General features: G+C 70.5%; 56 protein-coding genes (2 of these 56 cut by a window edge). 38 read left to right on the forward strand and 18 right to left on the reverse strand.

Annotated features, from left to right (window positions below):
* From sigE to AB0N03_RS23650, 5 genes are all read left to right on the forward strand, one after another.
* On the forward strand, positions 1–96 hold the end of the coding sequence (gene sigE / locus AB0N03_RS23630; protein ID WP_364375825.1) for an RNA polymerase sigma factor SigE. 504 nt of this gene lie to the left of the window's left edge; 96 of the gene's 600 nt are visible here — the last part of the coding sequence; its start codon lies off the left edge, out of view; it ends in the stop codon at positions 94–96.
* Positions 93–743 carry a hypothetical protein gene (locus AB0N03_RS23635; protein ID WP_364375505.1) on the forward strand — a complete coding sequence of 217 codons (651 nt, stop codon included), beginning with the start codon at positions 93–95 and terminating at the stop codon, positions 741–743. The genes sigE and AB0N03_RS23635 overlap by 4 nt, the downstream gene beginning before the upstream one ends.
* A gap of 571 nt (positions 744–1314) precedes the next feature.
* Positions 1315–2832, forward strand: coding sequence for a trypsin-like peptidase domain-containing protein (locus tag AB0N03_RS23640; RefSeq protein WP_364375507.1), 1518 nt, complete (start codon positions 1315–1317; stop codon positions 2830–2832).
* A 76-nt stretch (positions 2833–2908) separates the two neighbouring features.
* Positions 2909–3343: a Sec-independent protein translocase protein TatB gene (gene tatB / locus AB0N03_RS23645; RefSeq protein WP_364375510.1), complete on the forward strand. Its 435-nt coding sequence runs from the start codon at positions 2909–2911 to the stop codon at positions 3341–3343.
* Positions 3344–3741: 398 nt separating this feature from the next.
* Positions 3742–4806, forward strand: coding sequence for a hypothetical protein (locus tag AB0N03_RS23650; protein ID WP_364375513.1), 1065 nt, complete (start codon positions 3742–3744; stop codon positions 4804–4806).
* Positions 4807–4813: 7 nt separating this feature from the next.
* Here AB0N03_RS23650 and AB0N03_RS23655 read toward each other — a convergent pair whose 3' ends face one another.
* Genes AB0N03_RS23655 through AB0N03_RS23670 form a run of 4 tightly spaced genes read right to left on the reverse strand, consistent with a single transcriptional unit; the run spans position 4814 to position 8692 of the window.
* A complete protein-coding gene (locus AB0N03_RS23655; RefSeq protein ID WP_364375516.1) occupies positions 4814–5959 on the reverse strand; it encodes a P-loop NTPase in 1146 nt (381 codons plus the stop codon).
* A 10-nt stretch (positions 5960–5969) separates the two neighbouring features.
* A complete protein-coding gene (locus tag AB0N03_RS23660) occupies positions 5970–6479 on the reverse strand; it encodes a DUF1003 domain-containing protein (protein WP_364375519.1) in 510 nt (169 codons plus the stop codon).
* Entirely contained in the window at positions 6472–7770 is a 1299-nt protein-coding gene (locus AB0N03_RS23665; RefSeq protein WP_364375523.1) for a CBS domain-containing protein, read from the reverse strand. Before AB0N03_RS23665 ends, AB0N03_RS23660 begins: the two co-directional genes overlap by 8 nt.
* 10 nt (positions 7771–7780) lie before the next feature.
* Complete coding sequence (locus AB0N03_RS23670; protein WP_364375526.1) at positions 7781–8692, reverse strand: aminoglycoside phosphotransferase family protein; 912 nt, start codon at positions 8690–8692, stop codon at positions 7781–7783.
* Positions 8693–8784: 92 nt separating this feature from the next.
* Here AB0N03_RS23670 and AB0N03_RS23675 point away from each other — a divergent pair, with 92 nt between their 5' ends.
* Complete coding sequence (locus tag AB0N03_RS23675) at positions 8785–9681, forward strand: slipin family protein (protein ID WP_364375528.1); 897 nt, start codon at positions 8785–8787, stop codon at positions 9679–9681.
* Here the strand turns inward: AB0N03_RS23675 and AB0N03_RS23680 are convergent.
* Positions 9678–10319: a DUF4190 domain-containing protein gene (locus AB0N03_RS23680; RefSeq protein WP_364375531.1), complete on the reverse strand. Its 642-nt coding sequence runs from the start codon at positions 10317–10319 to the stop codon at positions 9678–9680. The two genes, AB0N03_RS23675 and AB0N03_RS23680, sit on opposite strands and share 4 nt — an antisense overlap.
* Positions 10320–10496: 177 nt before the next feature.
* On the opposite strand from AB0N03_RS23680, the gene AB0N03_RS23685 reads away from it, so the two are divergent.
* The 6 genes from AB0N03_RS23685 (at position 10497) to ugpC (ending at position 16895) form a co-directional block, all read left to right on the forward strand.
* Positions 10497–11693 (forward strand): acyl-CoA dehydrogenase family protein, encoded by a 1197-nt coding sequence (locus AB0N03_RS23685; protein ID WP_364375534.1) that lies wholly within the window; start codon positions 10497–10499, stop codon positions 11691–11693.
* A gap of 120 nt (positions 11694–11813) precedes the next feature.
* Positions 11814–12338, forward strand: a complete 525-nt coding sequence (locus AB0N03_RS23690) for a general stress protein (RefSeq protein ID WP_364375537.1) — start codon at positions 11814–11816, stop codon at positions 12336–12338.
* Positions 12339–12581: 243 nt separating this feature from the next.
* Entirely contained in the window at positions 12582–13904 is a 1323-nt protein-coding gene (locus AB0N03_RS23695; RefSeq protein ID WP_364375540.1) for an ABC transporter substrate-binding protein, read from the forward strand.
* Positions 13901–14872, forward strand: a complete 972-nt coding sequence (locus AB0N03_RS23700; RefSeq protein ID WP_364375543.1) for a sugar ABC transporter permease — start codon at positions 13901–13903, stop codon at positions 14870–14872. The genes AB0N03_RS23695 and AB0N03_RS23700 overlap by 4 nt, the downstream gene beginning before the upstream one ends.
* Positions 14872–15711: a carbohydrate ABC transporter permease gene (locus AB0N03_RS23705; RefSeq protein ID WP_364375546.1), complete on the forward strand. Its 840-nt coding sequence runs from the start codon at positions 14872–14874 to the stop codon at positions 15709–15711. The genes AB0N03_RS23700 and AB0N03_RS23705 overlap by 1 nt, the downstream gene beginning before the upstream one ends.
* Positions 15712–15713: 2 nt before the next feature.
* Positions 15714–16895: a sn-glycerol-3-phosphate ABC transporter ATP-binding protein UgpC gene (gene ugpC, locus AB0N03_RS23710; protein WP_364375549.1), complete on the forward strand. Its 1182-nt coding sequence runs from the start codon at positions 15714–15716 to the stop codon at positions 16893–16895.
* A gap of 208 nt (positions 16896–17103) precedes the next feature.
* Here ugpC and AB0N03_RS23715 read toward each other — a convergent pair whose 3' ends face one another.
* Together AB0N03_RS23715 and AB0N03_RS23720 are read right to left on the reverse strand one after the other, a co-directional pair.
* Positions 17104–17463 carry a YciI family protein gene (locus AB0N03_RS23715; RefSeq protein WP_364375552.1) on the reverse strand — a complete coding sequence of 120 codons (360 nt, stop codon included), beginning with the start codon at positions 17461–17463 and terminating at the stop codon, positions 17104–17106.
* A 125-nt stretch (positions 17464–17588) separates the two neighbouring features.
* The gene (locus tag AB0N03_RS23720; protein ID WP_364375555.1) at positions 17589–18491 is read right to left on the reverse strand and encodes a hypothetical protein; all 903 of its coding nucleotides are present in this window, start codon (positions 18489–18491) and stop codon (positions 17589–17591) included.
* A 259-nt stretch (positions 18492–18750) separates the two neighbouring features.
* Here AB0N03_RS23720 and AB0N03_RS23725 point away from each other — a divergent pair, with 259 nt between their 5' ends.
* On the forward strand, positions 18751–18948 hold the full coding sequence (locus AB0N03_RS23725) for a PspC domain-containing protein (protein WP_364375558.1): 198 nt from the start codon (positions 18751–18753) through the stop codon (positions 18946–18948).
* Positions 18949–19068: 120 nt separating this feature from the next.
* Here the strand turns inward: AB0N03_RS23725 and AB0N03_RS23730 are convergent, their stop codons facing one another.
* Positions 19069–19734, reverse strand: coding sequence for a TetR/AcrR family transcriptional regulator (locus tag AB0N03_RS23730; RefSeq protein WP_364375561.1), 666 nt, complete (start codon positions 19732–19734; stop codon positions 19069–19071).
* Positions 19735–19853: 119 nt separating this feature from the next.
* Between AB0N03_RS23730 and AB0N03_RS23735 the strand changes: the two genes are divergently transcribed.
* Positions 19854–21353: an MFS transporter gene (locus tag AB0N03_RS23735; RefSeq protein ID WP_364375564.1), complete on the forward strand. Its 1500-nt coding sequence runs from the start codon at positions 19854–19856 to the stop codon at positions 21351–21353.
* Between the two features lie 162 nt (positions 21354–21515).
* Here AB0N03_RS23735 and AB0N03_RS23740 read toward each other — a convergent pair whose 3' ends face one another.
* The 3 genes from AB0N03_RS23740 to corA form a co-directional block, all read right to left on the reverse strand.
* The gene (locus AB0N03_RS23740; RefSeq protein WP_364375567.1) at positions 21516–22355 is read right to left on the reverse strand and encodes a chromosome partitioning protein ParB; all 840 of its coding nucleotides are present in this window, start codon (positions 22353–22355) and stop codon (positions 21516–21518) included.
* Positions 22352–23002 (reverse strand): metallophosphoesterase, encoded by a 651-nt coding sequence (locus tag AB0N03_RS23745; RefSeq protein ID WP_364375570.1) that lies wholly within the window; start codon positions 23000–23002, stop codon positions 22352–22354. Before AB0N03_RS23745 ends, AB0N03_RS23740 begins: the two co-directional genes overlap by 4 nt.
* Before the next feature lie 180 nt (positions 23003–23182).
* Entirely contained in the window at positions 23183–24265 is a 1083-nt protein-coding gene (gene corA, locus AB0N03_RS23750; RefSeq protein ID WP_364375572.1) for a magnesium/cobalt transporter CorA, read from the reverse strand.
* A gap of 305 nt (positions 24266–24570) precedes the next feature.
* Here corA and AB0N03_RS23755 point away from each other — a divergent pair, with 305 nt between their 5' ends.
* Both AB0N03_RS23755 and AB0N03_RS23760 read left to right on the forward strand, forming a co-directional pair.
* Positions 24571–25074: a MaoC family dehydratase gene (locus AB0N03_RS23755; RefSeq protein ID WP_013223004.1), complete on the forward strand. Its 504-nt coding sequence runs from the start codon at positions 24571–24573 to the stop codon at positions 25072–25074.
* Positions 25075–25096: 22 nt separating this feature from the next.
* The gene (locus AB0N03_RS23760; protein WP_364375575.1) at positions 25097–26191 is read left to right on the forward strand and encodes a DUF2332 domain-containing protein; all 1095 of its coding nucleotides are present in this window, start codon (positions 25097–25099) and stop codon (positions 26189–26191) included.
* A gap of 61 nt (positions 26192–26252) precedes the next feature.
* Here the strand turns inward: AB0N03_RS23760 and AB0N03_RS23765 are convergent, their stop codons facing one another.
* Positions 26253–26666: an NUDIX domain-containing protein gene (locus tag AB0N03_RS23765; RefSeq protein WP_364375577.1), complete on the reverse strand. Its 414-nt coding sequence runs from the start codon at positions 26664–26666 to the stop codon at positions 26253–26255.
* A 195-nt stretch (positions 26667–26861) separates the two neighbouring features.
* Between AB0N03_RS23765 and AB0N03_RS23770 the strand changes: the two genes are divergently transcribed.
* The 7 genes from AB0N03_RS23770 to AB0N03_RS23800 all read left to right on the forward strand — a co-directional run bounded on the left by AB0N03_RS23770 (position 26862) and on the right by AB0N03_RS23800 (position 33293).
* Positions 26862–27026: a hypothetical protein gene (locus tag AB0N03_RS23770; protein WP_360687940.1), complete on the forward strand. Its 165-nt coding sequence runs from the start codon at positions 26862–26864 to the stop codon at positions 27024–27026.
* 21 nt (positions 27027–27047) lie between these two features.
* Positions 27048–27608, forward strand: coding sequence for a PH domain-containing protein (locus tag AB0N03_RS23775; protein ID WP_360687943.1), 561 nt, complete (start codon positions 27048–27050; stop codon positions 27606–27608).
* Between the two features lie 39 nt (positions 27609–27647).
* On the forward strand, positions 27648–28520 hold the full coding sequence (locus AB0N03_RS23780; RefSeq protein ID WP_364375580.1) for a PHP domain-containing protein: 873 nt from the start codon (positions 27648–27650) through the stop codon (positions 28518–28520).
* Between the two features lies 1 nt (position 28521).
* Entirely contained in the window at positions 28522–29151 is a 630-nt protein-coding gene (locus AB0N03_RS23785; protein WP_364375582.1) for a MarC family protein, read from the forward strand.
* Positions 29152–29286: 135 nt separating this feature from the next.
* Positions 29287–31764, forward strand: coding sequence for an alpha-L-rhamnosidase C-terminal domain-containing protein (locus tag AB0N03_RS23790; RefSeq protein ID WP_364375585.1), 2478 nt, complete (start codon positions 29287–29289; stop codon positions 31762–31764).
* 125 nt (positions 31765–31889) lie between these two features.
* Positions 31890–32741, forward strand: a complete 852-nt coding sequence (locus tag AB0N03_RS23795) for a PD-(D/E)XK nuclease family protein (RefSeq protein WP_364375828.1) — start codon at positions 31890–31892, stop codon at positions 32739–32741.
* Positions 32742–32753: 12 nt separating this feature from the next.
* Positions 32754–33293, forward strand: a complete 540-nt coding sequence (locus AB0N03_RS23800; RefSeq protein WP_364375588.1) for a hypothetical protein — start codon at positions 32754–32756, stop codon at positions 33291–33293.
* Between the two features lie 11 nt (positions 33294–33304).
* On the opposite strand, the gene AB0N03_RS23805 is transcribed toward AB0N03_RS23800, so the two are convergent.
* Together AB0N03_RS23805 and AB0N03_RS23810 are read right to left on the reverse strand one after the other, a co-directional pair.
* Positions 33305–34627, reverse strand: coding sequence for a hypothetical protein (locus tag AB0N03_RS23805; protein ID WP_364375590.1), 1323 nt, complete (start codon positions 34625–34627; stop codon positions 33305–33307).
* Between the two features lie 24 nt (positions 34628–34651).
* A complete protein-coding gene (locus tag AB0N03_RS23810) occupies positions 34652–36448 on the reverse strand; it encodes a DEAD/DEAH box helicase (RefSeq protein WP_364375592.1) in 1797 nt (598 codons plus the stop codon).
* Between the two features lie 230 nt (positions 36449–36678).
* Between AB0N03_RS23810 and AB0N03_RS23815 the strand changes: the two genes are divergently transcribed.
* The 3 genes from AB0N03_RS23815 to AB0N03_RS23825 all read left to right on the forward strand — a co-directional run bounded on the left by AB0N03_RS23815 (position 36679) and on the right by AB0N03_RS23825 (position 38323).
* Positions 36679–37332 carry a ferritin-like fold-containing protein gene (locus tag AB0N03_RS23815; RefSeq protein ID WP_364375593.1) on the forward strand — a complete coding sequence of 218 codons (654 nt, stop codon included), beginning with the start codon at positions 36679–36681 and terminating at the stop codon, positions 37330–37332.
* Positions 37333–37451: 119 nt separating this feature from the next.
* The gene (locus AB0N03_RS23820; protein ID WP_125307071.1) at positions 37452–37682 is read left to right on the forward strand and encodes a DUF3107 domain-containing protein; all 231 of its coding nucleotides are present in this window, start codon (positions 37452–37454) and stop codon (positions 37680–37682) included.
* Between the two features lie 185 nt (positions 37683–37867).
* Positions 37868–38323, forward strand: coding sequence for a pyridoxamine 5'-phosphate oxidase family protein (locus tag AB0N03_RS23825; protein WP_364375596.1), 456 nt, complete (start codon positions 37868–37870; stop codon positions 38321–38323).
* A gap of 103 nt (positions 38324–38426) precedes the next feature.
* Here the strand turns inward: AB0N03_RS23825 and AB0N03_RS23830 are convergent, their stop codons facing one another.
* Both AB0N03_RS23830 and AB0N03_RS23835 read right to left on the reverse strand, forming a co-directional pair.
* Positions 38427–38744 (reverse strand): DUF4873 domain-containing protein, encoded by a 318-nt coding sequence (locus AB0N03_RS23830; RefSeq protein ID WP_364375598.1) that lies wholly within the window; start codon positions 38742–38744, stop codon positions 38427–38429.
* Positions 38741–39517 carry a TetR/AcrR family transcriptional regulator gene (locus tag AB0N03_RS23835; protein ID WP_364375600.1) on the reverse strand — a complete coding sequence of 259 codons (777 nt, stop codon included), beginning with the start codon at positions 39515–39517 and terminating at the stop codon, positions 38741–38743. The genes AB0N03_RS23830 and AB0N03_RS23835 overlap by 4 nt, the downstream gene beginning before the upstream one ends.
* A 52-nt stretch (positions 39518–39569) precedes the next feature.
* On the opposite strand from AB0N03_RS23835, the gene AB0N03_RS23840 reads away from it, so the two are divergent.
* Together AB0N03_RS23840 and AB0N03_RS23845 are read left to right on the forward strand one after the other, a co-directional pair.
* A complete protein-coding gene (locus tag AB0N03_RS23840) occupies positions 39570–40478 on the forward strand; it encodes a diiron oxygenase (RefSeq protein ID WP_364375602.1) in 909 nt (302 codons plus the stop codon).
* The gene (locus tag AB0N03_RS23845) at positions 40475–41386 is read left to right on the forward strand and encodes an alpha/beta hydrolase (RefSeq protein ID WP_364375604.1); all 912 of its coding nucleotides are present in this window, start codon (positions 40475–40477) and stop codon (positions 41384–41386) included. The genes AB0N03_RS23840 and AB0N03_RS23845 overlap by 4 nt, the downstream gene beginning before the upstream one ends.
* Positions 41387–41461: 75 nt before the next feature.
* Here the strand turns inward: AB0N03_RS23845 and AB0N03_RS23850 are convergent, their stop codons facing one another.
* The gene (locus AB0N03_RS23850; RefSeq protein ID WP_364375606.1) at positions 41462–42088 is read right to left on the reverse strand and encodes a TetR/AcrR family transcriptional regulator; all 627 of its coding nucleotides are present in this window, start codon (positions 42086–42088) and stop codon (positions 41462–41464) included.
* A gap of 113 nt (positions 42089–42201) precedes the next feature.
* Here AB0N03_RS23850 and AB0N03_RS23855 point away from each other — a divergent pair, with 113 nt between their 5' ends.
* The 10 genes from AB0N03_RS23855 (at position 42202) to AB0N03_RS23900 (ending at position 55647) form a co-directional block, all read left to right on the forward strand.
* Entirely contained in the window at positions 42202–43239 is a 1038-nt protein-coding gene (locus tag AB0N03_RS23855; protein WP_364375608.1) for an alpha/beta fold hydrolase, read from the forward strand.
* Between the two features lie 80 nt (positions 43240–43319).
* Positions 43320–44486, forward strand: a complete 1167-nt coding sequence (locus AB0N03_RS23860) for a DUF3152 domain-containing protein (RefSeq protein ID WP_364375610.1) — start codon at positions 43320–43322, stop codon at positions 44484–44486.
* Positions 44487–44578: 92 nt separating this feature from the next.
* Positions 44579–45754, forward strand: coding sequence for an adenylyltransferase/sulfurtransferase MoeZ (gene moeZ, locus AB0N03_RS23865; RefSeq protein WP_364375612.1), 1176 nt, complete (start codon positions 44579–44581; stop codon positions 45752–45754).
* 154 nt (positions 45755–45908) lie between these two features.
* Positions 45909–46706 (forward strand): TIGR02569 family protein, encoded by a 798-nt coding sequence (locus tag AB0N03_RS23870; protein WP_364375615.1) that lies wholly within the window; start codon positions 45909–45911, stop codon positions 46704–46706.
* 133 nt (positions 46707–46839) lie between these two features.
* Positions 46840–48888: a molybdopterin-dependent oxidoreductase gene (locus tag AB0N03_RS23875; RefSeq protein ID WP_364375617.1), complete on the forward strand. Its 2049-nt coding sequence runs from the start codon at positions 46840–46842 to the stop codon at positions 48886–48888.
* Entirely contained in the window at positions 48885–50312 is a 1428-nt protein-coding gene (locus AB0N03_RS23880; protein WP_364375620.1) for an FAD-dependent oxidoreductase, read from the forward strand. Before AB0N03_RS23875 ends, AB0N03_RS23880 begins: the two co-directional genes overlap by 4 nt.
* Positions 50309–51700 carry a nitrate/nitrite transporter gene (locus tag AB0N03_RS23885; protein ID WP_364375623.1) on the forward strand — a complete coding sequence of 464 codons (1392 nt, stop codon included), beginning with the start codon at positions 50309–50311 and terminating at the stop codon, positions 51698–51700. Before AB0N03_RS23880 ends, AB0N03_RS23885 begins: the two co-directional genes overlap by 4 nt.
* 1 nt (position 51701) lies before the next feature.
* Positions 51702–54209 (forward strand): nitrite reductase large subunit NirB, encoded by a 2508-nt coding sequence (gene nirB, locus AB0N03_RS23890; RefSeq protein ID WP_364375625.1) that lies wholly within the window; start codon positions 51702–51704, stop codon positions 54207–54209.
* Complete coding sequence (gene nirD, locus AB0N03_RS23895) at positions 54206–54547, forward strand: nitrite reductase small subunit NirD (RefSeq protein ID WP_364375628.1); 342 nt, start codon at positions 54206–54208, stop codon at positions 54545–54547. Before nirB ends, nirD begins: the two co-directional genes overlap by 4 nt.
* Complete coding sequence (locus tag AB0N03_RS23900; RefSeq protein WP_364375631.1) at positions 54544–55647, forward strand: uroporphyrinogen-III synthase; 1104 nt, start codon at positions 54544–54546, stop codon at positions 55645–55647. The genes nirD and AB0N03_RS23900 overlap by 4 nt, the downstream gene beginning before the upstream one ends.
* Positions 55648–55675: 28 nt before the next feature.
* Here AB0N03_RS23900 and AB0N03_RS23905 read toward each other — a convergent pair whose 3' ends face one another.
* Positions 55676–56248, reverse strand: the 3' portion of a protein-coding gene (locus AB0N03_RS23905; RefSeq protein WP_364375633.1) for a crosslink repair DNA glycosylase YcaQ family protein. Its footprint extends 528 nt past the window's final position; 573 of the gene's 1101 nt are visible here — the last part of the coding sequence; its start codon lies beyond the right edge, outside the window — the gene reads right to left on this strand; its stop codon occupies positions 55676–55678.

The raw sequence follows: 56248 nt of genomic DNA on the forward strand, positions 1-56248 counted from the left end.
GTCCGCAGCCGGATCCACCGCGGGCGCCAGGCGCTGCGCGCGTCGCTCGAGCGCCGGCGCGCTCAGGCCCCGGAGTCTGCGAAGGTGTCGGTATGACCGCACCCCGAGGCTGGGGACTCCCCGAGTCGCACCTGCTGCCGGACGCCGTGGTGGCGTTCGTCGACGGGGAGCTCTCACACGGCGCCCGTGATCGCGCGGCGTCGCACATCACGCGCTGCGCGGCGTGCGCCGCCGAAGTGCGCGCCCAGCGCCAGACGGTGGACGCGATCCGCCGCGCGGGGGCGCCGTCGATGTCGGCGGGGTTCCTGGCGAGCCTGCAGTCGATCCCGGAGCACACGGACCTCCCGAGCGCGCCGGACAACCTGGCCATCACGGCCGACGGCCAGCTGGTCGCGGTCCAGCGCCCGGACCGGGTGGCGGGGCTGCGCGACACGGGGGTCCTGGGTGGTGTCGCGCCGTTGGGATCAACGGCGCCCCTGGGCCAGTCCCCGAACGTCCTGGGCGGCGGCCGGTTCAAGCGCCGCGCGGCGCAGGGGGCCGGCGTGGTGGTGTCCGGACTGGTGCTGAGCGCGCTGGCCCTGGTGGGGACGACCGCGGACAGCGGTGACGGCACCCCGGAGACGGGCGGCGGAGCGCCGCAGCCGGCGAACCTGCTGCCGGCCCAGATGGCGGTGCCGCAGCAGCTGGTCCCGACGTCGACGCCGGTGAGCTCCCCGGTGGCGGTGCCGGCGGGGATCCGCTGAGACTTGTTTCCCGCGAAGGCCGCCATGAGGGATTCCTCGTGGCGGCCTTCGCCATTTCGTGGTGCTTGGCCGGTTGTCCGGCTCGCGCTGTCGTCGGACGCTTGGGCTCCGGCAAAGTCACGTCCGCGCGCGGAGTCGGGTGTCGCGAATGAGTCATTGGGGGCGCCGGAGGTCCCGAATGACTCATTCGCGACGTTTGGCGGGGGGTTGGCGACGTCATGAACGACTCGTTCATGTCGTCAGACGAGGTGAACGAGTCGTTCATACACCTCGGCGGCCCGACCAGGCTCGCTCAAGAGACGCGCCGGTGCCCACGGTCGCCGCCGGTCCGGCTCGCAGGCCGGAAAGCAGGCAGCCCCCGCCCTTCCCTGGGGGGCGTGCCCACGTCCAGTCTATCGCGGCCCTCCGACGAAACTCGCTGATCAGCGCCTGGGGCGCCGGTTTGTCCACATTGCCCGCCCCCTGGGGACAACCCTCCCAAGCAACAGCCATTTCACTGACGTACCGGCAGACTCGGAGCACTGGGCTTGGGTATCGTCACGCCCAGCCACCTGATCTTCTGCACCGGGGAATGATGACCGAGCCGAACGAGAATCCCGAGCAGCCCGGCGCGCGCGATGCCGACCGGCTGGGTCCGCGGCCGCTCGCGCGGCCCGCCGTCGATCCGGCGCAGGCTGCCGTCTTCGGCCGGCCCAGTGGCGTCGACGGGGCGTTCGACCAGCTCTACTCCCCGCAGAAGTCCAACGGCGTCCGGCTCGCGCCGCCGGCTCCCGAGTCGCTCGCCGAGGCCTTCCGGCGGCCGCCCGGAGCCGAAGGCGTGCTGCTCGAACGGCCGCGGGAAGCCACCGGGGAGCCGAAGGAACAAGAGCCGCCCCTGTGGAACAGCACCAGCGACCCCTGGCGCGATCCCGGCGCCGGCGCTGTCCTCGCCGGCCCGGCGATGCCCGCCGAAGACGAGGAAAAGCCCGCCAAACGCCCACCTGGCGCCCTGCTCAGCTTGCCCGAGGTGCTCTTCGGGCGGCGTGTGAAGCCGAAGGCGCTCGCGCTGCTCGGGGTCGTCGCCCTGCTCGTCGGGGCCCTCGGGGGGCTCGTCGGCTGGTGGGTCGCCGACACCGGCGGCGAACTCACCGGCTCCGCCACCATCTCCGAAGCCGAGGCCGCCAAGGAACGCCCCGCCGGCTCGGTCGCCGAGATCGCCAAGCGCGTCGCGCCCGCCGTCGTCTCGCTCGAGGTCTTCAAGCCCGGCGCCGACTCCGGTGAGCAGGGCTCCGGCGTCATGATCGACCCGCAGGGCTACATCCTCACCAACGAGCACGTCATCTCCTCCGCGAGCGCCGACCCCGGCGTCAAGGTCACCGCCATCTTCATCGACGGCACCCGGACCGAGGCCAAGCTCGTCGGCTCCGATCAGAAGACCGACCTCGCCGTCGTCAAGGTCAACGTCACCAACCCGACCGTCCTGCAGATCGGCAGGTCTTCGGACCTGCAGGTCGGCGACACCGTGATGGCCATCGGCTCGCCGCTCGCGCTGCAGAACTCCGTGACCGCCGGCATCGTCAGCGCCCTCAACCGCCCGATCACCGCGGGCGGCGACAACGGTGCCCCGCCCGTCACCTACGAAGCCATCCAGACCGACGCCGCCATCAACCACGGCAACTCGGGCGGCGCGCTCGTCGACTCCACCGGCGCGCTCGTCGGGATCAACTCTTCGATCCGCTCCTCCGGCGCGGACGGCGGCAGCATCGGCATCGGCTTCGCCATCCCCAGCGACTACGCGATCAAGATTGCGAAGGCGCTGATCAAGGACGGCAAGGTCCAGCACGCCGACATCGGCATCAACGCCTCCTCGACCGTCGCCGGCTCGTCCACGATGGGCGCGCAGGTCAAGAACGTCGCGCCCGGCGGGCCGGCCGCGAACGCCGGCATCAAGGAGGGCGACGTCATCACGAAGATCGGCGGCCGGCTGGTGCGGGACTCGGCCGAGATGACGGTCGCGGTGCGCGCCAACGACGTCGGCCAGGTCGTCCCCGTGCAGCTGGTCCGCGACGGCGCGAGCTTCGTCGTCGACGTAACTCTGGCTTCCGACTGAGTTCCCGCGTTCGGCCTGCCGGAGCGCGGGCCGGGGCGGGTACCCTGAGCGGGTAGGTTCCGAGCGGAGGTAGACGGTGTTCGACAGTGTCGGATGGGGGGAAATCCTCGTCCTCATCATCGCCGGTCTCTTCATCCTCGGCCCGGAACGGCTTCCCGAAGCGGCGTCCTGGCTCGCGAAGAGCGTGAAGAAGGTCCGCGACTTCGCGACCGGTGCGCGGGAACAGCTCCGCGAGGAGATGGGCCCGGAGTTCGATCAGCTCCGCAAGCCGCTCGAAGACCTGCGCGGGCTGCGCAACTTCGACCCGAAGCGGGTGGTCACGCAGCACCTGTTCGACGGCGACGCGGACCCGCTCGGCCTGAAGGGCATCACGAACGGCAGCCCGAACCTGGGCGGCACCAACGGCTCCAACGGGACGAACGGCTCGAACGGGTACGCGGCCAGCCAGGCCAAGCAGCCGGAACCGCTCAAGCCGGGGGAGCGCCCGCCGATCGACCCGGACGCCACGTAGCGTCCAGTCCTGGCCGGCTCGTAGCCGAACCGGCTGTAGATCGGCGCCTCCCGAGGCGAGCAGGCTCGTCAGCACGGCACCGCGCGCGGTGTAGTCCTGCGCCGACGGATTCCCGCTCTGGGTGTCCTCAGTGCTGCTCGTCTCCCGCAACGACCTCTCCGCCGCCCGCGACCGGGGCCGCCTTGAACCTGCTGCCCTGGTCTCGCCCATTACGAACACCACGGACACGACGTAGCGTCGGCAGTTATCCCCAGCCCGGCCGCAATGTGGACAGTTGATCGTCCCCGGGCCATTTAGGGGTTCTCCGTCGGCCACCCCCGATAAAATGGGTGCGGGGCCGGACCCCCGGAGAGGGCGGGGGCTGCTTTCTGCCGCCCCGCCGACAACTGGGGAGAAAGATGAAACTCAGATCGCTGGGCTGCGCGCTGCTCGCAGCCGGCCTGCTGGGCTCGGGGCAGCCGGCGTCCGCCACGGAAGCCACGGAAGCCGCCACGGAAACCGCCGCCGCGTGCACCTGGAAGCCCACCGCTCTCGGCATCGGCACCTCCGTGAGCGCGAGCGTGACCGCCACCGACGACCACGGGAACTTCGCCGGCTGGGCCCTGCCGATCGACCCCGTCGGTACCACCGTCCGGGCCGCGGCCTGGACCGACGGGACCTTCACCGACCTCGGCACGGCCGGCACCACCAACGCGAGCGTGACCGCCGAGAACCGTTCGGGCGCCGTCGCCGGGACCGCGCGCACCTCGGTCTTCGGCTTCGTCGCCGAGCGGGCGTTCAAGAGCTCCAGCGGCACGCTGGTGCAGCTGCCCTTCCCGACGTCGAGCCAGTACACGCGCTCGGCCGCCGTCGGCATCACCGACTCCGGCGACGTCATCGGCGTCGTGCGCAAGCAGGACGGCTCGGGCCAGACCGCGGTCCGCTGGCCCGCCGCCCAGCCGGGCACCGTGACGCTGCTGACGGGCGCGCCGTCGTCGGGTGTCGGGCCGGTCGCGGTCGACACCGACGGCTCGATCGTGCTGAACAGCCTGGACATCTGGCGCGACGGGACGCTGACCCACCTGGGCACCGTGCCGGGCCTCCAGTTCGCCTCGCCCTTGGCCATCAAGAACGGCCGCGTCGTCGGCTACGGCACCTACAACGGCAAAAAGGTCGGCGTTTTCTGGGACCAGCAGCAGGCGGCCCACGTCCTGCCGAAGTCCAGTTACAACCTGTCCAACGGCAACCCGCAGTTCTCGATCAACGCGAGCGGCCTGATCACCGGCCGCATCGACGAGGCGAACGGCGGCAACGACCTGGCGGGCACCGGCTACGGCGTCTGGAACCAGGGCACCTTCGTCGCGAAGTTCGGCGACCTCAAGGCCGACCTGCCCGTCGTCATCGGCGACGACGGCACCGCGGGCGGCTACCGCTACGACTCCGCCACGCAGCACTCGGCTCCGTACGTCTGGCGCTGCTCCTAGAAAAGGCTCAGCGGCCGGCCGGGGTGACGTTCAGCATCATCCCGGCCAGGCCGCGGGCCCGGACCGTCAGCTTCTTCGCCACTTCCTTCAGCACCGCGGACGCCGGGGCGTCGGGCTCGGACAGCACCAGCGGCGTCCCCGAGTCACCCTGCTCGACCAGCCGCGGGTCCAACGGCACCTGGCCCAGCAGCGGCACCTCGGACCCGATCGACTTCGTCAGCGACTCGGCCACGGTCTGCCCGCCGCCCGAGCCGAAGATCTCCAAGCGGGAGCCGTCTTCCTGCTCCAGCCACGACATGTTCTCGATGACGCCCGCGACGCGCTGACGCGTCTGCAGCGCGATCGCGCCGGCCCGCTCGGCCACCTCGGCCGCGGCCTGCTGCGGCGTCGTGACCACCAGGATCTCCGCGTTCGGGATCAGCTGGGCCACCGAGATCGCGATGTCGCCGGTGCCCGGCGGCAGGTCCAGCAGCAGGATGTCGAGGTCGCCCCAGAAGACGTCCGCCAGGAACTGCTGCAGCGCGCGGTGCAGCATCGGCCCACGCCACACCACCGGGGTGTTGCCCGGGGTGAACATGCCGATCGAGATCACCTTCACGCCGTGCGCCTGCGGCGGCATGATCATCGTGTCGACCTTGGTCGGCTTCTCGCGCGTGCCCAGCATGCGGGGGATCGAGTGGCCGTAGATGTCCGCGTCCACGACGCCGACCGACAGTCCGCGTTGAGCCATCGCCGCGGCCAGGTTCACCGTGACCGACGACTTGCCGACGCCGCCCTTGCCGGACGCGACGCAGTACACCCGCGTCATCGAGCCCGGCTGGGCGAACGGGATGACCGGCTCTGCAGCGTCCCCGCGGAGCGATTTGCGCAGGTTGGTGCGTTGTTCGTCACTCATGACGTCGAGCTCCACGCGGACGTCCACCACGCCCGGGAGCTTCGACACCGCGTCGCGGGTGTCGTTGGTCAGCGTCGCCTTCAGCGGGCAGCCCGCCACCGTCAGGTAGATCCCGACCGTGACGACGCCGTCGTCGCCGACGACCACGTCCTTGACCATCCCCAGGTCCGTGATGGGTTTCCGGATCTCCGGGTCTTGCACGCTCTTCAGCGCGCTGCGGACGTCGTCGACGCTGGGGAGCTGCTGAGTACTGGTCACGCCGTCCATGTTACGAGCCGGTAGGAGTGCGGTTCGGTTTGGCCTTCCGGGGCTGGACGTCGAGGTCCTCCCGCAGCCGGTCCAGCTCGCCGCGCAGGTAGTCCCGGGTCGCCACCTCACCGACCGCCAGCCGCAGCGCCGCCAGCTCCCGGGCCAGGTACTCCGTGTCGGCCTTCGTCTGCAGAGCCCGGTTCCGGTCCTCCTCCAGGGAGACGCGGTCGCGGTCGTCCTGCCGGTTCTGCGCGAGCAGGATCAACGGCGCCGCGTACGCCGCCTGCGTCGAAAACGCCAGGTTGAGCAGGATGAACGGGTACGGGTCCCATTGCAGCGACACCGCGGCGAGGTTCATCGCGATCCAGACGATCACCAGCAGCGTCTGCCAGAACAGGTACTTCCCGGTGCCGAGGAACCGGGCGATCCGCTCGGTGAACCGGCCGAAGGTGTCCGGGTCGATGTTCAGCTTGAACCGGCTCTGGCTGCGCGGCTGGTCCAGCCGCCGTCGGGACGTCGGTTCAGGCACGGTCGGCCTCCAGGTGCTCGCCGGTCTCGCCGGTGGTGTCGTGCAGGCCGGTTTCGCGCCAGTCCTCGGGCAGCAGGTGGTCGAGCACGTCGTCCACGGTGACCGCGCCGAGCAGGTGGTCTTCGGTGTCGACGACCGGACCGCAGGTCAGGTTGTAGGCGGCGAAGTACCGCGTGACCTCGGCCAGCGTCGCGTTGGGCCGCAGCGCCGCCAGGCCGGTGTCGACGGCGCTCGCCACGAGCTCGGCCGGCGGCTCGCGCAGCAGCCGCTGGAAGTGCACGACGCCGACGAAGCGCCCGGTCGGCGTCGCGGTCGGCGGGCGGCAGACGAAGACCATGCTGGCCAGCGCGGGCGGCAGTTCGGCGTTGCGGATGTGGGCCAGCGCCTCGGCGATCGTCGTGTCGGGCGTGAGCACCACCGGCTCCGGGGTCATCAGGCCGCCGGCGGTGTCGGACGAGTAGGCCAGCAGCCGCTTGACCGGCGCGGACTCCTCCGGCTCCATCAGCTCCAGCAGCCGGCTCTGCTCCGCGGGGGCGAGCTCGGCGAGCAGGTCGGCGGCGTCGTCGGGGTTCATCGCTTCGAGGATGTCGGCCGCGCGCTCCTCGGCGAGGTAGGACAGCAGCTCCTTCTGGTCGTCGTCCGGGAGCTCCTCGAGGACGTCGGCGAGGCGCTCGTCGTCCATCGCGTCGGCGACCTCGTGCCGGCGCTTGAGCGGCAGGTCGCGGACGGTCGCGGCGACGTCGACCGAGCGCATGGTGTCGAACAGCATGAGCAGCTGGCCCGCGCCCTGCGGCTGCTTCGCCAGGTCGGCCAGCCCCAGACCGGCGACCTCCTCCCAGCGCAGCACCTGCATGGCCGCCCGGCGGCGCCCCAGCCCGACGCGCCGCTCACGGATGGCGACCTTCGCCAGCACCCAGTCACGCGTGCGCGTCGGCTCCATCCCGGCGTCGACGACGGTGATCCGCGTGTCCGACCCGGCCAGCGTCGCGTGCGCGTCGAGCAGCTGGCCGAGCACCAGGACTTCGTTGGGGCGCTGGTTGAACTGCCGCATGTTGACCGAGCCGGTGGCGAGCGTCACGGCGCTCGGCTCGATCGAGGTGACGCGCAACATCGGCACGAACACCCGCCGCCGCGTGGTCAGCTCGACGACCAGGCCGAGGATCCGCGGTGGTTGCGCGTCCAGGCGCAGGCCGGCGACCAGGTCGCGGACCCGGCCGATGGATTCGCCGTCCGGTCCGAACACCGGCAACCCGGACAGCTGAGCTGCGAAAACCCTGTTGACCGCGGCCATGCCGCCGACCCTATCGGCTGGCTGCCCACGGAGCGATTTCCGCCACGGTGACGAACGCGGGGTCGTCGCTGTCCGCTTCGAACTCTTCGAGGTCTTCGAGCATCCAGATCCAGTTCTGCACCGCGCGCACGAGCGTCCACGCGCGGGCGCGCTCGGCGTCGAGCTCCTGCGAAGCGACGATCAGGGCGAACCGTTCGTCCAGTGTGGACTCGGTGAAGCGGTTCCAGAACAATGGGATGACGCCCCACTCGAGGTCGCCGGACAGCGGCTTCGGGTCGATGACCAGCCACGGCTCCCGCGTGCCGGCCAGGACGTTCTGGAAGTGCAGGTCCTCGTTCACCAGCAGCTCCCCCGCGGAGGGCCCGAACTCGCGACAGACCGCGACGGCGTCGTCGACCAGCCGCTTCTCGAACGGCTCGCCGAGGGCGGCCCACCGGCGGGGGAGGTCCTCGGCGAGGGTTTCGGCTTCGGCGCGCACACTTCTGGCCAGCCCGGGCGGCGCGGGGACGGCGAGGCGCCGCGCCAGCTCGCCGAGGCGGGGGACGGCGTCGGTCAGCGGGAGGTCGTCGAGGGTGCGCGTGGCGTCGAGCCGTTCGAGCAGCAGGACGCCGTCGTCCGGCGCGGACTCCAGCAGCAGCACCGCACCCCGACCGGCCCATGTGGACAGTGCGAGCGGCTCGCCGGCGGACTCCGCGTCGCGCCAGCCCAGTTTCAGCACCACCGGCGTGCCGTCGGACAGGCGCGCGGGCTGCACCACGCCGACGTAGCCGTGCATCGCCTCGCCCTCGAACACGAGCCCCCACTCGCGGGCGTACCCGGCGGCGAGGTCCGGCAGGCCGGCCACCCACCCGGCGGCCGCCGGGCCGAGCACCCGGGGCGCCCGGCCGGCGAACAGCGGCGGGACGCGGAGATCGTTCACCACCTCAGTCTGCTGGGCCCGTCCAGTGCGTTTCGTCCTGGTCGACACGGGCGTACGCTGGGTTTTCAGGGGAAAACGCAACCCCGGGAGCAGCCATGGTGGTGGAGATCCTCAGCGCCGTCGTCATCGCGGGTGGAGCTTGGCTCGCGGCCGGCGTGCGCGTCGTGAAACAGTACGAACGCGGGCTGGTCTTCCGGTTCGGCCGGGTGCGGGCCCGGGTCTCGGACCCCGGCCTGACGCTGCTGGTGCCGTTCGTGGACCGGATGCAGAAGGTCAACATGCAGATCGTGACCATGCCGGTGCCCGCCCAGGACGGCATCACCCGCGACAACGTCACCGTCCGGGTCGACGCGGTCGTGTACTTCAAGGTCATCGACCCGGTCGTCGCGGCGGTCAACGTCCAGGACTACCGGTCGGCGGTCGGCCAGGTCGCGCAGACGTCGCTGCGCTCGATCATCGGCAAGAGCGAGCTCGACGACCTGCTCTCCAACCGCGAACGCCTCAACGAGGGCCTGGAGCTGATGATCGACAGCCCGGCGCTGGACTGGGGCATCCACATCGACCGCGTCGAGATCAAGGACGTCGCGCTGCCGGAGGCGATGAAGCGCTCGATGTCGCGGCAGGCCGAGGCGGAGCGGGAGCGGCGCGCGCGCGTCATCTCCGCCGACGGTGAGCTGCAGGCGTCGTACAAGCTCTCCCAGGCCGCCGCGCAGATGGCCGACACCCCGGCGGCGTTGCAGCTGCGGCTGCTGGAGACCGTCGTGCAGGTGTCGTCGGAGAAGAATTCGACGCTGGTACTGCCGTTCCCGGTGGAGCTGCTGCGGTTCCTCGACGCGCAGACGCCGAGGCCCGCGGCGCCCGCTCCCGCTCCCGCTGCTCCCACTCCCGAGGCCCAGCCGGAACCGGAAATCCTGGAGGCCAAGCCGGAGGCGAACGGCCACGCGACGCCGTCGCCGCGCAACCCCGGGGACGCGGTGCTGCCGGCCGACTAGCTCAGCCGGCCGTTCGCGCCGAGGATGATCAGGGTGGTGAAGAAGCCGACCCACAGCGCGATCACGACGTAGCCGACGATCACGGCGGCCGTGGCCATCCCGCGGCCACCCGCTTCGCCGCGGTTCGTCTTGCTCAGCGCGATGTGGCCCATGACCAGTCCGGCGATCGCGGTGATGCCGGAGCAGAAGCCGAGGATCGAGCAGACCAGCGCGCCGGTCGCCAGCGCGGTGTCCTGCCTGGGTGCGACGGGGACGTACGGCGGCTGGACGTAGGGCGCCGGGGCGCCGTACGGCTGTCCGTAGGGCGCCGCGTACGGCTGCTGCTGGTACTGGTAGGGGTACGGCTGCTGTGGCTGCCCCGGCGGGGCGTAGGGCGTGCCGGGGATGTGCGCGGCCGGGGCCTCGAACGCGCCGGGCGGCAGCGGGCCGGGCGGCTCCGGAGCGGGCGCGGGCGGGGTGTCGGCGACCGTGGTGTCCGAGTCCGGGGTGTCCACGACCGTCGAGTCGGCGATCGTGCTGTCGCCCGCCGGCGGGTCGTAGTTCTCCGGTGCGTACGACGTGGGTTCCGCGGTGGACGGCGGGTCGTACGACACGGCCGGATCGGCCGGACGGTCCTTGTCCCCGGACGGGTCGGTCATGGCGGGTCCCCTCGGTGGGTGCAGGACCTCAACTTAGCCGGTCGGCGGAACCGGCCGTGGGCAACGCCGAACCCCGGAGAGCGTGAGCGCCCTCATAGCAGGGTCGCGGCTTTCGGGTCATACTCACCGGTAACCCCAGCGCCGGGAGCCGGCGTCGTATCCGGAAAGGGAGCCGTGATGGCCCGTCTCGCCCAGACCGCCGGCCTGACCGACGTGCAGTCGGAGATCCTCGCGACCGTCCGCTCGTTCGTGGACAAGGAGGTCATCCCGCACGCGCAGGAGCTCGAGCACGCCGACACCTACCCCGCCGACATCGTCGAGGGCATGAAGGAAATGGGGCTGTTCGGGATCACCATCCCGGAGGAGTACGGCGGGCTCGGCGAGTCGCTGCTGACCTACGCGCTGGTGGTCGAGGAGATCGCGCGGGGCTGGATGAGCGTGTCCGGCGTGATCAACACCCACTTCATCGTGGCGCACATGATCACCCGCCACGGCACGGAAGCGCAGAAGCGGCACTTCCTGCCGCGGATGGCCACCGGTGAGGTGCGCGGCTCGTTCTCGATGTCGGAGCCGGACCTCGGGTCGGACGTCGCCGCCATCAAGACGAAGGCCAAGAAGACCGACGACGGCTACGTCATCGACGGCTCGAAGATGTGGCTGACGAACGGCGGCTCGTCGAACCTGATCGCGCTGCTCGTCAAGACCGACGAAGGCGCCGAGAAGGCCCACCAGAACCTGACGGCGTTCCTCGTCGAGAAGCCGGAAGGCTTCGGCGAGGTGGCACCGGGGCTGACCATCCCCGGCAAGATCGACAAGATGGGCTACAAGGGCGTCGACACGACCGAAGCGGTCTTCGACGGCTACCGGATCGGCGCGGACATGGTGCTGGGCGAAGCGCCGGGCAAGGGCTTCGCGTACATGATGGACGGTGTCGAGGTCGGGCGGGTGAACGTCGCGGCGCGGGCGTGCGGCATCGCGATCCGCGCGTTCGAGCTGGCGGTGGAGTACGCCCAGCAGCGCAAGACGTTCGGCAAGGCGATCGCCGAGCACCAGGCCGTCGCGTTCAAGCTGGCCGAGATGGCGACGAAGGTCGAGGCGGCCCACCTGATGATGGTGAACGCGGCCCGGCTGAAGGACTCGGGCGAGCGCAACGACGTCGAGGCGGGCATGGCGAAGCTGATCGCGTCGGAGTACTGCGCGGAGGTCACGCAGGACTCGTTCCGCATCCACGGCGGTTACGGGTACTCGAAGGAGTACGAGATCGAGCGGCTCATGCGCGAGGCGCCGTTCCTGCTGATCGGCGAGGGCACGAGCGAGATCCAGAAGACCATCATCAGCCGCGGACTGCTGCGGGAGTACAAGTCCCGCTCTTGACTCCGGCGGCGCCGATTGTCGATACGGCGACAATCGACGCCCGGCCTTTCGGGGTAAGCGGCTCGCACGGTCCGGGCGTTCTTGACAAGATGGACGTTCGGACCCACGAGTGCGCAGGTGATGATGGTGAGTAGTCCCTTTGGCGGGGGCCGGACGTCCGGTGGCCTGCCGCGGCTGCCGACCCCGCCGACCGGCTGGCCGATCGGGTCGTACGCGACCTACGGCGAAGCGCAGCAGGCCGTCGACTTCCTCGCGGACAGCGAGTTCTCCGTCGGTGACGTCACGATCGTCGGCGTGGACCTGATGCTCGTCGAACGCGTCATCGGGAAGCTCAGCTGGGGTCGCGTGCTCGGCACCGGCGCCGTCTCGGGCGCCTGGTTCGGCCTGTTCGCCGGGTTGCTGCTCGGGTTGTTCGTCAACCAGGGCTTCGCGTTGCAGCTGCTCACCGGGCTCGTGCTGGGTGTGCTCTCCGGGCTGATGTTCGCGGCGATCGGGTACAGCATGTCGCGCGGGCGGCGGGACTTCTCCTCGGCGAGCCAGCTCGTCGCCGGCCGCTACGACGTCCTGTGCCAGCCGCGCTCGGCCGAGCGGGCCCGGGAGCTGCTGGCCAAGCTCGCCCTTAAACCACCGCCGGCCACGATCTGAAAAAAACGGCCATTATCAGGGGAAAATCACAGTTCGAGCTGCAGTGGGCTGAATCGTTACCGATACTGCTTGCGGGGTGTGATCGCCCGGCATAAGTTGTCCGACACCAGTCGGGCGGCCTCGCCCAACCAGCGCGGCGGCCCGATCACTAGCACGTCGGGGTGCTGGCGCGGTTCGCCTCATCGCGTCGTGGTGCCCGCCGGGCACCGCGGTTTCCGGCGTGCATGCGGGTGAGGAGGCCTTATGGGGAAGAGGATCGGCGCGGGCAAACGGGGGCGCTCGCCCGGCCGTACCGCGGTCCTGCTGGGGGCAGGGGCACTGGTGACCGGCATGCTGGCCGGTTGCGGATCGAGCGGCGGGCTCAAGATCAATGTCTACTACGCGCCCGAAGACAGCTTCCAGAAAGTCGTCGACAACTGCAACAAGGCGGCGAACGGCAAGTACGAAATCGTCTACAACAAGCTCCAGCGCGGCGCGGACGACCAGCGCCTGCAGATGGCCCGGCGGCTCGCCGCGGGGGACACCGCGATGGACGTCCTCGGCCTCGACGTGACCTGGGTTTCGGAGTTCGCCGAAGCCGGCTGGGTCGAGGAGTGGAAGGACCAGAACAAGGCCGCGGCGACCCAGGGCGTGCTGCAGGGACCGCTGGAAACGGCGACCTACAACGGGAAGCTCTACGCGGCCACGAAGAACACCAACGTCCAGCTGCTCTGGTACGACGACCGGATCACGCCCACGCCGCCGAAGACGTGGGACGAGATGATCCAGACGTCGAAGGATCTGAAACAACGCGGCAAGCCGTACAGCATCGTGTTCACCGGCGCGCAGTACGAAGGCCTCGTCGTCTTCTACAACACGCTCGTGGAGTCGATGGGCGGGCACATCCTGTCCGACGACGGCAAGTCCGTGGTCCTGGACGATGGCGCGGTGAAGGCGCTCGCGCTGCTGAAGCAGATCGCTTCGTCGGGCATCACCGACCCGTCGCTGACCAACTCGAAGGAGGACGACGTCCGGCAGACGTTCCAGCGCGGTGACGCCGCGTTCGAGCTCAACTGGCCGTTCGTCTACGCCTCCTACGCCAAGGAAAAGCCGCAGGACGTCTCGCACTTCAAGTGGGCCGTCTACCCCGAGGCGCAGGCCGGCACGCCGGCCAAGACCACGATCGGCGGCTACGACCTGGGCGTCAGCTCGCTGTCGCAGCACAAGCCCGAGGCGTTCGAGGCGGCGCTGTGCCTGCGCAACGCGGAGAACCAGAAGTTCTCGGCGATCAACGACGGCGTGCCGCCGACCATCGAGTCGGTGTACCACGACGACGCGCCGCTCGACCCCTCGAAGCCGGCGAGCGCCGACAACCCGAACATGGCGCTCAAGTACCCGATGCGCGACTCGATCATCGACGCCATCAAGGACTCGGCGGTGCGGCCGCTGACCCCGGCGTACCAGAACATGTCGACCGTGATGTCGAAAGTCCTTTCCCCGCCGGGTGAAATCGACCCGCAGGCCACCGCGGACAAGCTGCGCGAGCAGCTCAACGACGCGCTCCAGTCGAAGGGAGTGATCCCGTGACCGTCCAGGACTCGACCCCGGCGGACACCGCCGGGGCCACGGTCGCCGAGGAGGCGACGTCCCGCAAGAAGGGCAAACCCGCCCTCTCCGAAGGGAAGAAGGCCGAGCGGAAGCTCGGGCTCTGGCTGTGCGCACCCGCGTTCGTCGTGATGATCGCGGTCACCGGCTACCCGATCGTCTACTCGATCTGGCTGTCGCTGCAGCGCTACGACCTGAGGTTCCCCGCGCAGCAGGAGTTCGTCGGCTTCGACAACTACGGGGCCGTGCTGTCCAACTCGTACTGGTGGACGGCGTTCGGCACCACGATGTTCCTGACCGTGGTGTCGGTGGCGATCGAGTTCGTGCTCGGCATGGCGCTGGCGCTGGTCATGCACCGGACGCTCGTCGGGCGCGGCCTGGTCCGCACGGTCGCCCTGATCCCGTACGGCATCGTCACGGTCGTCGCGGCGTTCTCGTGGTACTACGCGTGGACGCCGAAGACCGGCTACCTGGCCAACTGGCTCGCCTCGGACGGCGCGCCGCTGACCGACCAGTGGCCGTCGATGTTCATCATCATCCTCGCCGAGGTGTGGAAGACCACGCCGTTCATGGCGCTGCTGCTGATGGCCGGCCTCGCGCTGGTGCCGGACGACCTGCTCAAGGCCGCGTCGATGGACGGCGCGAGCGCGTGGCAGCGGTTCACCAAGGTCATGCTGCCGGTGATGAAGCCGGCGATCCTGGTGGCGCTGCTGTTCCGCACGCTCGACGCGTTCCGGATCTTCGACAACATCTACGTGCTCACCGGTGGCGCGCAGGACACCGGCTCGGTGTCCATGCAGACCTACGACAACCTGGTCAAGGGGCTCAACCTCGGGATCGGGTCGACGATGGCGGTGCTGATCTTCATCACCGTGGCGATCATCGCCTTCATCTTCATCAAGGTGTTCGGCACGGCCGCACCGGGTTCGGACGACGGGGGTAAGCGCTGATGGTGATGGGAACCGTCACGACGGGCCGCAAAGTCAGGTGGGGCCTCGTCGACATCCTCGTGCTGGTGTTCGCGCTGGTGCCGGTGCTCTGGGTCGTTTCGCTGTCGTTCAAGACCAAGGACACGCTGACCGACGGGTCGTTCATCCCGCAGTCGTGGACCTGGCAGAACTACGTGGACATCTTCCAGACGTCGGAGTTCCTGCTGGCGCTGGTGAACTCGATCGGCATCGCGATCATCTCGACGGTGATCGCGGTGGTGCTGGGCACGATGGCCGCGTACGCGATCGCGCGGCTGGAGTTCCCCGGCAAGCAGCTGCTGGTCGGGCTCTCGCTGCTGATCGCGATGTTCCCGCAGGTGTCGCTGGTGACCCCGCTGTTCAACATCGAGCGGAACCTGGGGCTGTTCGACACCTGGCCGGGGCTGATCCTGCCCTACATCACGTTCGCCCTGCCGCTGTCGATCTACACGCTGTCGGCGTTCTTCCGGGAAATCCCGTGGGAGCTGGAGAAAGCGGCGAAGATGGACGGCGCGACGCCGGCCCAGGCGTTCCGGAAGGTGATCGCGCCGCTGGCCGCGCCGGGTGTGTTCACCACCGCGATCCTGGTGTTCATCTTCTGCTGGAACGACTTCCTGTTCGCCATCTCGCTGACGTCGACCACGGCGTCGCGCACGGTGCCGGCGGCGCTGTCGTTCTTCACCGGGTCCTCGCAGTTCGAGGACCCGACCGGGCAGGTGAGCGCGGCCGCGGTCGTCATCACCATCCCGATCATTGTGTTCGTGTTGTTCTTCCAGCGTCGCATCGTGGCGGGGCTGACCTCCGGTGCGGTGAAGGGGTAGTCATGGCAGAAATCGTCCTCGACAAGGTGTCGAAGAAGTACCCTGACGGCGCGCTCGCGGTGTCCGAAGTGGACATCACCATCGCCGACGGTGAGTTCCTGGTCCTGGTCGGCCCGTCCGGCTGCGGGAAGTCGACCATGCTGAACATGGTGGCCGGACTGGAGGACATCACCACCGGCGAGCTGCGGATCGACGGCGCCCGCGTCAACGAGAAGGCCCCGAAGGACCGCGACATCGCGATGGTGTTCCAGTCCTACGCGCTGTACCCGCACATGACCGTTCGCGAGAACATGGCCTTCCCGCTGCGGCTGGCCAAGGTGGACGACCAGACGGTGCGGGCGAAGGTGGAGGAAGCCGCGGCGATCCTCGACCTGAATGCGCACCTGGACCGCAAGCCGGCCAACCTCTCCGGTGGCCAGCGGCAGCGCGTCGCGATGGGCCGGGCGATCGTCCGGAACCCGAAGGCGTTCCTGATGGACGAGCCACTGTCCAACCTGGACGCCAAGCTCCGCGGCCAGATGCGCACGTCGGTGTCGAAGATCCAGAAGCAGCTCGGCACGACGACGCTGTACGTCACGCACGACCAGACCGAGGCCATGACCCTGGGCGACCGGGTCGTGGTGCTGCGCGGCGGGTACGTGCAGCAGATCGGTGCGCCGCAGTTCCTCTACGAGAACCCGGCGAACCTGTTCGTCGCGGGGTTCATCGGCTCGCCGTCGATGAACTTCCTCCCGGCGACGCTGGAGAACAACGAGCTGCGCACGCCGCTGGGCACCACGCCGTTGACGGATCGGATCCGTCAGCTGGTGGAGAAGGCGGACGCGCCGCGCGAGGTGCTGGTCGGCATCCGGCCGGAGCACTTCGAGGACGCGGCGCTGGTGGATGCCGGTCAGAAGGCCGGCGGCAGCACGTTCACCGCGCACATCGACGTGCTCGAGTCGATGGGTTCGGAGAAGTTCGCCCACTTCACGGTGGAGGGCGAGACGGCGACGTCCGCGGAGCTGGCGGAACTGGCCGCGGACAGCGGGTCGTCCGACGTCCCGGGTTCGGAGTCCCAGATCGTGGCCCGCCTCTCGGCGGAGTCGGCCGCGAAGGAGAACGCGGACCTCGAGGTCTGGTACGACGCGGACAAGATCAAGCTGTTCGACCCGTCGAACGGCAGGAACCTCACCTACGAAGACTGAGCTAGCGTGCCGTCAAGGCCACCTTACGGGCGTCAGACGCCCGTAAGGTGGCCTCGACGGCACTTCAGGCGTGCAGGGTCGGGCGGTAGACGAGCACCTGGGTGCGCGTCCTGCACGGCCTCTTCGACGAGTCCGATGTCCCCCAGGAGGCGCGTCAGCGTGGCCACGCACCGGCCGTACTCCGCCCGGTAGACGCCGTCGACGTCCATCAGCGCCGGCGCGAACCGTTGTCGAACGGGCGCACCTCGATCGGCTGCCGGCAGGCCAGCGAGCACTTTTCGGCCCAGGCCAGCGCCTGGTCGAGGTCCTCGGCCCGGATCACCCAGAACCCGCCGAGCTGTTCCTTCGTCTCGGCGAACGGACCGTCGGTGAACGTGGTGGTGCCGCCCTCGGTGCGGACGACCGTGGAGGCGTCCGAGTGCTCCAGGCCGCCGACGAACACCCACGCACCGGCGGCCTTCATCTCGTCGACGACCTCGCCGGTGCGGGCCAGCTGCGCCCGCACGGCCTCTTCGGGCTCGGGCGGCGCGCTCTCGTCGAGCTGGACGGCGAGCAGGTACTGCTTCATCCGGGACTCCTTCCGCGGCTGGGTGGTCCGGCGGTGGCCCGTGGCCGGTCTCTCACCCTGGCTACGAACCGGCTCGACGTCATCCGACCTCGCCGGGAAAAAGTTTTCGCCGGATGGGGCGCGGGCTACGCGTTCGGGAGCCGGGGGAAGATCGCGCTCGCCGCCGTGCGAACCAGGGCGCACGTGGCGTCGCCCGCCGTGCCCGCCGTCTCCACCGCGCTGAGCTCGGCCAGTTCGCGGCGGCCCGGCAGGCCCGGGGCCGGCTGCGTCGTGTCGGCCAGGCAGAACGCGCCCGAGACGCGGACCCGGGCCTCGCGCCCGCCCACCGTTTCGGCGGCGGCCGGGGCCGTCGCCTCGTCCGTCTGCACCGTCAGCTTGAAGCTCAGCTTGCCGCGGATGCAGCTGTGCCCGGACAGCGCCGTCGTCGGCCGGCTGCCGGCGCCCGCGACCGCGTCGAGGTCGGAGCTGTCCAGCATCGCGCACGGCGCCACCCGGCCCCACGAGTGCTCCGGGAACCGCAGCCGTCCCACCTTGTTCGCCGTGATCGCGGCGAGCACCGAACCGACGGCCGCGTCCGCGACGCCGCACCGGCCGGCCTGATCCCCGCCGGGGTCGGTGATCGAGAGGCCGAGCCGGTTACCGTCGGCGAAGGTGATCGCGCGGGTGCACGCGCTGCGGTCGTTGAACATCGACTGCTGGACCGCGACGCCGTCGGGCACCGGCCCGCCGTAGTCGTAGGGCCTGATGTTCGGGTCGGAGTCGAAAGCCAGCGGCCCCACGAGGATCGTGCGCGTGCCGAGGTCGGCCCGGCAGGTCTCGAACGTCGGAGTGGCGACCGCGCCGGGCGCGACGGACGGCAGGTCGAGCAGGCTGCAGTAGTCGACGCTCGCGAAGTCCCCGAGCGCGGCGGACGCGGTCAGCGGCGTGGGCCCGGACGACGTCTCGGGAGCGGCCTGGGTCTTCGCGCACCCGGCGGCGAGGAGGGCGCAGAGCGTGGCGACGACCAAGGACTGCAGACGCGGGTACACGGTGTGCCAGTATCACCGCATCGAGCGGAAAAACCAGCCCTGACGGGGACATCTCTCAATGTTTTTCGTGCCCCGCGCGGAGAACGCGCAGGTCACCGGATTCCGCGCCGGTTTCCCGGGTTTCGCCGGGCGTTCCGGACGTTTTTCGTTTTGCCGCCCCCTAAGGGGGAGATCCTTCCCGCGAGCGATGCGGAAGCGGGTACTCCCGTGGTGAAGTGGAGATATCGGAAGTTTTCCGAAGGCGAGAAAGGGAAAGAAGATGAGCGCACCGGTGACCAGGGGTTCACTGTCCCGTCCCCGCAACAACCGCATGATCGCCGGCGTGTGCGCGGGTCTCGCCCGGCGGTGGGGCATGAAGACCGGCACCGTGCGGCTGCTGGCGGTGTTGTCCTGCCTGCTGCCCGGGCCGCAGTTCGTGGCCTACCTCATCATGTGGGCGATCATCCCGTCCGAGTGACGGACAGGTGCGGAAACCGCGCCGAGCAGAGACGTCGACGGCGGAGTGCGGGCCGGAGGGATTCTTCGCGCCCCGCACCGCCACGGCGGGCGGCGCCGGGATCCCGCGCCGATCACCTCGTCAAGGGCGCCAGCAGGACATCGCTTCGTCGACTTCGTCCACGCCGAGCGGCGGGTGGGGCAGCTCCGACGGCTTTCCCGGCTGGGCGCGCAGGCCGTCGAGGAGCATCGCCAGGCAGCGCCGCCACAGGTCCGGCTCCACCGCGGACGTGAACTCGATCGCCGAGCCGACCATCATGTGCAGCAGCGGGATGTCCGTCGGCGCGAAGTCGGCACGCAGGCCGCCCGCCTCCTGAGCCCGTTCGACGAGCCGTGTGATCAACGGCACCATGCGGGCTTTCTCTTCGGCGACGTGCTCGTGGCCGAACTTGTTGGACAGCATGATCTCGCGCAGCCCGCGGTCCCCGGAGTGAAGCTCGATCGACTTCCAGGTGAAGTCGACGAACGCCTGCCAGGGGTCGGCGGCCTTCAGCGCTTCTTCGGCGAGGTCGCCGATTTCTTCCATCCGCTCGGCGAACATGGCCTCGACCAGGTGTTCCTTGCTGGGGAACCGGCGGTAGACCGTGCCGACGCCGAGGCCGGCGTGGTGCGCGATGTCGTCCAGCGTGGCCTCGAGCCCGCGCCGGCCGAACACCTCGCGGGCCGACGCCAGGATGCGACGGCGGTTGAGTTCAGCGTCACGCCGCAGCGGCCGCGCCGGTGCGGCGGGACCAGCGTCCCGTGCCATCCCGCCAGTCTAGCTCACAAAGTAGAGGCACCCTCTCCGGTTTGTGTGTACCTTGGGTCGCGTAAGGGGAGATACCTACTCCACATAGCTTCCTGATCACTCCCAGTGAGGGGACACTCATGTCCGAATCCACTCTCGAGGCCGCGCCGCCGGGGGACGTGCGCGCCGCCGAGAACCCCCACCACGCCAGACGGTGGCTGATCCTGGTGATGATCGGCCTGGCGCAGCTGATGGTCGTGCTGGACGCGACCGTCGTGAACATCGCGCTGCCGTCCGCCCAGGTCGACCTGGGCTTCTCCAACGACGCCCGCCAATGGGTCGTCACGGCGTACGCGCTCGCGTTCGGCAGCCTGCTGCTGCTCGGCGGGCGGCTCGCGGACCTCTTCGGCCGCAAGAACGCCCTGCTCGTCGGCCTGGCCGGCTTCGCCGCGGTGTCCGCGCTCGGGGGCGCGGCGAGCAACATCGAAATGCTCCTGCTCGCCCGCGCGGCACAGGGCGTGTTCGGCGCGCTGCTCGCGCCGGCCGCGCTTTCCCTGCTCACCACGACGTTCACCGACCCGAAGGAACGCGGTCGCGCGTTCGGCGTGTTCGGCGCCATCGGCGGTGGCGGCGCGGCGGTCGGGCTGCTGCTCGGCGGCGTGCTCACCGAGTACCTCGACTGGCGCTGGTGCATGTTCGTGAACATCATCTTCGCCGTCGCCGCGTTCGTCGGCAGCTCGGTCCTGCTGAGCAACCAGAAGGACGCCGGCCCGCGTCCGAAGCTCGACCTGCCGGGCACGGTCACCGCGTCGGCCGGTCTGTTCGCGCTGGTCTACGGCTTCGCGAACGCCGAGGCGGACTCGTGGTCGGCGGTCTCGGTGTGGGGCTTCCTCACGGCCGGCGTCGTGCTGCTGGGCGTGTTCGTGTGGCTGCAGCAGCGCGTCTCGCACCCGCTGCTCCCACTGCGCGTGCTGCTGGACCGCAACCGCGGCGGCTCGTACCTGGCGATGTTCCTGCTCGCCATCGGCATGTTCGCGATCTTCCTGTTCCTGACGTTCTACGTGCAGCAGAACCTGCAGTTCACGCCGATCGAGAGCGGCGTCGGCTTCCTGCCGATGGTCGCGACGCTGATGCTGGCCGCCACGACGGCGACGGCGGTCCTGCTGCCGCGCTTCGGCCCGCGTCCGCTGGTGCCGACGGGCATGGCGATCGCGGCCGTCGGGCTGTTCTGGCTGAGCGGCATCGGTCTCGAGAGCACGTACGCCTCCGGCGTGCTCGGCCCGCTGCTGGTGATGGGCTTCGGCATCGGGCTGGCGATGGCGCCGGCGATGAGCGTCGCGACGTTCGGCGTCGAGGCGCACGACGCGGGTGTCGCGTCGGCCGCGGTCAACACGATGCAGCAGGTCGGCGGCTCGATCGGCACGGCGCTGCTGTCGACGCTGGCCGGCAACGCGGCGACGTCGTACCTCGCGGGCAAGGTCCCGACGCCGCAGCTGGCGGCCGAGGCGTCGATCGAGAGCTACACGACGGCGTTCACCTGGGCGGCGGTGATCTTCGCGGCGGGTGCGCTGCTGAGCGGCTTGCTGCTGCGCCCGGGCGTCCCGAAGGGCGAAGCCGCTCCCGGCGCTGTTCACATGTGAGTTGAACCTTCCCGGCCCTCCGCGCACTAGCTCGACCAGCTGCGGCAGCTGGCGTTGACGCGGGGCTGGGTCTCTAGCGCCCCAATGTGGCCTTCGGTGCGTTGAACGCACCGAAGGGCCCCTTGGGTGCGTTGAACGCAACCAAGGCCACATTGGGGCGCTTCAGGACCCGCGGGCCCGGAGCGTCTCGATGACCTCGTCGTCCCAGCGGTGGGTCCGGATCAGCCGGTACCGTTCCGCGGCCACCCACATGTAAGCCTCGGCGTCCGTCCGGTCCCCGACCATCCCGGCCTGCCGCAGCATCCCGACCACCGGCCCGAACTCCTCGTCGAACCACCGCTGCGCCACGCTCGCCCGGTCGCAGAACTTGCCTTCGTCCTGCATCAGCCGGAACCCCCACGCCTCCACGTGTTCGCCCAGCTTCGCGTAGTCCCAAGGGTCCGACACGATCACCGACGCCCGCGCGTGGCCCGCCAGCGGCACGCGCTCCAGGAACAGCCGGCGGTAGTCCTTGACGATCAGGTCGCCGCGGTGGCGGATGCCGCTCGGGTTCAGCTTGGTCCGGACCACGGTCACGGACGCCTCTATTGTGGACAGTCCCTGCGCGTGCGCCACCGACACGCGGTGGTGGCCGTCGATGATGAAGTGCAGCTCGCCCACCCGGTACACCTCGATCGGCGGGATCTCTTCGCCGCGCCGGGACGCCAAAGCCAGGCGCTCCCAGCGTTCGCGGACCCGGGCCGACGTCGGGCGGAAGCGGCGGTCGAAGTCGCGGCTGCGGTCGACCGTGCCGGCGATCGAGTCCAGCTTGATCACCCGCAGGCCGATCCGGCTCTCGCCGAGGTAGCCCAGCGCCTCCACCACCTCGTGGAACGGCAGCATGATGTTGACGTCGTCGGGCTCGCGGCGCAGCCACGTCGAAAGCCGCGAGAGCACCTGGCCCCGGCGGGCGCGGAGGAAGTCGTTTTCCGCGTCGGCGCGGGGGAACCCCGTCTCTTTCATGAGAACTCCATGATCCGGTGGCCCACCACGTTGCGGATGCGGGTTTCGCCGACGACCCGGTCCGGCACCGGTTCGCCGTGGGGGTGGATGTGCCCGTGCAGCAACCACTTCGGGCGCAGCACGTCGATCGTCCGGTGCAGGCACGCGAACCCGCGGTGCGGCGGGTCCGCCCGGTCGCCGAGGTCCAGCGGCGGCGAGTGCGTCAGCAGGATGTCGACGGCACGGCCGTCACGACGTCGACGCCACTTCGCGCGGCGCACCAGGCGGCGGGCCCGGCGGGCCTGCTGGCGCTGCGTCCACTGGTTCGGCCCGTCGTTGTAGCGGATCGAGCCGCCGAGCCCGGCGAACCGGATCCCGGCGACGTCGACGACCCGGCCGTCGGCGTTGACGCCGCCCGCCGGGCCCGGCCAGACCGTCGGGAAACCGTCCTTCATGGACAGCCCGCCGTAGCGCGTGTAGCCGCTCAGGTCCGGGTCGTGGTTGCCGGGCACGAACACGCACGGCGCGTCGAGCGCGCCGGCCAGGAACGCGAGGTAGTCGTAGGGGAGGTCGCCGGCGCCGATGACGAGGTCGACGGCGACGGCGCGGACCGCGTCGGTCCACAGCCGCTCGTCGACCTCGTCGGAGACGACCAGCGCTTTCGGCATGGCCCCAGGGTACGACGCCGGGGACTACTTCATCCCGTGCGCGAACCCCGGGTCGGCGACGATGACGAAAGTGATGACGACGATCCACAGCACGCTGAGCGTGAGCGCCCAGAACTTCAGGTTGGACAACATCCTGGACATGGCGGTTCTCCGAAGGATTCCGGTGGGGAGGAAGGGGACCTAGAGCCAGCCGTTCTTCCGGAATATTCGGTACAGCAACAGGCAGATCGCCAGGATCACGGTGATCACCAGCGGGTACCCGAACTTCCAGTGCAGCTCGGGCAGGTAGTCGAAGTTCATCCCGTAGATGCCGGCGATCATCGTCGGCACGGTGATGATCGCCGCCCACGACGTGATCTTGCGCATGTCGGTGTTCTGCTGCAGGGAGATCTTCGCGACCGTCGCGTCGACCAGGGTGGACAGCAGCTCGTCGAACGCCGCCACCCGCTCGGACACGGTCGTGAGGTGGTCGGCGACGTCGCGGAAGTAGGAGCGGACCTCGTCCGGCACGAGCCGCGTGTAGCCCTCGGCCAGCCGCTGGATCGGCGTCGCGAGCGGCATCACCGCCCGGCGCAGCTCCAGGACCTCCCGCTTCATCAGGTAGATCTGCTCGGCGCTGACCTGCGAACGCGGCGCGAAAACCTGCGCCTCCATCACGTCGATGTCGTTCTCGATGCGGCCCGTGACGTCGAGGTAGTGGTCGACGACGTGGTCGGCGATCGCGTGCACGACCGCGGCCGGGCCGAGCTGCAGGCGCTCGGAGTCGTCGTCGAGCTCGCGGCGCAGGCGCGCCAGGCCGGAGTGGTTCCCGTGGCGGACGGTGATCACGAAGTCCCGGCCGAGGAACACCATGAGCTCGCCGGTCTCGACGATCTCGTTCGCCGTTGTGGGTGACTCGTGTTCGACGTACCGGACGGTCTTGACCACCAGGAAGAGCGTGTCGTCGTAGCGCTCCAGCTTCGGCCGCTGGTGCGCCTCGAGGGCGTCCTCGACGGCCAGCTCGTGCAGCCCGAACGTCTCCGCGATGCCCTGGATCTGCTGGGAGTCGGGCTCGTGCAGCCCGATCCAGACGAACCCCTCGTGCCGCTTCCGGACCTCTTTGATGGCTTCGATGTGCGTCCAGCGGCCGGGCAGGCGCTCGCCCGCGACGTACACCGCGCAGTCCACGACGTACGCGGACAGCGGCACCGGGACCGGACGGACGGGGACGGCGCCCTTGTTGCCGCGGCCGCGAAGGCCGCCGAGCGAGGGAATGGCAGGCATGGGATCTCCTGGGCGTCGTGCGTGGTCGTGCGAGACGACTGACCAGGGCGGAACGCGTCCGCCCGGCGACACCAGCGTTCCCCGAGAGAGAAGGCCTACCTGGAGACGACCCGTGAGGTGGGAACGCTGGGACTACTAGGGAGCGGACTATCGCCACTACTCATCGGGTTCCTCACCTCCTCCGGGCCGGGTGCAGAGTGGTACGGCTCGCGTTGACGCACGAGAACCAATGGTTGAGGGTACTCCTCACCACGGATACGTGTCGTACCAGGCTCACGCGGTGTTACGCGGAACAGGAGAGACGAGTGCAGTTCGGGCGGTACTACGAGGAGTTCGAGGTCGGTGCGGTCTACAAGCACTGGCCGGGCAAAACGGTGACCGAATACGACGACCACCTGTTCTGCCTGATCACCATGAACCACCACCCGCTGCACCTGGACGCGCACTACGCCGAAGAGACGACCGACTTCGGCAAGAACGTCGTCGTCGGCAACTACGTCTACTCGCTGCTGCTCGGGATGTCCGTGCCCGACGTCTCCGGCAAGGCCATCGCGAACCTCGAGGTCGAGTCGCTCAAGCACGTCAAGCCGACCTTCCACGGCGACACCATCTACGGCGAGACCGAGGTGCTGGACAAGACGCCGTCGAAGTCCAAGGACGACCGCGGCGTCGTGTACGTCGAGACCCGCGGCTACAAGCAGGACGGCCTGATCGTGTGCACCTTCCGGCGGAAGGTGATGGTGCCGAAGCGCTCCTACGGGGAAACTCGGGGCGGGGAGCAGCCGGGCCGGCCGGTGCCGCACGAATGAGCTCTGCACAAATGAGGCGCTGATGGACCTGGACGCGATCAAGGGCATCCTCCGCACGTTCGCGGAAGTCGAGGCCCGCGGCGTTTCACCGTTGTACGAGCACCTGGCGCTGCAGGCGGCCGAGGACGACGACGTGGCGGGCCTGCTCTCGGCCGCCCGCGACGGCGAGGTGCGCGGGACGCTGCTGATGGCGACGGCGCACCGGCTCGTGCAGGCCGACCCCATCCACCCGCTTTCGCGGTACTACCCGTCGCTGGGCGGCTTCGACGGCGTCGACTCGGAGACCTGGCCGCTGTTCCGGTCGTTCCTGCTGGAGCGTTCCGACAAGGCACGTGCCTTGATTTCGTCGCGTTATACGCAGACGAACGAGGTCCGGCGGGCGGCGCTGCTGTACCCGGGCGTCGCGCGGGCGGCGAAGGAGGCGGGCGGGAAGGTTTCGCTGCTGGAGGTCGGCTGCAGCGCGGGGCTCCTGCTGGGGTTGGACCGCTTCGGCTACCGCTACCAGTGCGACGGCGGCGAGCAGCTGACGGCGGGCCCGGCGAAGACGTCGGTCGGCCTGCACTGCGCTTTGGACCTGGCACCCGGCGCGGCGGCGCCGAAGCTGCCGAAGAAGCTCGCGTTGCTCGACCGGGCGGGGCTGGACCGGGCGCCGGTGGACCTGTCGGACGAGGACGAGCTGGCGTGGCTGGAGGCGTGCGTCTGGGCCGATCAGCCGGACCGCATCCGGCTCCTGAGGACGGCGGCGGCCGAGCAGGCGAAGCACCGGCCTCGCCTCATCGCCGGGGACGGCGTCGACGACCTGGACGCCGCTGCCGCGACCTTGGAGGGGCCGCTGGTGGTGGTGACGAGCCACGCTCTGGCGTACTTCCCGGCCGAGCGGCGTTCGGAGTTCGTCGCGCAGCTGGCTTCGCTGGCGGCGTCGCGGCCGTTGTGGTGGGTGTCGGAGGAGTTCTACGGCGCCGGGCTGGAGCTGGTCCTGCCGGGCCGGGACGATCTGGCCGGCGCCGACGGCTCGGCGACACTCGGCGTGGTCCGCTGGGAGGGCGGGAAGGCGGAAGCGCACGCGCTGGCCCGTACGGCACCGCACGGGCAGCGGATGACCTGGCTGCCGCTTTGACGTGAGCCGTGAAGGCCTCCTTGCCGGCTCTTATAGCCGTTATGGGGGCCTTCACGGCTTTTCAGGCCCGCGGAAGCGCTTCCCAGTCGCGGAGCGTGACGTGAAGGAGGTCCACCAGGGCCCCGTCCGCCTCGAGCGCCGAAAGGTCTGCCGCATCGGCCCAACGCGCGTCCGAAGCGTCGTCACCTGCCGTGAGAACCCCGCCGGCCACCGTGCACCAGTAGTCGTGGATCTCGTACGGCCCCCGGGTCACCGTGCCCACCACTGTGCCGGGAATCACGTCGAGTCCCGTCTCCTCGAAAAGCTCCCTGACTACTGCCTCTTTGTCCGTTTCGCCCGGTTCGACTCGGCCACCCGGCAGCGACCATTGCCCCGAACCGGGGTCGTTCGCCCGGCGAATGAGCAGCAAGCGGCCGTGCGGGTCGAACGCTATCCCGCCGACACAGCGGATCGTGGTGTCCCCAGGGGCTTCCATGTCCCGAAGGGTAGACGTGACCGAAGTGAAAACGGATGTCCTGTACACGGAGAGTAGCCATACGCTACACTTCGGACCGCGTGCTGCCCCAAGCGCGGGACTTCCCTCCCGTGTGCCTGTTCAGTGCGGTACAACGTAAAAGTCAGGATTTCTGCTGTTGTCCGGTGTCACCGTAAGAGACGGGATTTGATCGCGGTGAACGTGAAGAAGATTGCGGGCCTCGCCGGTATCGCGTTGGTGCTGTTCTTCGTCATTGCCCAGCCGGGTCAGGCCGCGGGCCTTGTCGGCAACATCGTCGATTTCCTCCGGGACTCGGCCGAATCGGTGATCACCTTCGTCAGCAACGTGTTCAAGGGCTGATCGCGGGGCTACCCTCGAACCATGTTCGCGCCACGCGACCCCGACGAGTACCTCCTCGACACCGAGCGGCGGGTCATCCGGATCCGCCGCCACTGGGCGGTGCTGCTGTGGGACACCTTCGAGGCGGCCGCACTGCTGGCCGTCTGCGTCCTGGTGTCCTACCTGCTGCCACCGGCGCTGTACATCGGCCAGAACCTCCTCTGGTACGTCGCGCTGATCGTCGTGCTGCGCTTCGCCTACCAGGTGATGGAGTGGTGGGTCGAGCGGCTGGTGGTCACCGACAAGCGGTTCGTGATGACCACCGGCGTGTTCACCACCAAGGTGCTGATGATGCCGATCAGCAAGGTCACCGACCTCAGCTTCGTGCGCACCGCCACCGGCCGCATGATGGGTTACGGCACGATGGTCGTGGAGTCGGCCGGTCAGATCCAGGCGCTCAACAGGATCGACTACCTGCCGCGGGCCGAAGAGTTCTACGACACGATCTCCGAGCTGGTCTTCGGCGACAAGCAGAAGCAGGCCGAGCGTTTCTCGATGATCAAGGCCCAGCGAGCCGCCCGGGGCAAGAAGCCCGTCGGCTGAGCCGTCCCGCCGCACCTGTGACGTAGCGCATCGTCGACAATGGACACGATGCGCATCGACCTGCACGCCCATTCCACCGCTTCCGACGGCACCGACACGCCGGCCGGGCTCGTCGCCGCGGCCGCGAGTGCCGGGCTCGACGTCGTCGCGATCACCGACCACGACACCACCGCGGGCTGGGCCCCGGCCACCGCGGCTATCCCGCCAGGCCTGACGCTGGTCCCCGGCGCCGAGTTGTCGACCGTGTCGATCGACCCCGAAACCGGCCGCCAGATCAGCGTCCACCTGCTGGCTTACCTCTTCGACCCGACGTCCGAGCCCGTCGTCACCGAGCAGACCCGGCTGCGCGTCGAGCGCCGCACGCGGCTGCGCCGGATGGCCGAGCGGATGGCCGCCGACGGCCTCCCCGTCGACGCCGACGAGATCTTCGGCCTGCTCCCCGAGGACTCGCCGCCCGGGCGTCCGCACCTGGCCCAGGCGCTGGTCCGGGCCGGGCTGGTCAAGTCCGTCGACGAGGCCTTCGCCGACTACCTCAGCCCCCGTCGCGGCTACTACGTCGCCCGCCGCGACACGCCGGTCGAGGAGGCCATCGACATGATCGCCGCGGCCGGCGGCGTCACGGTCATCGCACACCCCTTCGCCTTCAGCCGCGGCGCCACGATCAGCGAGGACACCCTCGCCGAGCTGGCCGCGCACGGGCTCACCGGCGTCGAGGCCGACCACCCGAACCACGACCCGGCGACGCGGGTCCGGACCCGCGAGCTGGCCGGCGAGCTCGGCCTGCTCGTCACCGGGTCCAGCGACTACCACGGCACGAACAAGACGATCGCGCTCGGCGAGTGCACCACCGACGCCGGGCAGTTCGAGGAGCTCGTTTCGCGCGCGACCGGCTACCAGGTCGTGAAGGGCTGACATGGCGATCGCCGACGTCTTCGACGCGAAGCTCTTCATGAGCGCGACGATCACCCTGATCGTCATCATGGATCCGCCCGGCACCGTGCCGGTGTTCCTCAGCCTCGTCGGCCGCAAGCCGCTGGCGACGCGGGCGCGCGCCGCCCGGCAGGCCGTCCTGGTGTCGCTGCTGGTCATCACCCTGTTCGCGGTCGCCGGCCAGGCGATCCTGTCCTACCTCGGCATCGGCATCCCGGCCCTGCAGGGCGCCGGCGGCCTGCTGCTCCTGCTCATCGCACTGCAGCTGCTGACCGGCAGCGGCCACGAGGCCGAGGCGGCTACGGAGGACGTCAACGTCGCGCTCGTCCCGCTCGGCACACCGCTGCTGGCCGGGCCCGGCGCGATCGCCGCGACCATCGTGTTCGTCCGCCAGGCCGACGGCCACATCGGCGCGTACATCGCCCTGGCGCTGGCGATCATCACCACGCACTTCGTGATCTACATCTGCATGCGCTACTCCGGCGTCGTCATCCGGCTGATCAAGGAAAGCGGCATCACGCTGCTGGCCAAGGTGGCCGGCCTGCTGCTCGCGGCCATCGCCGTGGAGCTCGTCGCGAACTCCGTGCGCGGCTTCATCGACGGCGGCAGCTGACCCCGCCTTTCGGGTTGTCCTGCCGGACAGGAACCGCCGGCTTCGTTGACATCGTTGGCACGCCTCCCGCAGCCTGAATCCCAGCCCAGCGTTTGAATCGTTTCAACCGTCCTGCGTCGGTTTTCGGAGGCCTCGATGAAGTGGCTCAGAGCAATCCTGCCGGTCACGGTCCTGGTGGCGAGCGGCGTGGTCGCGGCGCCCGCGGCGACCGCCCTGCCCGGTCCGAGCTGGCAGAAGTACGTCGTCGCGCCGTCGAGCCGGGACGTCCGGCCGGTGAAGGTGCTGTCCACCACCGGTGACGTCACGAACCCGGACGGCCTGCTCGACCGGGGTGTCGCGACGTTCAAGCGGCAGGCGCCGCCACCGAAGCCGGCCTGGCCCGCGGGGACGACGGCGGCCGCGTCGTCGTTCCACGCGCCGAACAACGGCGGGAACGGCCAGCCGCGAACGTACGTGCCCGGCAACGCCGTCGACGGCGACCCGGACACCTTCTGGAACGACGACACGATCGGCGCCTACCCGGACGTCCTGACCATCACCTCGGCCACGCCGGTCGCGCTCCCCGGCGTCACGGTTCTGTCCAGTGTGGACGGTGTGCCGCAGGACTACACCGTGGAGGTGCTGGACGCGGGCGCGTGGCGGGTGGCGGCGACCGTCACCGGCAACACCGCGGTGCAGCGCGCGGTGGCTTTCGACCGTGCGGTGACGACCACGCAGGTCCGGATCACCGTGACGAAGGACCAGGCGACGCCGTCGGGCGAGTTCAGCCGGGTCACCGAGGTCTGGCCCGGACTGGTCGCCGACCCGCCGGTGCCGGTCGCGGTGGTCGACTTCGGCAAGGTCGTCGCGGGGTACCCGAAGATCTCCTTCGCGGGCGCGTCGGCGAACCACCCTGGCATCCGGGTCTCGACGTCGGAAACCCAGCAGTACCTGGGGGAACGCTCCGACTTCTCGCGCTCGGACTTCTCCGGCGGGCCGGGCAGCGACCAGATCGCCGTGCCGGCGACGCCGAGCGTCTGGCGGGACACGAAGGGCTGCCAGAGCGGCACGCAGGTGTGCGCGGACGGCCTGCGCGGCTTCCGCTACCTGCGGATCAGCCTCGACGCGCTCGCGTCGGACGCGCCGCTCACCCAGCCCTCCGGTGAGGTCCGGATCACCGGCGTCTCACTCGACTTCACGCCGTTCCTCGGCACGCCGGCCAGCTACCGCGGCTGGTTCGAGTCGTCGGACGAGCAGCTCAACCAATACTGGTACGCCGCGTCCTACACCAATGAGCTGGGCATGGACACGTTCCGGGAGTCCGATGTGGACCCGCGTGGCGCGTTCTCGCCGTCGCTGGACGGGAAACTGGTGCTGCACGACGGCGCGAAGCGCGACCGGGACCCGTACGTCGGCGACGTCGCCGTGTCCGGGCTGACGGAGTACCTGACGCACCAGGACGGCACGGCGGCTCGCAACGTGCTCGCCGACCTGGCCGACCACCAGCGGGCCGACGGCTGGATCCCGCCCGCGTCGATCAACGACTACACGTTGCCGCTGTTCGATTATCCGCTCTGGTGGGTGACGTCGAGCTGGGACTACGTGCTCTACACGGGCGACACCGCGTACGCGTCTTCGTACTACTCGAACCTCGTGAAGACGCTCGACGCGTGGTACCCGTCGGTCACCGATTCGCGCGGGTTGCTCGCGAAGGGCCTTAACGGCACCGGTGGCTACGGCGACTACGCGTTCCTGCCGCGTACGGGCGAAGTGACGTACTACAACGCGTTGTACGTCCGGGCGCTTCAGGGCGCGGCGGGCCTCGCGCGGGCGACGGGACACGCGGCCGACGCGGATCGGTGGCTTTCGCGGGCTTCCGGCGTCGCGGCGGCGGTGAACCAGTACCTGTGGGACCCGGCGGCGGGGGCCTACCTCGACTCGGGGACGGGCGCGGTGCGCCACGGGCAGGACGGCAACAGCCAGGCTGTGCTGGCCGGCATCGCCTCGCCGTCGCAGGCCACTTCGGCGCTGGCGCGGCTCGCGGCGGGTGCGTTGCCCTACGGGAATCCGTTCATGGACAACGACACTCTCGTCGCCGACGGGACGAAGCGCGTGTACGCGTTCACGTCGTTCCCGGAGATCCAGGCGCGGTTCCGGACCGGGCAGGCGGCGTCGGCGATCGACCAGATCAAGCGGATGTACGGCTGGATGACCACGCACGACCCGGGCATCACGGCGTGGGAGGGCATCGGTGAGGGTGGGTCACACTACGAGCAGGGGTACACGTCGGCCGCGCACGGCTGGTCGACCGGCGTCGTGCCTGCGTTGACGAACGAGCTCCTGGGCGTCTCGCCGACTTCGCCGGGCTTCGCGACCTGGACGGTTTCGCCGCACCCGGGTTCTGTTGCCTGGGCGCGCGGAGCGGTGCCGACGCCGAAGGGCGCGTTGTCGGCTTCGTGGACTCAGCAGGGCTCGGTGTTCTCGGTGACGGTGACGGCTCCGCGCGGGACGTCCGGTTCGCTGGTGGTTCCCGCCGGCCGCCTGGTGCTGCTCGACGGCCGCCCGATGCGGGCGGCGGCCGGCGGCGCGCTGGCCGTTTCCGGCGGGACGCACACGGTCCTCGTGGTGCGGTAGGAAAAGCCGTGAAGGCCTCCTTACCGGCTCTTATGGCCGGTAAGGAGGCCTTCACGGCTTTGCGTGGTGGTCCGGCGCGGAAAGTGTCGGTGGTGGTGCGTAGCGTGGGCGGCGTGAAGGAGCAGATGGGGTTCGACTTCGGCGTCGCGCAACCGGTGCGGCTCACGAAGGTGTCGCCGGCGCGGCTGGCCACCTTCGACGACTGCCCGCGCCGGTACCGGCTCGCGTACCTCGTACGGCCGACCCCGCAGCGCACCGGGCCGTGGGCGCACAGCACGCTCGGCGCGGTGGTGCACAACGCGTTGCGGGCGCTGTTCGACCTGCCGGTGCTCAAGCGGGTGCCGCAGCGGGCGGTCGCGCTGGTGGCGGAGTACTGGAAGGACGCGGGCTTCGAGAGCGACGAGCAGGCGGCGCGCTACCGGGCGCGCGCGAAGGGGTGGGTGGCGGAGTACGTCGAGGACAACGACGTCACGCACGACCCGGTCGGGCTCGAGCGGTGGGTGTCGGCGCCGGTGAGCCCGGCGCCGGGGGAGAAGCCGTCGATGATCATCGAGGGCCGGGCGGACCGCATCGACGCGCGTGACGGCGCGTTGGTCATCGTGGACTACAAAACGGGCCGTCGGCCACCGGACGAGTACGAGGCCCGGGCATCGCAAGCGCTTGCGCTGTACGCGGTGGCGGCGGCGCGGACGTTGCGGATGCCGTGCACGACGGTCGAGCTGCACCACCTCCCGACCGGCACGATCGCGGCGGCCGAGCACACGCCGGAGAGCCTGCGGAGGCACCTGCAACGCGCCGACGAGACCGCCGGAGACCTCAGGCTGGCCACGGATACCCTGGACGCGGGCGGCGAGGAGGACGTGCTGTTCCCGCCCCGCCCGGACCGCCGTTGCGCCTGGTGCGACTTCCGGCCGAGTTGCAAGGCGGGGCAGGAAGCGGCCCCGCAGATGCAGCCGTGGGACCTGCTCGCGCCCTGACAGGGAGGGAAAGTGGCTTCACCGGACACCGACGAACTGGCCACGGTGCCCACCCCGGCGAGCGCGTCCGAAGCCGAGGTGACTGCGCCGGACGTTCCGCGGCAGCAGACCGAGCCGCCGGCGGCTGGGCCCGGCGTGGCCGAGGCACAGCAGCCGACCGAGCCGCCGGCCACGGCACCCGCCGTGGCCGAGGCGCAGACGGTGCCTCAGGACCGTGTCGAACCCGAGCTGATCGAGCCGGCGGACATCACTTCGGCCGATGGCACCAAGCCGGCAAAACCAGGCGGCCGCTGGTGGCGCGGATTCACCGGCTCACTCGCGGCCGGTCTCACGGTCCTGGCCATTGCGGTCCTCGTGGTCGCGGGAATCGACCTCTACACGGGCGCGCCAGGCCCCGGCGCCGTGCTGCTGATCGGTCACCCGGTGGCGGCGATCCTGGCGTTGCTGGCCCAGCGAGTCGCGGACCGCCGCAACGGTGTCCCGGCCGCGGGTGCCGGCCTGGCGGTCGTGCTGTTCACCGTCTCGGCCCTGACCCTCTTCTGGCTCACCTGAGCCGGCGCCGGTTACTTCAGGGCCGTCAGTGTGTTGCCGCGCTCTTCCAGCAGGACCGGGCCCGCCGCGCCCAGCCGGACCACCCCGGCGTACCCCCGGCGGTCCACCCCCACCGTGCGGATCGTCGAGCCGTCGTTCTCGTTCAGCACAGCCAAGCCGCCCTTGATCGGGACCACCAGCTGCTGCGCGAACGAAATCCCCGGACCCGAAGCGCTGCTCAGCGTCCATCGCGGCGAAAGGTCGTCGCGCGACAACGCCAGCACCTTCGACCCGCTGAACCAGTACATGTTCTGCGTGGTCTGAGTAGTCGCTTCGACGCCGCCCGCCGGGTCCTGCGCCAGATCGGCGGCCGGCACGTCCAAGGGATAGGCCGCGCGCTGGGAACCGTCGCCGTTGTAGACCACCAGGAGCTTCTGCTCCGGCAGGACCACCGCCGTCAGGTCGCCGGACATCGCGATCACCCGGGCCCGCTTGCCCGCCAGCACGCTGCTGAACGCCACCGAAGGCTCGTCGTCCTTCTCCGGCGCCGCCTTGTACACCGTCAGGCGGTCGGCCGGGTCGCCCGGGCAGCGCTCGATCACGCCGACCTTGCCCGACCCCGCCGCGACCGTGCCGTACGTGCAGCCGGTGCGGGGCTGCTTGCCCGCGTTGACCAGCGCCGGGACCTGGCCGTACTCGGCGCTCTGCACCAGGTCGTCGCGCCACGTCGTGAGGAGCTTCTTGCCCGTCGCCGTCACGTGCGAGCCGTCGCCGACCAGGCGCGTGCCCAGCTCCGCGTTGCCGTTGCGCTGCGCCGTGATCCGGCCGGTGCCCGGGTCCAGCTGCGTGACTTCGCTGCAACCCTCGGACTTGGCGAAGACGGCGTTCAGCCGCCCCCAAGTCTCGTTCATCGTGCACAACGGCAGGTCACGCGTGTAGTGCCAGCGGATCTGCCCGGTCAGCGGGTCGCGGGCGGCGACCTCGCCGCCGTCCGCCGTCGCCACCGCGTCGCCCGCCACCACCGGGACCGGCGTCGCGCCGCTGGGGGCACTCCACAGCTCGGCCAGCGAGCCGGGCACCTTGTCCGGCGCCGCGGGCAACGGCGGAGGCGCCGCCGCTTCGGTGCGGTCGGTCGCCGCGCTGTCGCTCGTCATGCCGACGACCAGCGCGACGGCGGCCACGGCCACCGCGACCAGCGCGGCCATCACCCGGTCCCGCCCGCGGTTCCAAGGCGAGCGACGCGCCTTGACGCGCGGGGCGGGCGGAGTGCTTTCGACGTCCTCGAGGACGTCCTCCGAGCCGTAGTCAGGGGTCTCTTCAGGCGCGTTTTCAGGCGCCTTCTCGACGTCGCTCACGTGCCCGGACCCCCGCGCTCAGGTTCAGTCTGCCGACGCAGGTGTATCAGATGTCGCGGCGGGACGGCGACGGCGGCGCCGCCGAGCGGGCCGCTCGGCGTTGTCGCCGGCTTCCTTCTCGGTGGCCGGGCCGGTCGCTTCGGGCGCGGTGCCGCGGGTGCGGCGACGCGCTCGGGTGCGGCCTTCCGAAGCAGGAGCGTCGTCCGAGGAAGCGGGGGCGGCGGCGTTGTCCGCGGCCTCGGCCGCCTCGCCCGCCTGCGAACCACCGCGGGTCCGCTTGCGCGGGGTGCGGTTGTGCTTGCGCGGCGCGTCTTCCGAGGGGGTCGTCTCGCCAGGCTTGCCCCGGCCACGCGGGCCGCGGCGCTTGCCGCCCAGGTCTTCTTCCACCTCGGCCGACAGGCCCGCCCGCGTGCGGTTGGCCAGCGGCAGCCGGCCGGTCTTGCCCGCGGGGATACCCAGGTCTTCGAACAGGTGCGGCGACGACGAGTACGTCTCCACCGGCTCCGGCTTGTCGAGGCCGAGGGTGTCCGAGATCAGCTTCCAGCGCGGCATCTCGTCCCAGTCGACGAGGGTGACCGCGACACCGGTGCGGCCCGCGCGGCCGGTGCGGCCGATGCGGTGGACGTAGGTCTTCTCGTCGTCCGGGCACTGGTAGTTGATGACGTGCGTGACGTCGTCGATGTCGATGCCGCGGGCCGCGACGTCGGTCGCGACCAGGACGTCGACCTTGCCGGAGCGGAACGCGCGCAGCGCCTGCTCGCGCGCGCCCTGGCCCAGGTCGCCGTGCACGGCCGCCGCGGCGAAGCCGCGCTCGACCAGGTCGTCGGCCACCTTCTGGGCGGTGCGCTTCGTGCGGCTGAAGATCATCGTGAGGCCGCGGTCCTTCGCCTGCAGGACGCGGGCGATCACCTCGGGCTTGTCCATCGAGTGCGCCCGGTAGACGAACTGGGTGGTGCGCTCGTGGATCGCGCTCGCGTCGTTCTCTTCGGCGCGGATGTGCGTCGGCTGCCGCAGGAACGTGCGGGCCAGCGTGATGATCGGGCCGGGCATGGTGGCCGAGAACAGCATCGTCTGCCGCTCGTCCGGCACCATCCGCAGGATGCGCTCGATGTCGGGCAGGAAGCCCAGGTCGAGCATCTCGTCGGCCTCGTCGAGCACCAGGCCGCGGACCTTGCCGAGCACCAGGTGCTGCTGCTCGGCCAGGTCGAGCAGGCGGCCCGGGGTGCCGACGACGACTTCGATGCCCTTGCGCAGGGCTTCGATCTGCGGCTCGTACGGGCGGCCGCCGTAGATGGCCAGGGTGCGGATGCCGAGGTGCTTGCCGGCGCCCTTGAGGTCGTTGGCGACCTGGATGCACAGCTCGCGGGTCGGCACCACGACGAGCACCTGCGGAGTGCCGTCGCCCGGCACCTCGACGCGGTGCAGCAGCGGGACGCCGAAGCCCAGCGTCTTGCCCATGCCGGTGCGGGCCTGGCCGATGAGGTCGTCGCCGGCCATCGCGAGCGGGAGGGTGAGCTCCTGGATCGCGAACGTGCGCTCGATGCCGGCCTCGCCGAGAGCCTTGACGATCTCCGGCTTGACGCCGAAGGACGCGAAGGTCGGGTTTTCGGGCTCGACCTCGACGCCCGCCTGCAGCGGGTGCGAGATGTCGAGCGCGGCCGGGCCGGTCTCGCTGTGTTCCAGCGCGACGGCGGGGGTCTGTTCGGTTGTGGGAATTTCTGCGGTCAGGGTGATCGCCTCTCTCGTGACCAGCGCGCACAGCCCTGGGTCCGCTCGACACTCGACCGGGAGTAAACCCTGGTCCCTGGCGCTGATCTTCAAGCGCGGAACCGGTCCGTCCCGGGAATGCCGGAAGAGGCGTGCACGCACATTGCAGTACGTCGGCAAGCCACGTGACCTGCCTGATCCCGACGCCGGTATGGCGTACGGAAGCTTCTATATCATTCGCAGTGTACCTGGTCAGCAGTTTTTCGACAGTACCCGGCACGCCGGAACCCGTGTGATCGGTCTCGTCCCGACACGCCCGGGTGCTTCGGCGATACCCTGCCCCCGTGACCGAGCCGAAAGAGACACTCGAAGGCGTCGTAGACCTTCTGGGTGTGATCGCCTACCTCGAACTGTCCGCGTTCGACCGGATGGCCGAAGACGCGCGCAGTGCCCCGACGCTGGCCGGGCGCGCCGCGCTGGCGCAGATGGCGGCCGCGGAGATCGGTCACTACGGCCTGCTCGCCCAGCACCTCGCCGCGCACGACGTCAAGATCGAAGACGCGATGACGCCGTTCGTGGCCCAGGTCGACGCCTGGCACGCTTCGACGCGGCCGAAGTCGTGGCTGGAGTCGCTGGTCAAGGCCTACGTCGGGGACGGGCTGGCCGCCGACCTCTACCGGGAGATCGCCAGCTGGCTCGACCCGGAGACCAAGGACCTCGTGCTCACCGTGCTCGCCGACACCGGCCACTCGGCCTTCGCCGAACGAGAGGTCGCGGCCGGCATCGAGGCCGACCCCAAGACCCGTGACAAGCTCGCCCTGTGGGGGCGCCGCCTGCTCGGTGAGGCGCTGACCCAGGCCCAGTACGTCGTCGCCGAGCGCGACGGGCTGGCCGAGCTGATCATCGGCGGATCGGGCGACCTCTCCGGAATCGCCGCGCTGTTCCGGCGGTTGCAACAGGGGCACACGAAGCGCATGCAGGCGCTCGGCCTGGGCTGATCCCGATGGAGTACCCGGAAGTGACGACGCGGTCGGGCGCGGACATGCGCCACCGGAACGAGCCGGTTCGGTTAGCCTTGCCGAGCACATCCCTTACGAATTTCCAGCGGAGGTCCCACGTGGAGGTCAAGATCGGCATCAAGGACACGCCGCGCGAGCTGGTGGTGTCCAGTGGCCAGTCTCCCGAAGAGGTGGAGAAGCTGGTCGCCGAGGCCCTGACGGCCGGTGACGGGCTCTTCCGCATCAGCGACGAGAAGGGGCGCAAGTACATCGTCCCCTCCGACCGCATCGCGTACGTCGAGATCGCCCCGTCCGACGTCCGCAAGGTCGGGTTCGGCGTCGGCGACTGACTCGTCTTGAACGGCCGAAGGCCATCCCGGGAACTTTCCGGGGTGGCCTTCGTGCTGCCGCGCCGGTGGGCGGGCGCTTTCACCGGATCGGTGCGTGTTCCTTGGAGTGTCGCGATTCCGCCGCCTAACTTCGGCTGGCGATCCGGGCCACGGGGCCCGGACGGAGACCTCCGGGAGCAGCCAGCATGACCACTGTCGAGCCGATGGCCGGCGACGTGGCGGATCTCGTGCGGAACACCCTTTCCGCGCACAAGTCGATGTTCCTCGCGACCTCGGGCAGCGACGGCCCGTGGGTGGGCGGGGTGTACTTCGCCGAAACCGGGCCGTTCACGCTGAACCTGGTGCTCGAGGACCGGGGCCGCACACTGGCTGCCGTCCGGGAGAACCCGGTCGTTTCGGTGGTGGTGTCGACGGGCTCGCCGATGCAGCCGTTCCTGCAGGCGCAGGCGCTCGCGGAGGTCGTCCCGGCCGAGGACGACCAGATGGTGCGCTCGCTGCTCGTGGCGAAGGTCCCGGAGGCGGCGCCGTTCCTCGACGCCCTGGTCACGGCGGTCCGCCTGAGCATCCGCAAGTGGCGGGCGACGGACATCCCGAACGGCTGGCTGCCCGGGCGCGAACTTCCGGGCCCCCGCCACCCCTGAGCCGGCCGGTGCGGCCACCGCGCGGGGTGGCCGAGCCGGTTCCGAAGTCCGTGAAGGCCACCTTCAGGAACTTGAAGTTCCTGAAGGTGGCCTTCACGGCGTTTCAGGCGTTGAGCTCTTCCAGCGACGTCGGGACGTGGAACGGCGGCGTGCTCGTGCCCATGATCCGGTACCGCCCCCACGGGTCCGGGTCCGACAGCTCCCCGCTCGCCGTGTACTCACCGGCCTGGATCGAAACCGCCTTCTTCTTCCCGCCGGCCAGCCGCGTCAGCTCGTCGTCGACCGCGACGCGGCCGTACCAGCGGTAATACCCGTCGATCGGCTGGAAGTACCCACGCAGCTCGACCGTCGTCGTCAGGGAAACCCCGTCGACGACCAGCGTCGCCGGGCCGCTGTAGCCGTCTTCGTCGTGCTCGCTCATGACGTCTCCTCCAAGGACTCCGAAGACTTCGCGCGGCCCAGCTGGACCACCTTGTTGGCCTCCAGGGGCAGGTTCGGGTCGATGACGACGCCGTTCTGGCGGGTCAGCCCATCGATCGCCGCCCAGATGATCTGGGTCAGGTATTCGACCACCGAGTCGCGGCTCATCGAGCGGCGGTCCAGCCACCACTCGCCCGTGTTCTGGACCATGCCGACGATCCCGTGCGCCCACGGCTCGGCCGCGCCGGAGTCCATGGTGAACATCCGCATGTAGTCGCCCAGCAGCGCCGTCAGCGCCGTCGCGATCAGTTCCTTGTCCTCGGCCACCACGTCCGACGACACCGGCTTCTCCGGCCGCCCGTGCGCCAGCAGCCGGTACAGGTTCGGGTGCTCTTCGATCACCGTGAAGAACGCGTCGAGGGCCATCCGGATCCGCGGGACCGGCGCGAGCTCCGCGTTGATCGCCGGGATCAGGCGCTCGAAGAGGATCTCCGTGCCGCGCTGGCCGAGGGCCACGTAGAGGTCGGCCTTGTCGTCGAAGTGCCGGTACAGCACGGGTTTCGTGACGCCCGCCTCCGCGGCGACGTCCTCCATGCCGAGGTCCGGACCGTGCGTGTCGAGCGCCCTCAGCGCCGCCTCGACGAACTCCTTGCGCCGGGCGATCCGGTGCTTGCGCCAGCGGTCGCGCCGGGCGTCGCCGGTCGCCTCCTCGTCGCGGGACGACGACCTGGACTGCTTGCCGGAGCGCTTGACACGTTCGATCACGGGGCTCATGCTACCAGAGGTAACTGTTACCTCAAGTTACATGTTGGAAGGGGTGTCGGCGATGACGCGGACGCTGAAGGAACCGGATCGCGAGAAGACCGCGGACCGCCTGCTCAAGTCGTCGGCGAACAAGTTCTACGACCCCGACGTCGACATCGACTGGACGGCGCCCCTGGTCGAGGGCAAGCGCTTCATCCTGGACGAGCGCTCCTCGCTCTACGGCACCGAACTCTGGGACAAGCTGACCCCGGAACAGCGCATCGAGCTGGGCAAGCACGAGGTCGCGAGCGTCGCGACGACCGGCCTGTGGTTCGAGATCCTCCTGATGCAGATGCTGCTCAAGGAGGTCTACGAGCAGGATCCGACGTCGGCGCACGCGCAGTTCGCCCTCACCGAAATCGCCGACGAATGCCGGCACTCGACGATGTTCGCGCGGATGGCGTCGCGGATCGGCTGCCCCGCCTACGGCCCGGTGCCGTGGCTGCGGAAGCTCGCGAAGCTGATGCCGACGATCTCCTACGGCCCGGCGCGCTACGGCGCGATCCTGGTCGCCGAGGAGGTCCTGGACCGGCTGCAGCGCGAGCAGATGAACGACGACGGCGTCCAGCCGCTGGTCCGGATGGTCAACCGGATCCACGTGCTGGAAGAGGCGCGGCACGTCACCTTCGCCCGCGAAGAGGTCACGCGCGGCATGGCGAAGCTGTCCAAGGCCGAGATCGCCTACCAGCAGTTCGTCATCGCGCTCATCTCGTACTTCGTGACGCGGGCGTTCATCAACCCGGACGTCTACAAGGCGGTCGGGATCCGGCCGCGCGACGGCGTCGAGGCCGCGCTGAACAACCCGCACTGGCAGGGGACGATCGCGTGGGCGGGGGAAAAGATCATGCCGTTCCTGGAGGAGTCCGGCCTGGTCGGGCTGCCCGGGAAGTACTTCTGGCGCAAGTCGTTCCTGCTGCCGGCGGCCCGATGACGACCGCGTCGCGGCTGCGCGACCCATCGGCCGGGCACCGGTTCGTCGCGAGCGACGGCGCCGCGCTGCACGTTTCGCAGTCCGGGCCCGCCGACTCGGCGGTGACGCTCGTGCTGGTGCACGGCTGGACGCAGGACCACCGGACGTGGGACTTCGTGCTGCCGCACCTCGACCCCGGTGTGCGCGTCCTGCGCTACGACCTGCGCGGCCACGGCGGCTCGGCGCCCGCCCGCCCGGGCTCGGCGACGATCGCCCGGCTCGCCGACGACCTCGCCGAGGTGATCGCCGACCGCGTCCCTGCCGGGCCCCTGATCTTGGCCGGGCACTCCATGGGCGGGATGACGCTCATGGTGCTCGCGGAACGGCACCCTGCTCTCGTGCGCGACCGGCTGGCGGGCGCGGCGTTCGTCGCGACGTCGTCGGGCGACATGGACCAGCTGACGCTGGGTTTCCCGGGCCTGGTCGGCCGCGGCGTGACGCGCTTCTCGCCGCGGGTGGCCCGCCTGCTCGCCCGGCTGCGGTCGGACACGCTGCGGCTGCGGCCGGGGGTGGTCCGGTCCGGAGCGCGCCGTCTGGTCTTCGGTGACCGGCCGGGGCGGGCACAGGTGGACAGCGTCGTCGAGCAGCTGCTGAGCGCGCACCCGGCGAGCGCGGGACGGTTCCTGGACGCGATCGCGGCCCACCGCGGCGTCGGCGGCCTGGGCGCGCTCTGCGACGTCCCGTCGGTGGTGCTGGCGGGGGAGAAGGACCGGCTCTGTCCCCTATCCCACGCGAAGGTGATCGCGGACGAGCTGCCGCACGCGGAGTTCGTCCGCTATCCGGGAGCCGGGCACATGCTGCCGCAGGAGCGCCCGTTCGAAGTGGCCCGGCAGGTAAACGCCCTGGTCCGGGTGGCCGCCCGCCGCTGAAGGCTCGCCCAAAACCTCATGAACGACTCTTTCATGGCGTCGGACGCGATGAAAGAGTCGTTCATGACATCCGGGTCAGGAGTCCTTGAGCGGGAAGCCGCCGCCGATGCCGCGCCACGCCAGGTTCGCCGTCAGCGCCACCGCTTCCTCCTGGCTCATCGACTGGTGGTGCTGCAGCCAGAACCGGGCGCTGACCTGGCTCATCCCGACCAGCCCCACCGCCAGCAGCCGCGCCTTGTCCTCGTCGAGGCCCGCGTCCGCCGTGATCGTCTCCGTGATCGCGTCCACGCTCGCCGACGTCGCCCGGTCGACCGCTTCCTGGACCGCCTGCTCGCCGCGCAGGTCGGACTCGAACACCATCCGGAACGCGCCCGCGTCCTCGCTGACGAAGTCGAAGAACGCGCCGACCGTCGCCGGGACGCGCTGGCGGTTCTCCGTGGTCGAGTCCAGTGCCGTCTGCACGCGCTTGACCAGCTCGTCGACGTGGCTCTCCAGCAGCGCGATGTACAGGTCGAGCTTGCCGGGGAAGTGCTGGTAGAGCACCGGCTTGCTGACACCGGCCACTTCGGCGATCTCGTCCATCGCGGCCGCGTGGTAGCCGTTCTCGGCGAAGACCCGTTGCGCCGCGGCGAGGAGCTGGGCCCGGCGCTCCGTCCGGGGCAGCCGCACCCCTCGTTGCTGCAACCGCGTCATCTCCGTCATGCTCTTCCTCCCGTCTTCGCCCCTTCGACGGGCGGGGTCGCCACCGCGTGAAGTCGACCTGAAGATTACTCGCCGGTATGGATGCCTTGCCAAGTGTCGGGCATCCTGGATCCGTGAACACCCCCGTGACCTCGCGGGCGCCGCTGACGCACGTGCCCCTTTCGTCGAGGGAGCTGCCCTCCCTCGAGCCGATGATCCCGGCTTGGCCGGCGACGTTCGAGGAGGTCGGCACCGCCCGGCTCCACGTCCGCCGCACCCCGGGCCCGGACGGCGTGCCCGCCGTCTACGTGCACGGCCTCGGCGGCTCGTCGACCAACTGGACCGACCTGGCCGCGCTGCTCGCGCCGGTCGCCGGCGGCACCGCGCCCGATCTGCCCGGCTTCGGCCGCTCCGAGCCCGAGGCCGGCTTCGACTTCAGCCTCCAAGCCCACGCCGAGGTCGTCGCGCGGCACATCGAAACCGGCTTTTCGGGGGTTCGGGTGGCGGAGCCCCCGGCCCGGGGCGGAGCCCCGGCTGTCGCAGCCGGCGCGCCGGTGCACCTGCTCGGCAACTCGATGGGCGGCGCCATCGCGCTGCTGATCGCCGAACGGCGCCCGGAGCTGGTGAAGACGCTGACGCTCATCTCGCCCGCCATGCCGGACCGCCGCCCCGACCCGCGGCGGCTGTCGGACCCGCGGATGGCGCTGGCGTACCTGCCGCTGGTCGGCGCGCGGGTGCGGGCGCAGCTGGCCGCCCTGGGCCCGCGTGAACGCGCCGCGCAGGTGATCAAGCTGTGCTTCGCCGACCCCTCGCGGTTCCCGGAGAGCCGGCTGGACGAGCTGGCCGAGGAGCACGGCGCCCGCGCCGGGTTCGAGTGGGCCGCGCCGGCCATGGCGCGCAGCACGTTCGCGATCTTCCGCGCGTGGTCGACGCTCGGGAAGGCGTCGCTGTGGGCGTCGGCCCCGCGGGTGCAGGCCCCGACCCTGGTGGTCTGGGGTCGCGAGGACCGGGTCATTTCCGTGAGACGCGCCATGCGGACGGCCCGCGTGATCCCGAAGGCCCGGCTGCTCGTCCTGCCGCGAACGGGCCACGTGGCGCAGATGGAACGGCCGATCGTCGTAGCGAAGGCCGTCCTGGGCATGTGGGAGCACGTCGAAGCCGGCACCTGGTAGTCCGATCGGGTGACAACAATTCCCCGGGTGGACCGCCAGTCGCCGATAACGGTCCGGTGGCGCTGTGGCACCCTGGTGCGGTGGACCGGGTGAAGCACGACGCGCGAGGCGAAGATCGGCGGACGCCCCACCGGGCGTCGGCCCGCCGCGTGCCGCACGGCACCCCCGAGTCCGGAGAGGCCCCGCGGACCGGCCAGTACCGCCCGGCCCGGCAGGCGGCCCAGCGCGTCGGGGAGGACCGCTACCGCCCGGGCGGGCGGCGAACCAGCGCCGAGCCGCTGAGCGCCTCCTGGAAGCCGCACGTAGAGACCCCGCGCGAGAAGCCGGAGCCGCCGAAGGCCGGCCTCGCGAAGTTCACCAAGACCTACGGCTGGCGCGTCTACGCCCTGCCGATCCTCGTCGTGCTGACCGTGCTCGTCGTCGTCAACACCGCGAACAGCCCGGCTGAGCCGATCGCCGAGCAGGGCGCTCCCGCCGGCGTCGAGTCGGCGGGTGGCGACGCCGCGGGCGGCGCGATCGACGGCAACGGCGAGCAGGCCATCCCGGAGAACCCGGCCACGCCGGTCGACCTCAAGGTGCCGACGGCCGACCTGCCCGAGGGCACCCCGTTCACCCAGGCCGGCGCGGGGAAGTGGCACGTCGTGCCGGGCAGCGGCCCGAAGATCGGCGCCGGGACCCTCTACACCTACACGGTCGAGGTCGAGGACGGCATCGACCCGGCCAGCTACGCCGGTGACGACGCTTTCGCGGCCGCCGTCCAGGGCACGCTGTCCGACCCCAAGAAGGGCTGGACCTGGGACGGCAAGATCGCGCTGCAGCGCGTCGACGCCAACTTCCCGAACCCGTCGTTCAAGGTGAGCCTCACCACGCCGGAGACCACCCACCGGGCCGACGCCTGCGGTTTCCAGATCAAGTTCGAGGCGTCCTGCTACCGCAAGAGCCTGGGCCGGGTGCTGATCAACCTGGGCCGCTGGGTACGCGGCGCGAAGGCGTTCAACGCCGACATGACCGGCTATCGGCAGTACGCCATCAACCACGAGGTCGGGCACGCACTGGGCAATCAGCACGTCGGCTGCGGCGGCGACGGCCAGCCCGCGCCGGTGATGATGCAGCAGTCCTTCGGCGTAGACGACAACTACGTGTCGATGCTCAACGACATCCCCGGCGGCGACAAGGGCAAGGTGGCCAAGGACGGCCGCACCTGCGTGCCCAACGCCTGGCCGAACCCCACTCCCAAAACGCAGTAGGTCTTCCCAGCATCTGGACCTGGGAAGGCTTATTCGCCCGCGCGCGTTGTGCATAGTGGGATGGACGCGATCCGCGCGAGATGGAGGACCCGATGTCAGCACTGCCGCCGCTCGTCGAGCCGGCTGCCGAGCTCACCAAGGAAGAGGTGGCCCGGTACAGCCGTCACCTGATCATCCCGGACGTCGGGGTGGCCGGGCAGAAGCGGCTGAAGAACGCGAAGGTCCTGGTCATCGGCGCCGGCGGCCTCGGCAGCCCCGCGCTGCTGTACCTGGCCGCGGCCGGGGTCGGCACGCTCGGCATCGTCGACTTCGACGTCGTGGACGAGTCGAACCTGCAGCGCCAGGTCATCCACGGCCAGTCCGATATCGACAAGCTCAAGGCCGCCTCCGCGCAGGAGTCGATCGCCGAGATCAACCCGCTGGTCAAGGTGCACCTGCACACCGACCGGCTGGACTCGTCGAACGCGCTCGGGATCTTCGAGCAGTACGACCTGATCGTCGACGGCACCGACAACTTCGCCACGCGCTACCTGGTGAACGACGCCGCGGTGCTGCTGGGCAAGCCGTACGTCTGGGGCTCGATCTTCCGCTTCGAGGGCCAGGTCAGCGTGTTCTGGGAGGACGCGCCGAACGGCAAGGGCCTCAACTACCGCGACCTCTACCCGGAGCCGCCGCCCCCGGGCATGGTCCCCTCCTGCGCCGAGGGTGGCGTGCTGGGCGTGCTCTGCGCGTCCATCGGCTCGATCATGGTGACCGAGGCGATCAAGCTCATCACCGGCATCGGCGAGACGCTGCTCGGGCGCCTCATCAGCTACGACGCGCTGGAGATGAAGTACCGCGAGGTCAAGATCCGCAAGGATCCGGAGACCCCGAAGATCACCGAGCTGATCGACTACGAGGCGTTCTGCGGCGTGGTTTCCGACGAGGCCGCGCAGGCCGCGTCGGGCAGCACCATCACGCCCGCCGAGCTCAAGGCCAAGTTCGACAACGGCGACAACTTCGCCCTGATCGACGTCCGCGAGCAGCACGAGTACGAGATCGTCAACATCAAGGGCGCGACGCTGATCCCGAAGGACCGCATCCTCTCGGGCGAGGCGCTGGCCGAACTGCCGCAGGACAAGCCGATCGTCCTGCACTGCAAGTCGGGCGCGCGCTCGGCGGAGGCCCTCGCCGCGCTGCACGCGGCCGGGTTCAAGGACGCGACGCACCTCGGCGGTGGCGTGCTGGCCTGGGCCAAGCAGATCGACCCGAGCCTGCCGACCTACTGACAGTCGTTGTTCGTGAAGGCCACCTTGAGGAACTTCAAGTTCCTCAAGGTGGCCTTCACGGCGTTTCGTCCGAGTCGTGCCGAGGTTCTAAAACACTGTGTGACCAGCGCGTCTTCTCGATCGTGGACCACCCGGCCGGGTACCGTCGGCAGTTGTGCGGACAACTCTCGAACGTCCTCCGGCGCACGTCTGCGCGGCCTTCGGCGGCCTCGACGACGGCAGCGAGCCGATGCCGGATTCGACGGCGTGGCGCTGCGGCGACCTCGTGTTCAAGCCGGTCACCGACAAGGCCAGGACGCTGTGGACGGCCCGCGCGCTCGACTACGTCGACGAGCCGGGCCTGCGCGTCGCGAAGCCGGTCCGCTCGACCGACGGCCGCTGGATCGTCGGCGGCTGGACGGCCTCCCGGTTCGTGGCGGGCACGCCCGAGCACCGCGGGGACGCGTCGGTACTGGCCGCGGTGAAGCTGCACCGCGCGACCACCGGCCTGCCCCGGCCGGACTACCTCACCGGGCGCAAGGACGTCGACGCGATCGCCGACCGCGTCGCGTGGGAAGAGCTCGAGGTCCCGCTGGAAGAAACGAAGGGCGGCCGCTGGTTCGAGGTCCTCGCCGGTGCCCGCCGCCCGATCGGCCTGCCGCTGCAGGTGGCCCACGGCGAGCTGCTGGCCGGGCTGCTGTTCGACGGCGACGCGGCCCCGGGCGTCGTCGACTTCGTGCCCTACTACCGCCCGGGCGAGTACGGCGCGGCGATCGTCGCGGTGGACGCCCTGGCCTGGGGCGGCGCGTCGCGGGAGCTGCTGGAGCGCTGGGCCCACCTGCCGGAGTGGCCGCAGCTGTTGTTGCGCGCGGTCCTGTTCCGGCTGGCGTCGAACGCGTTGAACCCGCGATCGACGCAGGCGTCACTCGACGGCCTGCGAGCGGCGGCGCGCGAGGTCAGCGGCGTCCTGTGACGCGGGTCATGACCTCACCGCCTGGCCCGCGTGGTTCCCGCCGTAATGTCAACTGCCTGAAACATTCGGTCGATTCCGAGTAACACGGCCTCCTTAGCGTCAGGGCATTCCCCGAGCCGCCGAGGAGGTGCCCGTGCCGCAGGTCGACACCCACTGCCCGTACTGCGCGCTGCAGTGCGGGATGCGCCTCGACGGCGTCCGCGTGACGCCGCGGGACTTCCCGGTGAACGCCGGCGGCCTGTGCCAGAAGGGCTGGACCGCCGGCTCGTTGCTGACGTCGCCGCGGCGGCTGACCACCCCGATGATCCGGGTGGACGGCGCGCTCGAGCCCGTCAGCTGGGACTTCGCCCTCGACTTCGTCGCCCGGAAGCTCGGGGAACTTCGTCGGGCGCACGGCCCGGATTCGATCGCGGTCTTCGGCGGCGGCGGGCTGACCAACGAAAAGGCCTACCTGCTCGGCAAGTTCGCCCGGGTCGCGCTCGGGACGTCGCAGATCGACTACAACGGCCGCTTCTGCATGTCCTCGGCCGCCGCGGCCGGGATCAAGGCCTTCGGCGCGGACCGGGGGATGCCCTTTCCCGTGACGGACCTCAAGAACGCCGACGTCGTGCTGCTCGCCGGGGCGAACCCGGCCGAGACGATGCCGCCGTTCACCCAGCACCTGCGCGGCGCCGACCTCATCGTCGTCGACCCGCGGCGCACCCCGACCGCGGAGCTGGCGAGCCTCCACCTCGCCCCCGCGCCGGGCACGGATCTCGCGCTGGCGCTGGGTATCCTGCACGCCGTCGTCGAAGGTGGCCACCTCGATCGGTCCTATGTGGACGATCGCACCAGCGACTTCGAAGCCGTGTGGCGGATCGCCGCGTCGTGGTGGCCGGAACGCGCCGAGCGCGTCACCGGCGTCTCGGCCGCCGACATGCGCCTCGCCGCCGCGAAGCTCGCCGGCGCCCGCAACGCCTACCTCCTCACCGCCCGCGGCACCGAGCAGCACGCCACCGGGACCGCGAACGTCGGTGGCTGGATCAACCTCGCCCTTTCGCTCGGCCTGCCCGGCCGCGCGGGCTCCGGTTACGGCTGCCTCACCGGCCAGGGCAACGGCCAGGGCGGCCGCGAGCACGGTCAGAAGGCCGACCAGCTGCCCGGTTACCGCAAGCTCGACGACCCGGCCGCGCGCGAGTACGTCGCCGGCGTCTGGGGTGTCGACCCGGACAGCCTGCCCGGTCCCGGCCGCTCGGCCACCGAGCTGCTGGACGCGCTGGGCACCGACGGGGGCCCGAAGGCGCTGATGGTGTTCGGCAGCAACGTCGTCGTCTCGGCGCCGCGCTCGGCGCGCGTCCAAGATCGACTGTCCGCATTGGACTTCCTGGTCGTCGCCGACTTCGTGCTGTCGGAGACCGCCGCACTCGCCGACGTCGTACTCCCGGTCACGCAGTGGGCAGAGGAAGACGGGACGCTCACCAACCTCGAAGGCCGGGTCCTGCTGCGGCGCAAGGCCCTCGACCCGCCGGTCGGCGTCCGGTCCGATCTGGACGTCCTCAACGGACTCGCCGGGCGGCTCGGCCAACCGGCGGACCGGTTCCCGACCGACGCCGAGACGGCGTTCGAGGAGCTTCGGGTGGCTTCCAAGGGCGGTGTCGCCGACTACTCCGGCGTCAGCTATGAGCGGCTGCGCAACGGTGAGGCCCTGCACTGGCCGGTCCCGGAGAACGACCACCCCGGCACCCCGCGGATGTTCCTCGACGCCTTCGCCCACGCGGACGGCCGCGCGCGGTTCGTGCCCGGGGAATACACCGGCCCGGCCGAGCTGCCGGACGACGAGTTCCCGCTGCAGGCCACCACCGGCCGCGTGCTGCAGCACTACCAGTCGGGCGCGCAGACGCGGCTGATCGGTGAGCTGAACGACGTCGTCCCGGAGGCGTTCGTCGAGGTCCACCCGGACACCGCCAAGCGCGCCGGGCTGGAAGAAGGTGATCCGGCACGGATCCGCTCGCGACGCGGGGAGACGATCGCCAAAGTCCGGTTCGTGCAGAGCCTCAAACCAGATCTCGTGTTCGTGCCCTTCCACTTCCCCGGTGCGCAGCGCGCGAACCTGTTCACCAACCCGGCGCTCGACCCGGTCAGCCGGATGCCGGAGTTCAAGGTGTGTGCCGTGTCTTTGTCTACTGTGGATGGTGCCGCATGAGCCCCCGTGAAGTAGTCATCGTCGGGTACGGGATGGCCGGCGCCCGGCTGGCCGACGAGATCCGCCGCCGCGACCCGATCGCCGAGCGCGTCCGGCTGACCGTGCTCGGCGCCGAAAAGCACGCCGCCTACAACCGGGTGCTGCTCTCGGCCGTCGTCGCCGGCGGGATGAGCGCCGAAAGCGTCCGCTTGCACGACGACGAATGGGCCGCCCGCCACAACATCGATCTGCGGCTCGGCACCGATGTCACGCGCATCGATCGCGAGAAGCGCTGCGTCGAACTCGGCGACGGGTCCACAGTGGACTACGACGCGTTGGTGCTGGCCACCGGGGCCAACCCGTGGATCCCGCCGGTCGAAGGCCTCGAAGCCGGGCCGGGCGTGGTCGCCTTCCGCAGCCTCGACGACTGCGCCAAGATCCTCGACGCCGCCCGCTTCGGCGCGCCGGTCGCGGTGCTCGGCGGCGGCCTGCTCGGCCTCGAAGCCGCCCGCGGCCTCGCCGGACGCGGCAACCAGGTGACCGTCGTGCACCCCCTCGGGCACGTCATGGAACGCCAGCTCGACCCGGCCGCCGGCCACGTGCTGGCCCGCCGGCTCACCGACCTGGGTGTGACGTTCCGGTTCGGCGCCACCGCCGCGCGCTACCTGCCCGGCGACGGCCTCAAGCTCGACGACGGCACGCTCGTCCCGGCCGACCTGGTCGTGGTCGCCGCCGGCGTCCGCGCCGAGACGAGCCTGGCCACCGACGCCGGTCTCGACGTCGACCTGGGAATCCTCGTGGACGACGTCCTGCGCACCAGCGACGGCCGCATCCACGCTCTCGGCGACTGCGCCCGCCACCCCGGCGCCCCGGCCGGGCTGATCCAGCCCGCGTGGGAGCAGGCCGAGGTGCTCGCCGATGTCCTGACCGGCACGAACGCCGCCGCCCGCTACCGCGGCACGACGGCCGTCACCCGCCTCAAGGCCCGCGGCATCGACCTCGCCGCGCTGGGGGAGACGCAGCTGGAGGCCGGTACCCCGGACGCCGAGGTGCTGACCTTCAACGACCCCACCGGCGGGCGCTACGGGAAGCTCGTCGTCCGCGAAAACCGCGTCACCGGGGCGATCCTGCTCGGCCTGCCGGACGCGGCCGCGACCATCACCCAGTTCCACGACCGCGGCACCCTGCTGCCCGACGACCGGCTCGCCGTGCTGCTGGGCCGCGCGCTCCCCGCGGGCAGCACCCCGGCGGCCAGCCCGGCCGACCTGCCGGCGGCCGCGGTGATCTGCCGCTGCAACAACGTCACCAAGGGCCGGCTGATCGAAGCCTGGAAGGCCGGGGCCACCGACACTCCCGCACTGGCGCGGGCCACGCGAGCCACGACGGGCTGCGGCGGGTGCACCGACACCGTCGGCGGCATCGCCAACTGGCTCGCGGCGCAATGACCACCTTGACCCGCACGAAGGAGAACGCCGTGGTGCACCAAGGAAAGCACTGGATCGAGCACTGGGAACCGGAGAACGAAGAGTTCTGGGAGTCGACGGGCAAGAAGGTCGCCCGCCGCAACCTCTGGTTCTCGGTCTTCGCCGAGCACATCGGCTTCTCGATCTGGACCCTGTGGTCGGTCATCGTCCTGTTCATGGGCAAGGACTACGGCTTCACCGCCGCCGACAAGTTCCTGCTCGTCTCGACGCCGACGCTGATCGGCGGCCTGATGCGGCTGCCCTACACGTTCGCCGTGGCGAAGTTCGGCGGTCGCAACTGGACGGTCGTCAGCGCCGCGCTGCTGCTGATCCCGACGATCCTGGCCGCGGTCGTGCTGCACCCCGGGACGTCGCTCGGCACGTTCCTGCTGGTCGCGGCCCTCGGCGGGGTCGGCGGCGGCAACTTCGCGTCGTCGATGACGAACATCAACACCTTCTACCCGGAGAAGCACAAGGGCTGGGCGCTCGGCCTCAACGCCGGTGGCGGCAACCTCGGCGTCGCCGCGATCCAGCTGGTCGGGCTGCTGGTGATCGGCACGGCGGGCGCGACGGCGCCGCGGATCGTGCTCTACGTCTACGTCCCGCTGATCGTGGTCGCGGCGCTCTGCGCGTACTTCTACATGGACAACCTCGCCACGGTCCGCGGTGATACCAAGGCGATGCGCGAGGTCGTCAAGGACCCGCACACGTGGGTGATGTCGTTCCTCTACGTCGGGACGTTCGGCTCGTTCATCGGCTACAGCTTCGCGTTCGGCCTGGTGCTGCAGAACCAGTTCGGCCGCACCCCGCTGCAGGCGGCCGCGGTGACGTTCCTCGGCCCGCTGCTCGGCTCGCTCTCGCGGCCGGCGGGCGGCTGGCTGGCCGACCGGATCGGCGGCGGCAAGATCACCTTCTTCACGTTCATCGGGATGGCGCTGGCCACGGTCGTGCTGATCCTGGCCTCGACGTCGAAGTCCCTGGTGCTGTTCACGGTCGCGTTCATCGTGCTGTTCGTGCTCGCCGGGGTCGGCAACGGCTCGACGTACAAGATGATCCCGGCGATCTTCCGCGCGAAGGCCGCCGCGGCGATCGCGAACGGCGCCGACGAGGCGGCCGAGCTGCTCAAGGCGCGGCGGCGGTCGGGCGCGCTGATCGGCCTGGCCGGCGCGATCGGCGCCGAGGGGGGCCTGTTCATCAACCTCGCGTTCCGGCAGTCGTTCGCCGACGCGCACAGCGGGGTGCCGGCCTTCGTCGGATTCCTCGTCTTCTACGGGCTGTGCTTCGCCGTCACCTGGGCGGTCTACCTGCGCAAGCCCGCCGAACAGCCCACGAGTGAGCGCGGTCTGGCGCTCGCGGGAGCGGAGGTCTGAGATGCCCACCCTGGTCGTCGCCGGACACGGCATGGTCGCCCACCGGCTCGTGGAGGCGGTGCGCGCGGAAGACCCTTCGGGGAGCTGGCAGGTCGTCGTGCTGTCCGAAGAGCCGCGCCCGGCGTACGACCGGGTGGCGCTGACATCCTATGTGGACACCTGGGACCCGGCGTCGCTGGCGCTGCCGGGCTCGGACTACGCGGACGATCCCCACGTCGACCTGCGGCTCGGTGAGCTGGCGGTTTCGGTGGACCGGGACGCTCGGACCGTCACCACGGCGTCCGGCGCTGTGCAGCCGTACGACGCTTTGGTCCTGGCCACCGGCTCGCGGCCGTTCGTCCCGCCGGTGCCCGGCCACGACCTGCCGGGCTGCTTCGTCTACCGGACCATCGAGGACCTCGACGCGATCCGCGCGGCGGCCGTCGACAAGCCGGGACACGGGCGGCGCTCGGCCGTCGTCATCGGTGGTGGCCTGCTCGGTCTGGAGGCCGCGAAGGCGTTGCGAGACATGGGACTCTCGCCGCACGTCGTGGAGATGGCGCCGCGGCTGATGCCGCTGCAGGTCGACGAGGGCGGCGGGTCGCTGCTGCGGCGGCTCATCAGCGGGCTGGACGTCACCGTCCACACGGGAACGTCGACCGACGCCATCGAGGCCGACGGCTCGCGGCTGCTGGCCAAGCTCGGCAACGGCACCGAGCTGGACGTCGACCTCGTCGTGTTCTCGGCCGGCGTCCGGCCGCGGGACGACCTCGCCCGCCAGTCCGGCCTCGAAGTCGGCCCGCGCGGCGGCGTGCTCACCGACTCTTCCTGCCGCACCAGCGACCCGGCGGTGTACGCGATCGGTGAGTGCGCGGCCGTCGACGGGCGCGTCTACGGCATCGTGGCGCCCGGCTACGCGATGGCCGAGATCGTCGCCGCGCAGCTCACCGGCGGTTCCGGAGAGTTCCCGGAGCCGGACACGTCCACGAAGCTGAAGCTGATGGGCGTCGACGTCGCGTCCTTCGGCGACGCGCACGCGCAGACCGAGGGCGCGCTCGAAGTCGCGGTCAACGACGCGGTCGCCGGGACGTACAAGAAGCTCGTGGTCACCGACGACGGCAAGACGCTGCTCGGCGGCGTGCTCGTCGGCGACGCGACCGAGTACAACACGCTGCGCGCGCTGGTCGGGCGTCCGCTCCCGGCCGAGCCGGGCGCGATCCTCGCCCCCGCGGGCGGCGGTGCCGCGGTCGGCGTCGACGCGCTGCCGGACGCCGCGCAGATCTGTTCGTGCAACGCCGTCTCCAAGGGCGCGATCACGCGGGCGATCCACGAGGACGGCTGCGATACGGTGCCGAAGCTCAAGGCGTGCACCCGCGCGGGCACCGCGTGCGGCTCGTGCGTCCCGCTGCTCGGCAAGCTGCTGACGGCGTGCGGCGTCGAGCAGTCGAAGGCCGTGTGCGAGCACTTCCCGCGGTCGCGCGCGGAGCTGTTCGAGATCGTCCAGGCCACCCGGATCACGACGTTCAGCGAGCTGATCGGCCGCTACGGCTCGGGCAGCGGCTGCGCGGTCTGCAAGCCGGCGGTGGCGTCCATCCTGGCCACCCTCGGCAACGGGCACGTGCTCGGCGGCGAGCAGATGACGTTGCAGGACACCAACGACCGGTACCTGGCGAACCTGCAGCGCAACGGCACGTACTCGGTCGTCCCGCGGATCCCCGGCGGCGAGATCACGCCGGAGAAGCTGATCGTGATCGGCCAGGTGGCGCAGGACTTCGGGCTGTACACGAAGATCACCGGCGGCCAGCGGATCGACCTGTTCGGGGCCACTGTGGACCAGTTGCCACTGATCTGGCGGCGGCTGGTGGACGCCGGGTTCGAGTCCGGCCACGCGTACGGTAAGGCGCTGCGCACGGTCAAGTCGTGCGTCGGGTCGACGTGGTGCCGCTACGGCGTGCAGGACAGCGTCGGGCTGGCGATCGAGCTGGAGCTGCGCTACCGCGGGCTGCGGTCGCCGCACAAGCTGAAGTCGGCGGTTTCGGGGTGCGCGCGGGAATGCGCGGAGGCGCGGAGCAAGGACTTCGGCATCATCGCCACCGAGAACGGCTGGAACCTCTACGTCGGCGGCAACGGCGGCACGACGCCCCGGCACGCCGACCTGCTGGTGTCCGATGTAGACACGGCGACGTTGATCCGAACGATCGACCGGTTCCTCATGTTCTACGTCAGGACCGCGGACCGGCTGCAGCGGACGGCGCCGTGGATCGAGGAGCTGGACGGCGGCCTCGACCACCTGCGCGCGGTGATCGTCGACGACTCGCTCGGCATCTGCGAGGACCTCGACGCGGCGATGGCCAAGCACGTCGACAACTACGCCGACGAGTGGAAGGGCGTGCTGGAAGACCCGGAGAAGCTGGCCCGGTTCAGCTCCTTCGTCAACGCGCCGGGCACGCCCGACCCGGCGATCTCGTTCCGCTCGGAGCGGGAACAGAAAGTTCCCGTGATGCTGGGAGTTCCGGAGGTGCGGCGATGACGACGTCGGTTCGGACCTGGACGGCGGTCTGTGCCGCCGAAGCCGTGCCGGAGTACGCGGGGGTGGCGGCGCTGCTCGACGGCGGTGTCCAGGTGGCCATCTTCCACCTGCCCGGCGCTCGCTGGTACGCACTGTCCAACTGGGACCCGTGCAGCGGCGCGGCGGTGCTCTCGCGCGGCATCGTCGGCGACGCCGGGGGCGTCCCGGTGGTCGCCTCGCCGGTCTACAAGGAACGGTTCGCGCTCGACAGTGGACAGTGCCTGGATGCTTCGGGTGTGACGGTCACGGTATACGGCGTGCGCGTGCGAGAGGGCGTGGTCGAAGTGGAGAGCCCGTGATCCTGCCGCTGACCGGGTTCGTGGTCGGCATCACCGCGGCGCGCCGGGCGGACGAGCTCGGCGCGCTGCTGGTGCGCAAGGGGGCGAGTGTCCGCTACGGCCCGGCGATCCGGATCGTGCCGCTGACCGACGACACGGAGCTGCGTGCGGCGACAGCGGCGCTCCTGGAGTCGCATGTGGACGCGGTGGTGGCGACGACGGGCATCGGCTTCCGCGGCTGGCTCGAGGCGGCCGAGGGCTGGGGTCTGGGTGACGCTCTGCTGTCGCGCCTTTCGTCGTCTTCGCTACTGGCTCGCGGGCCGAAGGTGACCGGAGCGATCCGCGCGGCGGGGCTTTCGGAATCGTACTCGCCGGCGTCGGAGAGCAACGCGGAGTTGTTGCAGCACTTGCTTTCCTCGGACGTCTCGGGCCGGCGGATCGCGGTGCAGCTGCACGGCGAGCCGTTGCCGTACTTCGTGGACGCCCTGCGCGCGGCCGGGGCGGAGGTCATCGAGGTTTCGGTGTACCGCTGGGTCGGGCCGGTGGACCCCGGCCCGGTGGACCGGCTGCTGGACGGGGTGCTGGACGGGTCGATCCACGCGCTGCCGTTCACGAGCGCCCCGGCGGTGGCCTCGCTGGTCGCGTTGGCGCGCCGCACGGGCCGGTTGCCGGGGCTGATTTCGGCGTTGTCGGGCCCGGTCGTCGCGGCGTGCGTCGGGCCGATCACGGCGGGTCCGTTGGCGGCCCTCGGCGTGCCGACGGTGCAGCCGCACCGGGCCCGGATCGGGGCGCTGGCGAGGACGGTGTCGGAGACGCTGCTGGCGCGTTCACCGCGGTTTTCGGCGGGTGGGCTGTCGATCGAGCTCCGCGGCCAGTCGGCGGTGGTGGACGGCGAGTGGCGTGAGGTGGCCCCGGCGCCGATGGCGTTGCTCCGGGCGTTGGCGGCTTCGCCGGGGCGGGTGGTGTCGCGGCGCGAGCTGATTTCGGCGTTGCCCGGCGGCGGCGAGGAGCACGCGGTGGAGACGGCGATCGGCCGGCTGCGGACTTCGCTGGGCGGCGGGCGGGTGGTCCAGACGGTGGTGAAGCGCGGCTACCGGCTGGCCGTCGAGGGTCGTGAGTGAGAAACCGGGCCAGAACACTGTTTCTCACTCACGACTCTGCCCAGGTGACCGTGTGCTTCTCGAACCCCCGCGCTGCGGCCACCCGCGCCGCCTCCGCCTCGGCCTCCTCGCGGACCGCCGGGCGCAGCGGGTCGAACGCCGTCACCGTGAACGTCAGCTTCGCGCCGCTGCCCTTGGTCCGCCACGTCCCGGCGATGTCCCCGTCCGCCAGCAACACCCCCGGGTTGCCCAGCATCTTCCAGACTTCCTTGCGGCGCGCCGCGTCCGGGACCAGCAGGGCCTTGTCGCGGGCCTGGATGAACGGATCCAGCGGCGGCAGCAACCGCACGACGTCCGGCTCCGGCGGGTTCTCCAAAGCCTCCAGCCGGTCCGCGGGCAGGTACCGCTTCTTGCCCTCGACGTCGACCGGAACCAGGTCGGAAGGCCACGTCTTGTCCACGACCGCCCGCGCCGTCCCTACGAACTCCGCCGCTTCCCCCGGCGAGGCCGGCCCGTTGAGCCGTAAGTACGACTCGACCACCGAAGTGGCCGCGGCGACGTCCGGAGTGCGACGCATCCGGCCGCGTCCCTCGAGGGGCGCCAGCGTCGCCGGACTCGCGCC

The organism is Amycolatopsis sp. NPDC051061 (assembly GCF_040682935.1).
In the GTDB taxonomy this organism is placed as follows: domain Bacteria; phylum Actinomycetota; class Actinomycetes; order Mycobacteriales; family Pseudonocardiaceae; genus Amycolatopsis.

Coding starts and splice junctions, on each gene's coding strand:
- AB0N03_RS23635 (WP_364375505.1), top strand. CDS start 93: ATGACCGCACCCCGAGGCTGGGGACTCCCCGAGTCGCACCTGCTGCCG.
- AB0N03_RS23640 (WP_364375507.1), top strand. CDS start 1,315: ATGATGACCGAGCCGAACGAGAATCCCGAGCAGCCCGGCGCGCGCGAT.
- AB0N03_RS23650 (WP_364375513.1), top strand. CDS start 3,742: ATGAAACTCAGATCGCTGGGCTGCGCGCTGCTCGCAGCCGGCCTGCTG.
- AB0N03_RS23665 (WP_364375523.1), bottom strand. CDS start 7,770: ATGGCCGCGGTCAACAGGGTTTTCGCAGCTCAGCTGTCCGGGTTGCCG.
- AB0N03_RS23675 (WP_364375528.1), top strand. CDS start 8,785: ATGGTGGTGGAGATCCTCAGCGCCGTCGTCATCGCGGGTGGAGCTTGG.
- AB0N03_RS23680 (WP_364375531.1), bottom strand. CDS start 10,319: ATGACCGACCCGTCCGGGGACAAGGACCGTCCGGCCGATCCGGCCGTG.
- AB0N03_RS23685 (WP_364375534.1), top strand. CDS start 10,497: ATGGCCCGTCTCGCCCAGACCGCCGGCCTGACCGACGTGCAGTCGGAG.
- AB0N03_RS23690 (WP_364375537.1), top strand. CDS start 11,814: ATGATGGTGAGTAGTCCCTTTGGCGGGGGCCGGACGTCCGGTGGCCTG.
- AB0N03_RS23695 (WP_364375540.1), top strand. CDS start 12,582: ATGGGGAAGAGGATCGGCGCGGGCAAACGGGGGCGCTCGCCCGGCCGT.
- AB0N03_RS23705 (WP_364375546.1), top strand. CDS start 14,872: ATGGTGATGGGAACCGTCACGACGGGCCGCAAAGTCAGGTGGGGCCTC.
- ugpC (WP_364375549.1), top strand. CDS start 15,714: ATGGCAGAAATCGTCCTCGACAAGGTGTCGAAGAAGTACCCTGACGGC.
- AB0N03_RS23715 (WP_364375552.1), bottom strand. CDS start 17,463: ATGAAGCAGTACCTGCTCGCCGTCCAGCTCGACGAGAGCGCGCCGCCC.
- AB0N03_RS23725 (WP_364375558.1), top strand. CDS start 18,751: ATGAGCGCACCGGTGACCAGGGGTTCACTGTCCCGTCCCCGCAACAAC.
- AB0N03_RS23730 (WP_364375561.1), bottom strand. CDS start 19,734: ATGGCACGGGACGCTGGTCCCGCCGCACCGGCGCGGCCGCTGCGGCGT.
- AB0N03_RS23735 (WP_364375564.1), top strand. CDS start 19,854: ATGTCCGAATCCACTCTCGAGGCCGCGCCGCCGGGGGACGTGCGCGCC.
- AB0N03_RS23740 (WP_364375567.1), bottom strand. CDS start 22,355: ATGAAAGAGACGGGGTTCCCCCGCGCCGACGCGGAAAACGACTTCCTC.
- AB0N03_RS23745 (WP_364375570.1), bottom strand. CDS start 23,002: ATGCCGAAAGCGCTGGTCGTCTCCGACGAGGTCGACGAGCGGCTGTGG.
- corA (WP_364375572.1), bottom strand. CDS start 24,265: ATGCCTGCCATTCCCTCGCTCGGCGGCCTTCGCGGCCGCGGCAACAAG.
- AB0N03_RS23760 (WP_364375575.1), top strand. CDS start 25,097: ATGGACCTGGACGCGATCAAGGGCATCCTCCGCACGTTCGCGGAAGTC.
- AB0N03_RS23765 (WP_364375577.1), bottom strand. CDS start 26,666: ATGGAAGCCCCTGGGGACACCACGATCCGCTGTGTCGGCGGGATAGCG.
- AB0N03_RS23775 (WP_360687943.1), top strand. CDS start 27,048: ATGTTCGCGCCACGCGACCCCGACGAGTACCTCCTCGACACCGAGCGG.
- AB0N03_RS23780 (WP_364375580.1), top strand. CDS start 27,648: ATGGACACGATGCGCATCGACCTGCACGCCCATTCCACCGCTTCCGAC.
- AB0N03_RS23785 (WP_364375582.1), top strand. CDS start 28,522: ATGGCGATCGCCGACGTCTTCGACGCGAAGCTCTTCATGAGCGCGACG.
- AB0N03_RS23790 (WP_364375585.1), top strand. CDS start 29,287: ATGAAGTGGCTCAGAGCAATCCTGCCGGTCACGGTCCTGGTGGCGAGC.
- AB0N03_RS23795 (WP_364375828.1), top strand. CDS start 31,890: ATGGGGTTCGACTTCGGCGTCGCGCAACCGGTGCGGCTCACGAAGGTG.
- AB0N03_RS23825 (WP_364375596.1), top strand. CDS start 37,868: ATGACCACTGTCGAGCCGATGGCCGGCGACGTGGCGGATCTCGTGCGG.
- AB0N03_RS23830 (WP_364375598.1), bottom strand. CDS start 38,744: ATGAGCGAGCACGACGAAGACGGCTACAGCGGCCCGGCGACGCTGGTC.
- AB0N03_RS23835 (WP_364375600.1), bottom strand. CDS start 39,517: ATGAGCCCCGTGATCGAACGTGTCAAGCGCTCCGGCAAGCAGTCCAGG.
- AB0N03_RS23840 (WP_364375602.1), top strand. CDS start 39,570: ATGACGCGGACGCTGAAGGAACCGGATCGCGAGAAGACCGCGGACCGC.
- AB0N03_RS23845 (WP_364375604.1), top strand. CDS start 40,475: ATGACGACCGCGTCGCGGCTGCGCGACCCATCGGCCGGGCACCGGTTC.
- AB0N03_RS23850 (WP_364375606.1), bottom strand. CDS start 42,088: ATGACGGAGATGACGCGGTTGCAGCAACGAGGGGTGCGGCTGCCCCGG.
- moeZ (WP_364375612.1), top strand. CDS start 44,579: ATGTCAGCACTGCCGCCGCTCGTCGAGCCGGCTGCCGAGCTCACCAAG.
- AB0N03_RS23880 (WP_364375620.1), top strand. CDS start 48,885: ATGAGCCCCCGTGAAGTAGTCATCGTCGGGTACGGGATGGCCGGCGCC.
- AB0N03_RS23885 (WP_364375623.1), top strand. CDS start 50,309: ATGACCACCTTGACCCGCACGAAGGAGAACGCCGTGGTGCACCAAGGA.
- nirB (WP_364375625.1), top strand. CDS start 51,702: ATGCCCACCCTGGTCGTCGCCGGACACGGCATGGTCGCCCACCGGCTC.
- nirD (WP_364375628.1), top strand. CDS start 54,206: ATGACGACGTCGGTTCGGACCTGGACGGCGGTCTGTGCCGCCGAAGCC.